The sequence below is a fragment of the Chryseobacterium sp. c4a genome, from assembly GCF_009900745.1.
GTDB lineage: Bacteria > Bacteroidota > Bacteroidia > Flavobacteriales > Weeksellaceae > Chryseobacterium.
Genome location: NZ_WXVU01000002.1, coordinates 57,672 through 115,342, shown reverse-complemented (window position 1 = coordinate 115,342; position 57,671 = coordinate 57,672). Strand labels below are relative to the sequence as shown.

Annotated in this window: 50 protein-coding genes and 1 riboswitch (2 of these 51 cut by a window edge); of the genes, 28 read left to right on the top strand and 22 right to left on the bottom strand. The window is 36.3% G+C overall.

Annotated elements, in window-relative coordinates; translation table 11 throughout:
• Positions 1-444 carry the 5' end (the start) of an OmpP1/FadL family transporter gene (locus GTR01_RS04910; protein ID WP_160136751.1) on the bottom strand. 960 nt of this gene lie to the left of the window's left edge, so only the first 444 of its 1,404 coding nucleotides appear in the window; its start codon is at positions 442-444; its stop codon lies off the left edge, out of view.
• Between the two features lie 32 nt (positions 445-476).
• A complete protein-coding gene (locus GTR01_RS24815; RefSeq protein WP_160136750.1) occupies positions 477-1,559 on the bottom strand; it encodes a prolyl-tRNA synthetase in 1,083 nt (360 codons plus the stop codon).
• A 142-nt stretch (positions 1,560-1,701) separates the two neighbouring features.
• On the opposite strand from GTR01_RS24815, the gene proS reads away from it, so the two are divergent.
• The 5 genes from proS (at position 1,702) to dnaJ (ending at position 8,089) form a co-directional block, all read left to right on the top strand.
• Positions 1,702-3,177, top strand: a complete 1,476-nt coding sequence (gene proS / locus GTR01_RS04900; protein ID WP_160136749.1) for a proline--tRNA ligase — start codon at positions 1,702-1,704, stop codon at positions 3,175-3,177.
• A gap of 117 nt (positions 3,178-3,294) precedes the next feature.
• Positions 3,295-4,626, top strand: coding sequence for an OmpA family protein (locus tag GTR01_RS04895; protein ID WP_160136748.1), 1,332 nt, complete (start codon positions 3,295-3,297; stop codon positions 4,624-4,626).
• Positions 4,627-4,739: 113 nt separating this feature from the next.
• Positions 4,740-6,077: an Nramp family divalent metal transporter gene (locus GTR01_RS04890; RefSeq protein WP_160136747.1), complete on the top strand. Its 1,338-nt coding sequence runs from the start codon at positions 4,740-4,742 to the stop codon at positions 6,075-6,077.
• Positions 6,078-6,332: 255 nt separating this feature from the next.
• Complete coding sequence (locus tag GTR01_RS04885) at positions 6,333-6,869, top strand: nucleotide exchange factor GrpE (protein WP_160136746.1); 537 nt, start codon at positions 6,333-6,335, stop codon at positions 6,867-6,869.
• A 101-nt stretch (positions 6,870-6,970) separates the two neighbouring features.
• Entirely contained in the window at positions 6,971-8,089 is a 1,119-nt protein-coding gene (gene dnaJ, locus GTR01_RS04880; protein WP_065393720.1) for a molecular chaperone DnaJ, read from the top strand.
• A 123-nt stretch (positions 8,090-8,212) separates the two neighbouring features.
• Here dnaJ and GTR01_RS04875 read toward each other — a convergent pair whose 3' ends face one another.
• Positions 8,213-9,094: a DUF808 domain-containing protein gene (locus GTR01_RS04875; protein ID WP_160136745.1), complete on the bottom strand. Its 882-nt coding sequence runs from the start codon at positions 9,092-9,094 to the stop codon at positions 8,213-8,215.
• 150 nt (positions 9,095-9,244) lie between these two features.
• On the opposite strand from GTR01_RS04875, the gene GTR01_RS04870 reads away from it, so the two are divergent.
• On the top strand, positions 9,245-10,066 hold the full coding sequence (locus tag GTR01_RS04870; RefSeq protein ID WP_160136744.1) for a GLPGLI family protein: 822 nt from the start codon (positions 9,245-9,247) through the stop codon (positions 10,064-10,066).
• 121 nt (positions 10,067-10,187) lie between these two features.
• On the top strand, positions 10,188-11,057 hold the full coding sequence (locus GTR01_RS04865; protein WP_160136743.1) for an alpha/beta hydrolase: 870 nt from the start codon (positions 10,188-10,190) through the stop codon (positions 11,055-11,057).
• A 141-nt stretch (positions 11,058-11,198) separates the two neighbouring features.
• Here the strand turns inward: GTR01_RS04865 and GTR01_RS04860 are convergent, their stop codons facing one another.
• Together GTR01_RS04860 and prfB are read right to left on the bottom strand one after the other, a co-directional pair.
• Positions 11,199-11,894: a DedA family protein gene (locus GTR01_RS04860; protein ID WP_160136742.1), complete on the bottom strand. Its 696-nt coding sequence runs from the start codon at positions 11,892-11,894 to the stop codon at positions 11,199-11,201.
• An 85-nt stretch (positions 11,895-11,979) separates the two neighbouring features.
• Entirely contained in the window at positions 11,980-13,092 is a 1,113-nt protein-coding gene (gene prfB, locus GTR01_RS04855; RefSeq protein ID WP_160136741.1) for a peptide chain release factor 2, read from the bottom strand.
• Positions 13,093-13,273: 181 nt separating this feature from the next.
• On the opposite strand from prfB, the gene GTR01_RS04850 reads away from it, so the two are divergent.
• The gene (locus GTR01_RS04850) at positions 13,274-13,552 is read left to right on the top strand and encodes a hypothetical protein (RefSeq protein ID WP_160136740.1); all 279 of its coding nucleotides are present in this window, start codon (positions 13,274-13,276) and stop codon (positions 13,550-13,552) included.
• Between the two features lie 8 nt (positions 13,553-13,560).
• On the opposite strand, the gene GTR01_RS04845 is transcribed toward GTR01_RS04850, so the two are convergent.
• Both GTR01_RS04845 and GTR01_RS04840 read right to left on the bottom strand, forming a co-directional pair.
• Complete coding sequence (locus GTR01_RS04845; RefSeq protein ID WP_160136739.1) at positions 13,561-14,670, bottom strand: NAD(P)/FAD-dependent oxidoreductase; 1,110 nt, start codon at positions 14,668-14,670, stop codon at positions 13,561-13,563.
• A gap of 230 nt (positions 14,671-14,900) precedes the next feature.
• Entirely contained in the window at positions 14,901-16,253 is a 1,353-nt protein-coding gene (locus tag GTR01_RS04840; RefSeq protein WP_160136738.1) for an ATP-binding protein, read from the bottom strand.
• 195 nt (positions 16,254-16,448) lie between these two features.
• On the opposite strand from GTR01_RS04840, the gene GTR01_RS04835 reads away from it, so the two are divergent.
• Positions 16,449-17,111 (top strand): hypothetical protein, encoded by a 663-nt coding sequence (locus GTR01_RS04835; protein ID WP_160136737.1) that lies wholly within the window; start codon positions 16,449-16,451, stop codon positions 17,109-17,111.
• Positions 17,112-17,144: 33 nt separating this feature from the next.
• On the opposite strand, the gene msrB is transcribed toward GTR01_RS04835, so the two are convergent.
• The 4 genes from msrB to GTR01_RS04815 form a co-directional block, all read right to left on the bottom strand.
• Positions 17,145-18,245, bottom strand: coding sequence for a peptide-methionine (R)-S-oxide reductase MsrB (gene msrB / locus GTR01_RS04830; protein WP_160136736.1), 1,101 nt, complete (start codon positions 18,243-18,245; stop codon positions 17,145-17,147).
• A gap of 24 nt (positions 18,246-18,269) precedes the next feature.
• Positions 18,270-18,716: a DUF417 family protein gene (locus GTR01_RS04825; RefSeq protein WP_160136735.1), complete on the bottom strand. Its 447-nt coding sequence runs from the start codon at positions 18,714-18,716 to the stop codon at positions 18,270-18,272.
• Positions 18,717-18,795: 79 nt separating this feature from the next.
• Positions 18,796-19,008 (bottom strand): hypothetical protein, encoded by a 213-nt coding sequence (locus GTR01_RS04820; protein WP_228452162.1) that lies wholly within the window; start codon positions 19,006-19,008, stop codon positions 18,796-18,798.
• A 62-nt stretch (positions 19,009-19,070) separates the two neighbouring features.
• Positions 19,071-19,622, bottom strand: a complete 552-nt coding sequence (locus GTR01_RS04815) for a sigma-70 family RNA polymerase sigma factor (protein ID WP_160136733.1) — start codon at positions 19,620-19,622, stop codon at positions 19,071-19,073.
• 275 nt (positions 19,623-19,897) lie between these two features.
• On the opposite strand from GTR01_RS04815, the gene alaS reads away from it, so the two are divergent.
• Positions 19,898-22,501 carry an alanine--tRNA ligase gene (gene alaS / locus GTR01_RS04810; RefSeq protein WP_160136732.1) on the top strand — a complete coding sequence of 868 codons (2,604 nt, stop codon included), beginning with the start codon at positions 19,898-19,900 and terminating at the stop codon, positions 22,499-22,501.
• A 111-nt stretch (positions 22,502-22,612) separates the two neighbouring features.
• On the opposite strand, the gene GTR01_RS04805 is transcribed toward alaS, so the two are convergent.
• Positions 22,613-23,659 carry a serine hydrolase domain-containing protein gene (locus tag GTR01_RS04805; RefSeq protein ID WP_160136731.1) on the bottom strand — a complete coding sequence of 349 codons (1,047 nt, stop codon included), beginning with the start codon at positions 23,657-23,659 and terminating at the stop codon, positions 22,613-22,615.
• Positions 23,660-23,785: 126 nt separating this feature from the next.
• Here GTR01_RS04805 and GTR01_RS04800 point away from each other — a divergent pair, with 126 nt between their 5' ends.
• From GTR01_RS04800 to GTR01_RS04775, 6 genes are all read left to right on the top strand, one after another.
• Entirely contained in the window at positions 23,786-24,070 is a 285-nt protein-coding gene (locus tag GTR01_RS04800) for a hypothetical protein (RefSeq protein WP_160136730.1), read from the top strand.
• Positions 24,071-24,258: 188 nt separating this feature from the next.
• On the top strand, positions 24,259-25,740 hold the full coding sequence (locus GTR01_RS04795; protein WP_160136729.1) for an alkaline phosphatase PhoX: 1,482 nt from the start codon (positions 24,259-24,261) through the stop codon (positions 25,738-25,740).
• 64 nt (positions 25,741-25,804) lie between these two features.
• Positions 25,805-27,619: a cytochrome-c peroxidase gene (locus GTR01_RS04790; RefSeq protein ID WP_160136728.1), complete on the top strand. Its 1,815-nt coding sequence runs from the start codon at positions 25,805-25,807 to the stop codon at positions 27,617-27,619.
• 255 nt (positions 27,620-27,874) lie between these two features.
• The gene (locus tag GTR01_RS04785) at positions 27,875-30,229 is read left to right on the top strand and encodes a hypothetical protein (protein WP_228452161.1); all 2,355 of its coding nucleotides are present in this window, start codon (positions 27,875-27,877) and stop codon (positions 30,227-30,229) included.
• A gap of 40 nt (positions 30,230-30,269) precedes the next feature.
• Complete coding sequence (locus GTR01_RS04780) at positions 30,270-30,506, top strand: hypothetical protein (protein WP_160136726.1); 237 nt, start codon at positions 30,270-30,272, stop codon at positions 30,504-30,506.
• A 7-nt stretch (positions 30,507-30,513) separates the two neighbouring features.
• Positions 30,514-31,983 carry a M28 family peptidase gene (locus tag GTR01_RS04775; RefSeq protein WP_160136725.1) on the top strand — a complete coding sequence of 490 codons (1,470 nt, stop codon included), beginning with the start codon at positions 30,514-30,516 and terminating at the stop codon, positions 31,981-31,983.
• 123 nt (positions 31,984-32,106) lie between these two features.
• On the opposite strand, the gene ilvA is transcribed toward GTR01_RS04775, so the two are convergent.
• The 7 genes from ilvA to folP all read right to left on the bottom strand — a co-directional run bounded on the left by ilvA (position 32,107) and on the right by folP (position 40,675).
• Entirely contained in the window at positions 32,107-33,369 is a 1,263-nt protein-coding gene (ilvA, locus tag GTR01_RS04770; RefSeq protein ID WP_160136724.1) for a threonine ammonia-lyase IlvA, read from the bottom strand.
• 11 nt (positions 33,370-33,380) lie between these two features.
• Positions 33,381-34,427 (bottom strand): ketol-acid reductoisomerase, encoded by a 1,047-nt coding sequence (gene ilvC / locus GTR01_RS04765; protein WP_160136723.1) that lies wholly within the window; start codon positions 34,425-34,427, stop codon positions 33,381-33,383.
• A 258-nt stretch (positions 34,428-34,685) separates the two neighbouring features.
• On the bottom strand, positions 34,686-34,967 hold the full coding sequence (locus GTR01_RS04760) for a hypothetical protein (RefSeq protein WP_160136722.1): 282 nt from the start codon (positions 34,965-34,967) through the stop codon (positions 34,686-34,688).
• A gap of 17 nt (positions 34,968-34,984) precedes the next feature.
• The gene (gene ilvB, locus GTR01_RS04755) at positions 34,985-36,703 is read right to left on the bottom strand and encodes a biosynthetic-type acetolactate synthase large subunit (RefSeq protein ID WP_160136721.1); all 1,719 of its coding nucleotides are present in this window, start codon (positions 36,701-36,703) and stop codon (positions 34,985-34,987) included.
• A gap of 11 nt (positions 36,704-36,714) precedes the next feature.
• Positions 36,715-38,391: a dihydroxy-acid dehydratase gene (gene ilvD / locus GTR01_RS04750; RefSeq protein WP_185155093.1), complete on the bottom strand. Its 1,677-nt coding sequence runs from the start codon at positions 38,389-38,391 to the stop codon at positions 36,715-36,717.
• A 179-nt stretch (positions 38,392-38,570) separates the two neighbouring features.
• Positions 38,571-39,443: a branched-chain-amino-acid transaminase gene (gene ilvE / locus GTR01_RS04745; protein WP_160136719.1), complete on the bottom strand. Its 873-nt coding sequence runs from the start codon at positions 39,441-39,443 to the stop codon at positions 38,571-38,573.
• Positions 39,444-39,808: 365 nt separating this feature from the next.
• Positions 39,809-40,675, bottom strand: a complete 867-nt coding sequence (gene folP, locus GTR01_RS04740; RefSeq protein WP_185155092.1) for a dihydropteroate synthase — start codon at positions 40,673-40,675, stop codon at positions 39,809-39,811.
• Positions 40,676-40,912: 237 nt separating this feature from the next.
• Between folP and GTR01_RS04735 the strand changes: the two genes are divergently transcribed.
• The 5 genes from GTR01_RS04735 (at position 40,913) to tpiA (ending at position 46,038) form a co-directional block, all read left to right on the top strand.
• Positions 40,913-41,479, top strand: coding sequence for a DUF1599 domain-containing protein (locus GTR01_RS04735; RefSeq protein WP_160136718.1), 567 nt, complete (start codon positions 40,913-40,915; stop codon positions 41,477-41,479).
• Between the two features lies 1 nt (position 41,480).
• Complete coding sequence (locus GTR01_RS04730) at positions 41,481-42,590, top strand: BT_3928 family protein (RefSeq protein ID WP_160136717.1); 1,110 nt, start codon at positions 41,481-41,483, stop codon at positions 42,588-42,590.
• 111 nt (positions 42,591-42,701) lie between these two features.
• On the top strand, positions 42,702-43,052 hold the full coding sequence (locus GTR01_RS04725) for a TerB family tellurite resistance protein (RefSeq protein ID WP_160136716.1): 351 nt from the start codon (positions 42,702-42,704) through the stop codon (positions 43,050-43,052).
• Between the two features lie 51 nt (positions 43,053-43,103).
• A complete protein-coding gene (locus tag GTR01_RS04720; protein WP_160136715.1) occupies positions 43,104-45,200 on the top strand; it encodes a S9 family peptidase in 2,097 nt (698 codons plus the stop codon).
• 79 nt (positions 45,201-45,279) lie between these two features.
• Positions 45,280-46,038, top strand: coding sequence for a triose-phosphate isomerase (tpiA, locus tag GTR01_RS04715; RefSeq protein ID WP_065393690.1), 759 nt, complete (start codon positions 45,280-45,282; stop codon positions 46,036-46,038).
• A 367-nt stretch (positions 46,039-46,405) separates the two neighbouring features.
• Here the strand turns inward: tpiA and GTR01_RS04710 are convergent, their stop codons facing one another.
• Positions 46,406-47,674 (bottom strand): esterase-like activity of phytase family protein, encoded by a 1,269-nt coding sequence (locus GTR01_RS04710; RefSeq protein ID WP_160136714.1) that lies wholly within the window; start codon positions 47,672-47,674, stop codon positions 46,406-46,408.
• Between the two features lie 252 nt (positions 47,675-47,926).
• A riboswitch (cobalamin riboswitch) is annotated at positions 47,927-48,118 on the top strand.
• Positions 48,119-48,194: 76 nt separating this feature from the next.
• Here GTR01_RS04710 and GTR01_RS04705 point away from each other — a divergent pair.
• Positions 48,195-49,307 (top strand): T9SS type A sorting domain-containing protein, encoded by a 1,113-nt coding sequence (locus tag GTR01_RS04705; protein WP_160136713.1) that lies wholly within the window; start codon positions 48,195-48,197, stop codon positions 49,305-49,307.
• Between the two features lie 179 nt (positions 49,308-49,486).
• On the opposite strand, the gene clpP is transcribed toward GTR01_RS04705, so the two are convergent.
• Positions 49,487-50,170 carry an ATP-dependent Clp endopeptidase proteolytic subunit ClpP gene (gene clpP / locus GTR01_RS04700; protein ID WP_066697282.1) on the bottom strand — a complete coding sequence of 228 codons (684 nt, stop codon included), beginning with the start codon at positions 50,168-50,170 and terminating at the stop codon, positions 49,487-49,489.
• A gap of 112 nt (positions 50,171-50,282) precedes the next feature.
• Positions 50,283-52,268, bottom strand: a complete 1,986-nt coding sequence (dnaG, locus tag GTR01_RS04695; RefSeq protein ID WP_160136712.1) for a DNA primase — start codon at positions 52,266-52,268, stop codon at positions 50,283-50,285.
• Between the two features lie 94 nt (positions 52,269-52,362).
• Between dnaG and tsaE the strand changes: the two genes are divergently transcribed.
• The 6 genes from tsaE to GTR01_RS04665 form a co-directional block, all read left to right on the top strand.
• Complete coding sequence (gene tsaE, locus GTR01_RS04690) at positions 52,363-52,770, top strand: tRNA (adenosine(37)-N6)-threonylcarbamoyltransferase complex ATPase subunit type 1 TsaE (RefSeq protein WP_160136711.1); 408 nt, start codon at positions 52,363-52,365, stop codon at positions 52,768-52,770.
• Between the two features lie 65 nt (positions 52,771-52,835).
• Positions 52,836-54,026, top strand: a complete 1,191-nt coding sequence (locus GTR01_RS04685; RefSeq protein WP_160136710.1) for an alanine dehydrogenase — start codon at positions 52,836-52,838, stop codon at positions 54,024-54,026.
• The gene (locus tag GTR01_RS04680) at positions 54,027-54,398 is read left to right on the top strand and encodes a hypothetical protein (RefSeq protein ID WP_160136709.1); all 372 of its coding nucleotides are present in this window, start codon (positions 54,027-54,029) and stop codon (positions 54,396-54,398) included. It abuts the gene before it with no gap.
• Positions 54,399-54,418: 20 nt separating this feature from the next.
• On the top strand, positions 54,419-55,192 hold the full coding sequence (locus GTR01_RS04675; RefSeq protein ID WP_160136708.1) for a histidine kinase: 774 nt from the start codon (positions 54,419-54,421) through the stop codon (positions 55,190-55,192).
• Positions 55,167-55,877 (top strand): LytR/AlgR family response regulator transcription factor, encoded by a 711-nt coding sequence (locus GTR01_RS04670; protein WP_160136707.1) that lies wholly within the window; start codon positions 55,167-55,169, stop codon positions 55,875-55,877. Before GTR01_RS04675 ends, GTR01_RS04670 begins: the two co-directional genes overlap by 26 nt.
• A 372-nt stretch (positions 55,878-56,249) precedes the next feature.
• A protein-coding gene (locus GTR01_RS04665; RefSeq protein ID WP_160136706.1) for a cation:proton antiporter crosses the window boundary here: on the top strand, positions 56,250-57,671 show its 5' portion. It continues 861 nt past the right edge of the window; only the first 1,422 of its 2,283 coding nucleotides appear in the window; the start codon lies at positions 56,250-56,252; its stop codon lies off the right edge, out of view.

Here is a 57,671-nt window from a genome sequence, read left to right as displayed (position 1 = left end):
TGTAATATTTGCATTGCCTGGAGATTCTACTACATTATCAAGAGATTGATTTGAAAAATTAACCCCAATATTGATAAATTTCCACGCAGACTGAGTCATCAATGGAAAAGCTATTATTCCTCCTGCATTGCCTAAATCTCCTCTCGTTTTACTATAATCTATTGTTTGGTTCCCTAAAGAAGTACTGTTTTTATTACCTATGATAGATAAAGTTGCAGAAGCTTCTCCTGAAATAGCAACTCCCAAACCAGCAGGGTTGGTCAACAGTGAATTGGCATCACCACCTAATGCACCATTAGCACCAGCCATACCATTAAACTTAGCAGAACCAACCATTGGGCTGCTTGAATAAACATCTACAGTATTTCTTATTAATGAAACATCCTGAGCCTGCGCATAAAATGCAGCAGAAATACTCATTAATACTAAAGATTTTTTTAACATTATTTTTTTAATAGTTTTTATGAAGTTGAATATTATCTGAAGCCACCGGATCTAAAACCACCGCCGCCACCAGATGAACCGCCTCTAAAGCCGCCACCGCCGGATGAACCGCCAGATCTGAAACCACCACCGGAATTATTAAATCCGCCACTGTTTCTAAATCCTCCTGAATCACCAGATCTGAAGCCGCCATTATTATATCTTGGCTGCTGCTGCTGCGGAGTTGTATTACGGAATCCTCCTGAATCTGAATTTCTGAAACCACCTGGGTTAGAGTTTCTGAACCCTCCATTGGAATTTCCATTTCTAAATCCTCCAGAGTTTTCGTTTCTAAATCCACCGGAATTGTCATTTCTGAATCCACCTGAATTAGAGTTTCTAAATCCATTACCATCTCTGAATCCGTTATTGTTTCTAGCAGTATTGGTTCTGTATACAGCATTACCCATACCTGAACCACTGTTACCGCTTCTCATATAAATTCTGTTATAACCACCCCAGTAGCCACCTCCGTAGCCCCAGTATGGGTTACCATAATAACCGCCCCAGAATGGATCATAGTATCCGCCCCAATAAGGAGAATATCCGTAACCCCATGGGCTTCCCCATCCGATAGAGCCTCCCCAGCCCCAGCCGAATGATCCGCCCCAACCCCAGGAAAGACCAGCACCCCAGCCCCAGCCACGGTTCCAGCCCCAATATGGATTATAGCCTCCATACCAGCCCCAAGGAGATCCCCATCCCCATGAGTTATCATAGTAATTGGTCTGAGAACCTGCATACATTCCCCAATCAGAGTCTGTAGCATTGGTATTCCAACCGGTTCCACTCCATTCGTTATATTTATTTTGTTGTTCTCTTGAATTCATCTGTGCATTTTGAATCACATTAGAATCCTGATAGTAGTCGTAATATTCTCCTACTCTGTTTCCGCTACCATTAATGATAACTCCTTCGGGCAGCGTATCCTTATTAGGGTCATAATATACCCCATCTGTCTCGCTATACCCTCCCATCTGAGCACCACAAGACATAAGCAATAACCCACCTGATATTGCTAATACCCCTTTAGATTTTAGCAGACCAAGCAAATTTTTATGTATATTTCTTTTCATGATAACGTAAAAATTTTTAATTTAAATTATATTTGCAATCTGTACCAAAAATGTACCAATACTGATTAAAAAATCTATCAAAAATAGATTTTTATTTTTAGATAACAATAATGTGCAAAAGTTAAAAAAATTTTAAAAGATAATGGCAAAATTAACCTCAAGAAGCGAAGATTACAGCAAATGGTATAATGAGCTGGTTGTAAAAGCTGATTTAGCTGAAAACTCAGGAGTGCGTGGATGTATGGTAATCAAACCGTATGGCTATGCAATCTGGGAAAAAATGCGTGATGAAATGGATAAAAAATTCAAAGAAACAGGTCACGTTAACGCATACTTCCCGCTTTTTGTGCCCAAGAGCTTATTTGAGGCTGAGGAAAAAAATGCAGAAGGTTTTGCAAAGGAATGTGCAGTAGTAACTCACTACAGACTAAAAACAGATCCTAATAACCCTTCAAAACTGATTGTAGATCCGGATGCAAAATTGGAAGAAGAACTTATCGTTCGTCCTACTTCTGAAGCAATCATCTGGAACACTTATAAAAATTGGATTCAGTCTTACAGAGACCTTCCTATCTTGATCAACCAATGGGCTAATGTTGTACGTTGGGAAATGAGAACCCGTCTATTCCTTAGAACGGCAGAATTCTTATGGCAGGAAGGGCACACTGCTCACGCTACAAAAGATGAAGCAGTAGAAGAAGCTGAAAAAATGAATAAAGTATATGCAGATTTTGCTGAAAACTTTATGGCAATTCCTGTAATTCAGGGATTAAAGACTCCTTCTGAAAGGTTTGCAGGAGCAGACGAAACGTACTGTATTGAAGCATTAATGCAGGATGGTAAAGCGCTTCAGGCGGGAACTTCTCACTTCTTAGGTCAGAATTTCGCAAAAGCATTTGATGTAAAATTCACCAACAAAGAAGGAAAAATAGAACATGCATGGGCAACATCTTGGGGTACTTCTACTCGTTTGATGGGAGCTTTAATTATGACTCACTCTGATGATTTCGGATTGGTATTGCCTCCAACTCTAGCTCCAATTCAGGTTGTGATTGTTCCTATCTTTAAAGGGGAAGAGCAATTGGCTCAAATCAGTGAAGTGGCTCTAGATATCCAGGCTAAATTAAGAGCTAAAGGTATTTCTGTGAAGTTTGATAATGACACTCAGAACAAACCAGGATGGAAATTTGCTGAATACGAATTGAAAGGTGTTCCGGTAAGAATCGCGATGGGGCCAAGAGATCTTGAAAACAATTCAGTAGAGATTGCGAGAAGAGATAACCTGACTAAAGAAGTTCGTTCTATCGAGGGTATAGACACTTATATTGAAGAGTTATTAAAAACAATTCAGCAGGATATTTATAACAAAGCCTTTGAATTCAGAAAAAACAATATTACCAAAGTAGATACTTACGAAGAATTCAAGAAAGTTCTTGAAGAAAAAGGAGGATTTATCTATGCACACTGGGATGGTACTGCTGAAGAAGAAGAACAGATCAAGGATGAAACGAAAGCTACCATTAGATGTATTCCTTTAGATGATGACATTGAAGAAGGTATTTCATTGATTTCCGGGAAACCGTCTAAGAGACGTGTATTATTCGCAAAAGCGTATTAATAAATTTAACGATTTTAAAAAAAATCGTTAAATTTTAAAGAATTATTCAAAAAAAAAATGACATTTAGACGGATTTTTGTTTAAATTTATCTCAACATTAATCTAAAAAAATTTATTATGTCTTTAAATGTCATTGATTTAATTAAAGGACAATTAGGTCCCGCTTTGGTTTCACAAGCTGCTTCACAGTTTGGAGAAAGTGAATCAGGAATTTCTAAAGCAATTGGTGGCTTATTACCTGCTGTAGTAGGTGGATTAGCCAATAACGCAGACAACCCTGGCGTTGTGGATGCTATTACAAAAGCCTCTTCAAGTGGAATTTTAGGAAATCTATTAGGTGGATCATCTAATAACCCTATTATCTCTACTTTATTATCTTCTCTTTTTGGAGATAAAATAGGCGGATTAGTAAATTCCATTGCCAGTTTTTCGGGAATCAGCAACAATTCTGCAGGTTCTTTGTTAAACCTGGTTACCGGGGCTACAGTAGGCACAGTTGGAAAATATGCAGCAGACAATAATTTGGGTGCTTCAGGTATTTCCGGCTTACTGAATGATCAGAAAGGCATTATTTCTTCTTTACTGCCGGCGGGTCTTTCTTTAGCTTCTTTTGGATTAGGAGCTGAGAATTGGTTTGGTCAGGCTAAAGAAACCGTTTCTTCGGTAACTTCTACTGCTAAGGATAACATCGCTGAAGGTGTTGCCACAGCTAGAGAAAATGTGAGTGAAGGAGCAAGAGAAATAAGAGAACAATTTGAAAATAACAACAACAATAATCAAGGCGGAGGTTCAATCTGGAAATGGTTGCTTCCGCTTTTATTATTAATCGCTGCTGGATATTTCCTTTGGAAACAGTGTGAGAAGAAGCAAACAACTACTACAATGACTTCTACCTCAGACTCCACAGGAACTCATACAGATACTGCTTCTGCAACAACATCCACGCCAGCTACCACTGCCGCACCTGCCGCTAAAACTGATGAAAACATCGATCTTAACGGAGTGATGCTTAAAGGATACAAAGGCGGTATGGAAGATCAAATGATCACATTCCTTAAATCTGGAGGATACAAAAATGCAGCAGACGATGCAGCATTGAAAGACAAGTGGTACGATTTCGATCACGTTAACTTTAAATTGGGTAGCTCTACTGAATTAGAGGCTGGATCACAAGGACAGCTTGATAACTTAGTAGCTATTCTTAAAGCTTTCCCTGACTCAAAAGTTAAAATCGGTGGGTACACTGATAAAACTGGAAACGAAGCTTCTAACGTAAAACTTTCTCAGGCAAGAGCTGATTTCATCAAAGCTGCTTTAGCTAAAGCAGGAGTTGGTGCTCAAGTACTTGGAGCAGAAGGTTATGGAAGTAAATTTGCAAAAGTAGATGCAAAAGCGTCTGATGCAGAAAGAGCTGCAGACAGAAAAATGTCTGTAAGATTTGCTAAATAATCTTTAGAATCAATAAAAATTAAATCCCGGAAATCACTTTCCGGGATTTTTTTATGCCATGATTTTTGTGTTTACATTTATTTAATTAAATTTGTTAGTCATTTCTAACATTTATGAGTTTCAATTTAAAAAGCGCTTGGCGAAAAGAAAAAACATCACACTCTTTATCAGAAGTTTATTCTTCTATTAAAGTTCCTAAAAAAGCTAGCTTTTGGAGAAAATACCTTGCCTTTACGGGGCCTGGGTTGATGATCGCTGTAGGTTATATGGATCCTGGAAACTGGGCTACAGATATTGCAGGAGGGGCTCAGTTTGGGTACACTCTACTTTCTGTTATTCTTATTTCTAATATTTTTGCTGTACTTCTGCAACACTTATCCATTAAACTTGGTGTGGTAGCAGAACGAGATTTAGCACAGGCTTGTAGAGACCATTTCAGCCCTACAACCAATTTTATTCTCTGGGTATTCTGTGAAATAGCCATTGCTGCCTGTGATCTTGCCGAAGTCATAGGTTCTGCCATTGCTTTAAATCTTCTGTTTCATATACCTTTGACATGGGGAATTGTCATAACAACTGTAGATGTATTGGTAATTCTTCTCCTTCAGGCAAAAGGATTTCGTTGGATTGAGAGTATTGTAGGTGGACTTATTTTTATAATCCTGGCTTGCTTTGCTTATGAGATTGTTATTTCTAAACCTGCTTTTAATGAAATTCTGGGAGGCTTGGTTCCACAAAAAGAAATTATTCAAAACCCTGCTATGCTTTATATTGCCATCGGGATTTTAGGAGCTACCGTAATGCCTCATAATTTATACCTACACAGCAGTATTGTACAGACCAGAGATTATACCCGTGACACTGAAGGTAAAAAAGAGGCCATTAAATTTGCAACTTTAGACAGCACTGTATCATTGATGCTGGCTTTTTTTATCAATGCAGCGATTTTAATTCTGGCAGCGGCCACATTTCACACTACAGGAAACGAACATGTCGCTGATATTCATGATGCTTATCAGATGTTAACACCTATTTTAGGAGCATCAATGGCAAGTATTGCGTTTGCAATTGCGCTATTGGCATCCGGACAAAACTCGACACTTACCGGAACTTTAGCGGGTCAGATTGTAATGGAAGGCTTTTTAAATATTAAATTAAAACCATGGCTGCGAAGATTGATCACAAGACTTATTGCCGTTATTCCGGCACTGATTGTGGCTATTCTTTATGGAGAACAGGGAACCACTGAGCTTTTGGTTTTAAGCCAGGTTATTTTATCCATGCAGCTAAGCTTTGCGGTAGTTCCACTTGTAATGTTTACCAACGATAAAGCTAAAATGGGTAAATTCGTGAATAAACCATTCCTGAAGGTTTGTGTATGGGCTATTACCATTATCATCATTGTTCTAAATTTATACCTGTTGTATCAGACGTTTACAGGGGAACAATAATTGAGATCAGGATTTCGTGATTCGAGATATCAAACTTCAAGGTTTAACGTTTAAGGTTGCCACCATTCAATCTAAAGCTTTAAACCTTGAAGTTTTATTTTTATTTAATCTCCTGTCTCTCATCTTTTTGTCTATCCTTCCCTTATTCATCTGTCAAAAACGTATTGCTTTACTCATTCATTTTTCTGCCTTAATGTCCTGTTTTTTCCTTTGGCAGAGTCTTTGCGAAACATTCATGTAAATAAATATTGAATTATGGAAAATCAGGATATTAACGAAGAAAGCATCAATAATCAAGAAGATAACAACGTTCAGAATGAGGCTACGTCTCAGGACAATGTGACAGCGACTCCTTCTGCTGAGGAACTTTTGGCAGAAGAAAAGGATCGTTACATCAGATTATATGCTGAATTCGAAAACTATAAAAAAAGAACTTCTAAGGAGAAAATGGAATTCTTCCAATATGCCAATCAGGATATGATGGTTTCTATGTTGGGCGTTTTAGATGATTTTGAAAGAGCATTAAAAGAAATCGCTAAAAACGGAAATCCGGCTGACCTTCAAGGGGTAGAGCTTATCTATCAGAAGTTTAAAAATAAACTTACGGAAAAAGGATTAAAAGCTATGGAAGTGAGCGCTGGTGACAGCTTCAATGTAGATTTCCATGAGGCTATTACTCAAATTCCAGCGCCAACAGAAGAGCTGAAAGGAAAAATCGTAGATGTTATTGAAACAGGATACACTTTGAGTGACAAGGTAATCCGTTTTGCAAAAGTAGTAACAGGAAACTAAAATTCATAAATGATAAATGATGAGTGATAATTGATGAATGTTTCACTTATTAGCTTTACAATATCTTTTATCATTTATCAGTAATCAATTATATAATTGTCATGTCAAAAAGAGATTATTACGAGGTTCTTGAGATCAGCAAATCTGCATCGGCCGACGAAATAAAAAAAGCATACCGTAAAATGGCCATCAAATTCCACCCGGATAAAAATCCAGGGGATAAAGAGGCTGAAGAAAAATTTAAAGAAGCTGCTGAAGCTTATGAAGTACTAAGCGACGATCAGAAACGTGCCAGATATGACCAATTCGGTCACGCCGGAATGGGTGGAAATGGCGGTTTCGGAGGCGGAGGCTTCGGAGGCGGAATGAACATGGAGGATATTTTCAGCCAGTTTGGAGATATTTTCGGTGGTGGTTTCGGAGGATTCGGCGGTGGCGGCGGTGGTCGCCAGCAGGTGAAAGGTTCTAATTTAAGAATCAGAATCAAGCTGAACCTTGAGGAAATGGTAAACGGAACTCATAAAACCATTAAAGTAAAAAAAATGAAGATGGCAGAAGGTGCCACTTCAAAAACATGTCCTACTTGTAACGGTTCCGGTGTTCAACTTAAAGTGATGAACACGATGTTTGGTCAAATGCAGACTCAAACAACTTGTGGAACTTGCCAGGGAATCGGAAAAGTTGCTGATAAAATTCCTGCCGGAGCTAATGCTCAGGGTCTTGTAAAAGATGAAGAGGAAATCACCATCAATATTCCTGCAGGAGCAAGAGACGGAATTCAGCTTAATGTAAGAGGAAAAGGAAACGATGCTCCGTTTGGAGGTACGCCTGGTGATTTATTAGTAATCATTGAAGAGGAGGTAGACCAAACTATTAAGAGAGAAGGAGACAACCTTCACCAGGAATTGTATGTTTCATTTGCTGAAGCAGCTTTAGGAACGAAAAAAGAAATTCCTACAGTAGGCGGAAAAGTAAAAATTACAGTAGATCCAGGAACACAATCCGGAAAAATCTTAAGATTAGCAGGAAAAGGTCTTCCAAGCATCGATAGCTATGGTAAAGGAGACATGTTTATTCATATCAATGTATGGACACCACAAAAACTTACTAAGGAGCAAAAAGACTTCTTTGAAAAGCAAATGTCCAGCGGAGAAATGGTTGCAGAACCATCCGGAAAGGAAAAAACTTTTTTTGATAAAGTAAAAGATTTATTCAATTAATATAAAAGAGGCTTAGGCCTCTTTTTTGTTTAGGGTTTCAAAATGACCTTTAAGCCAGACCATAAAAAATCCTGTACTCTCACGAATACAGGATTTTTTTGGTTATTTAATTATAATTCTGTTTTATTTTTTTGTCGCTAAAGAATAGATTCCTTTTCCTAGTGTAAAAACAAGTACAGCAGCAATTCCGCCTATCATTCCAAAAGTGAATTCTTTTAGAATATCCGGCCAAGTAGGTAACAATTTGTGCAGATAGTGAATATTGTGAACGAAAATTCCTCCAGACACTAAAATCAAAGCAATAGTTCCAACAATGCCCAGTAACTTGATAATGATAGGTAGAGCTTTTACTAGTAAATGTCCAAGTTTAGAGAAGAAACCTTTATCATGGCTTTTTTTAATCAAACTAAAACCAGCATCATCCATTCTTACAATCAATGCTACGATTCCATATACCCCTACCGTGGCTAGAAATGACACAAAAGTTACGGTAAGAATTTGGGTAAGTAATGGATGCTCTTGTTGAATGACCGTTCCTAAAGCAATGATTACAATTTCAATAGAAAGAATAAAATCGGTTCTAATCGCTGAATTGATCTTTGCTTTTTCAGAAACTTCTGAGTTTTCATCTTCATTACTCTCCGCCACTACTTCATGTCCTTTTTTAGAACGGTGAAATAAATATTCAATGATTTTCTCTACTCCTTCAAAAGCAAGGTATAAACCTCCCAGAATAAGAATCATTTCTATGGCCGGTTTGTAGAGCCAATTGAGTAAAAACGCAATAGGAAGAATAATCAACTTATTGATAAAGGAACCTTTGGTAATTGCCCACAATACCGGAAGTTCTCTGGAAGAAAGAAAGCCCGTGGCTTTTTCTGCATTTACAGCCAGATCATCTCCCAAAATTCCTGCTGTTTTCTGTGTAGCTATTTTACTCGTAACCGCTACATCATCCATCAATGCTGCAATATCATCTAAAATTGCAAAAAAGCCTGACGCCATATTTTAATGTTTTTTTAATCTCTGTTAACTTTCGCAAAAATAAATATTTAATTCTATTTATAAACGATTTGTAAAATATTAATTTTAAGTACCACATAGCACATACTCTTAATTTGTATATTAGCCATTCACCAAAGTATAAAATTTAATATGAGAGCTTTATTCCTTTTTTTTATTCTTTTACTCTCCGGCTTATTTCAAAGTCAAAGCAAGCAGTTTCTCTATGAATACCGCTTTATTCCTGATTCTACCGAAAAGAAACAAAGTATAACTGAAATAATGGTACTGGATATTGACAAGAAAAGGTCTCTTTTTTTTGGGCAGGAAAGGTATAGATCAGATTCTACTCTGGTCAGTAATGCCCAAAAAGGAATTATATCAATGCCTACAGAAGGTGGGTCAATGATCGAAGATAAAGTAATCAAATATCCAAATTCATCTCAAATTGAGTATGTAAAAGTAATTTCATATGGAAAATATATTATCAGTCAGGAGGTAAAACTTCCGTGGAAACTTTCCTCTGAATTTAAGACCATATTGAATCATAAAGTACAAAAAGCTACAGTTTCTTATGGCGGAAGGCAGTGGACAGCATGGTTTGCCAAAGATATTCCCTTCCAGGATGGCCCTTATAAGTTTTATGGTCTCCCGGGACTTATCCTTGAACTAGAAGATCATGGTAAAAACCATCAGTATATGCTGAAAGGTATTAAAGACACCAAGGAAGAATTTATTTATCCTACTGTCAATAATTACAAAATATCAAAAATATCATATCCACAGTTTATTAAATTGTATAAAAACTACCGAACCAACCCTGTTGCTGACCTGATAGGAAAAATTCCAGATTATCAGGATACTGAAGGTAATACTGTGAGTGGACAACAAAAAGTAAGAGAAATAGAAAAAGACAGACTCGATGAGATTAAAAAAGATAATAATATCATTGAGATAGATCTGCTGAAAAAATAAATAAATCCCCACTATATTCCGCAAGACAAACATCTTCAACCCCCTGAAAAGCAAAACAAAAGCCCATATAAATCATATATTTCAATTAGCTTTGCTGCCTATTTTTTTCTAATTTTGATCTATGAAAAAGCTCATTCTCAGGTACCATTTTTTCGTTATGGGGTGCATCAGTTTTCTACTGCAGTCCTGCAATACGAAATTCAGGGTTTGGGTAGGCCCGGGAGGCCAGCAGAAGATCTATAACCTAAAATATGGAGAACATAAAAGACAAAAAATGGATGTTTTCTTACCTAAGGATTACGCCAAAGATTCTCCTGTAGTTCTTATGGTACATGGTGGAGGCTGGACGTTGGGGAAAAAGGAGCACATGATCCAGATTCAGAAAATGCTTTTTAAAAATAAAATACCCAGTATCAACCTGAACTACCGACTTGTTTCTAAAAAAAAGCAGATCACTTATAAACAACAACTTGAGGACATTGGTTCTGTAGTGGAAAAGTTTAATTCATTAGCCGAAAAAGCTGAACTTCAGCCTAACAATTATATCATTCTTGGCGAAAGTGCCGGCGGACATCTTGCTTTATTGTATGGATATCAGCATCCGGATCAGATTAAAAAAATCATTTCTTTAAGTGGCCCTACTGATTTTTATAGCCCTGAATATTTGAATTCCTTTTATTCTAAATATACTTCACCTACAATTCAAAAGATGGTGGGAACCAAATTTGACCGTAAGAATCTTTCGGAAGCCTTTAAAGAAGCCAGCCCAATTGCCAATATTACCACTGTTCCTACTCTATTGTTTCAAGGAAATCGCGATTTTTTAGTTAATCAACATCAAGGAATTGCCATGGATTCAGCACTTACTCAGATGAATATCCCACATAAATTTATATTTATGGAGAGAACAGGACATACTCCCAGGTTTTTCAGTAAGAGAAAAAGAGATAGTATCATCTACCCGAATATTCTGGACTGGATAAAAAAATAGCTTCATTAGAAGCGCTTAAAAATGATATCCAAAGGTTACTCTTCAGATTATGATCAACGTATTTCTACTTCTGCATTGGTAATACAATAAAAAAAGACTGCCTTTATGAGACAGTCTTCTATATTTTAGTTGAATTGTTTTTTATTCAAAATCTTTATTTTCATATTTAGAGAAATCATCTTTCTTTCCAAACATAAACTTAATAATTACCGGAAGTGTTGTCACCAAAACAATAACAATGATGATGTATTCCAGCTTTTCTTTCAGATTGATGTGAAACTGTTCCATGAAAAGTTTATCAAGATAGTGTCCTGCGAAGATCAAAATAAATGACCATAAAACGGCTCCAATAATATTATCTCTTAAAAACTCTTTTTTATCCATCTTTACGATTCCGGCAACAATAGGTGTAAAAGTTCTTACTACAGGTAAGAATCTTGCCATAATGATGGCTAATGCCCCGTGTTTTTCAAAGAAATCATGAGCCTGATAAAGGTATTTCTTTTTAAAAAGCATTGAATCTGGTCTTTTGTATAATGCAGGCCCTGCTTTTCTTCCAAAGTAATATCCTACTTCATTTCCTATAATAGCAGCAAGAGCTACTCCAGAGGCTAAGATTGTTGTATCCAAGAAATCACTTCCGGTAGACCCAAATGTCTCTTTGATGATTTCAACAGCATAAATTCCTGAAACGAACAATAATGAATCTCCCGGTAGAAAAAATCCTACAAAAAGACCTGTTTCAGCAAAAACAATAAATAAAATAAGCCAAAACCCTCCCATTTTAATGTAAAACTCCGGGTTTAATAAATCCTTCCAGCTATTGAAATCTTCCATATATATCGATGAACAACAAAAATAAGTCTAAAATGTCTGAAACAAAAATTAATTATAAGATTTTAACTAAAATTTCACATGATATTTATAGGTCTAGGTCATCATCGGAAACTGCCGTACCATCGGCCATTAAGAAAGCTTTAAGGAAAGGGGTAAGATTTCCGTTCATTACAGCGTCCACATCTGAGGTTTCATGACCTGAGCGTACATCTTTTACCAATTTGTACGGGTGCATTACATAGTTTCTGATCTGACTTCCCCACTCGATCTTCATTTTATTCGCTTCAATCTCATTTCTCGCCTTCATACGTTCTTCCAATTCCATTTCGTATAATCTGGAACGTAAAAGCTGCATTGCTTTTTCTTTGTTCTGAAGCTGAGAACGGGATTCCGAGTTTTCAATAATGATTCCTGTAGGTGCGTGACGAAGACGTACCGCAGTTTCTACTTTGTTTACGTTCTGACCTCCTGCTCCAGAAGACCTCATCGTTTCGAAAGAGATATCCGCCGGGTTGATGTTGATCTCAATGGTATCATCTACTAAAGGATAAACATATACAGAAACAAAGCTGGTATGACGTTTAGCATTCGAATCAAAAGGTGAAATTCTAACCAATCTGTGAACTCCATTCTCTCCTCTTAAGTATCCGAAAGCAAATTCACCTTCAATTTCAAGGGTAACAGTCTTTACACCGGCTACATCTCCTTCCTGGAAATTCAGTTCTCGGATTTTATAACCTTGCTTTTCAGCCCACATAGTGTACATTCTCATCAGCATAGATGCCCAGTCACAGCTTTCTGTTCCTCCGGCTCCGGCAGTAATCTGAAGAACCGCAGAAAGCTCATCACCTTCATTGGAAAGCATATTCTTGAATTCAAGATCTTCGATTTTCTCTACCAATTGCGGGAATGTTTCATCCAATTCTTTTTCGGAATCCGGATCTTCTTTAGCAAAATCTACCAATACTTGCAGATCTTCAAACTGTGTATGAATTTCATCATAGCTTTCTACCCATTTTTTCTTGGAACGAAGCTGCTTTAGGAAAGCTTCTGCAGTTTTAGGATTATCCCAAAATTCTGGTGCTGCCGTTTTTTCATCATCGTTGGCAATTTCTATCTTCTTTTTTTCAATCTGTAAATATCTGTGTAAGTCGTCAATTCTGGATTGAACTTCTTTTATCTGGTCGTTGTTTATCACGATTTCTTCTTTTTTGCAAAAATAAGGGATTTCTTTTAGAACTGAGAGTTTTTAAGGTAGGAGATGCAGGGATTATGATTTAAAGTCTAAGATTATGATCCTGATGGTTATTTTTGCTTCTTTTTTATTTATAATCATTGTTTTTCATCATATATTTACTTTCAAAACACATGGAAACAGTATGGAAGATTTTAATATCTGGCTTAATGATCATAACAGAGACTTTACAGCGCTTAAAAAACTAATCTATTCAATGAATTTAATTCCAAGCCAGTCAAAACATACTTGGGATTCTTTAACGCAAAAAATTCTTCAACAATTGGAAAAAGGAGTTGATTTTGAAAAGCTGGAAAGCATCATCGAATTTGAACTCGGTGCAAAGTATGGACTTTATATTGATGAATTCAATTCTGAAGAAATCGCCACTGATATCATGGATTGGTGGAATTCATCTTCCTAATTTCCCTCTTATCCTACCATTTCTCTTACAATCTCACCAACTTTAGGAGCCAGCGCTACTCCCATTCCTGAAAGCCTTACTGCACAAAACTGTCTTTCTGAAAGCTGTTTTATAATCGGTGTTTTCTCATTCCCCATTGCCATGATTCCAGACCAGCGAAGAGAAATTTTGAAAGTCTGATCGGGTAAAATAATTTCTTTTAAAAAGTTTTCTAAGTGATCCTGCAAAAATGCTGTTGTTTCAAAAGCTGTAGTTTCTTCCGTTTTAAAATCCTGGTTTCTTCCGCCACCCAGCAACACTCGGTTTCCTAAATTCCTAAAATAGTAAAATCCCTCATCATAATGAAAAGTCCCTTTCAATTTCAAATTTTCTACTGGTTCGGTAAGCAGAATCTGCCCTCTTGCCGGAATTATATTCTCCTTCTCCAAAAATTGTGAGCTGAATGCATTGGTACAGTGAATTAATTGATCACCATTGACAAAAACTCCTTCCGAAAACTGAACACTCACTTCATTCCTTGTTTCCTGAATTTCTTTAACTTCTGTTCCAAACAAAAATTCAATCTTCAATTCATAACATTTCTCTAAAAGTTTCTGCAGCAATTTCCCTGAGTGCAAACCTCCTTCACACGGATTTTCAACCAAAAATTGAGATTTTCCCAATCCAAATTCTTTTATTTTATTCTGCTTTAAAGAATACGTTTCTTCAAGCCCTGTAATTGACTTTAGCTTTTCATTGACATCATTAATATATAATAAAGGCTCGTCATTATTTAGAATTTCATATCCTCCATTGCCTTCAAAGTCTATTTCATCATTTTTGAAATATTGTCTGATCTTCTGAAGACCGTCAAACCTCATCTTAACAAGTTCTAACGTTTTCTCCCAGCCCATTTTCCTCGAATCAGCAATCACTTCCGTGAGACTTCCAAAACAGGCAAAGCCTGCATTTCGTGTAGAGGCTCCTAATGGCACTCTATTTCTTTCAATAATCAATACTGATTTTTCAGGAAATTTTTCTTTAATGGAAATTGCTGTCCAGAGCCCGGAAAATCCGCCTCCAATGATGATGATATTTCTTTTACGATAAAAGGTTTCCTGTTCCCAGATGCTGATCATGATGAGTAATTGATATATGATGAGATAATAGATAATAGATAATAGATAATAGACGAAGAGATGAGAGACTTAGAGAGAGGAGACAAGAGTAAAATAATATTTAACATACATAAATGCAGGATTTTATATTTCATACCTTGGATCACGTATCTCGAAACTCAACATTTTACAATTTGTATTTCGAATCCCATATCTCGCATCTCGAAACCCGTACCTCGCACCTCGCACTACTACCCTTCTCCCTCTTCTCCGTTATGATGAAAGCCGATTGCCCGTCTTGGCTCTTCCACCACTTTATATGTTTCAAGCTCACTTTTTAAAGCCTGAATTCTAAAATGAAACTCATCAAAATTATTAATGATGGCATCTGCTAAAAACCGGGCTACCTGATCCAGGTATTCTTCTGTGAGTTTTGCCCCTGCATCCCTTAGTGCTCCATTAATCAGGTTCTGATCTATTTTAAGTTTCTCATTTCGGGTTCTTTGGTAAAGGTTTTTGATCCGTTTCTTTAAACTTTGGGTAAAATCAATCAGCATGGTATTGCTAAAGGCTTTCATTCTTGAGGCAGCATCATGCCAGAAAGGAACTTTATCTGCTTTATTATTTTTAAGAATTTTATAGAGCAAGGAATCTACTTCAAGGCCTCTTGTCATTGCATATAGGATAATTTCGGAGCGTTCGGAAGCATTAGGTGGAAATATTGGAATCATCACATCAAATCTTCCGGGTGCCAGAATTTCTTCGTCAATTTCGGATACTGAATTGGCTGAACCCACCATCAATACACCTTCTTTTTCAAATTTTCCAATATAATGAAGAATCAACTCCTGAGCCTCAATATTACAGGAAGCAACATCCGTTTCGGCTTTCCTTTGCATCATGATTTCATCAAAGTCATCAAGAAAAAGCAGCATTTTATTTTCTTTCATCATGGATAAAAGAAAATCACTGAAATTGATCTGATTTCCATCAATCAATGAAGTTCCCAGATAATGTTTTTTCACTTCTTTGAACTGATAGCCTATAATTTCAGCAATCTTATTTGCCCAGAAAATTTTACCGCTTCCGGGAGGGCCATATAGAATAATACCTGCCGGTTTATTGATGCCCCAATCCTTAATCTGCTGAGGATTCAAAAAGGGTTCAAGAACAGTGGATGTGTAAAAAAACAGATCTCTATATCCTATAAAATCTCTTTGTTGCAAACTGGTTTTATGTCCAAAATAATCATATACAAACTGGTAATTCCCGCCCAATTTGTTATCAATCCCATAACTTGAAATAGATGATTTGAAAAAGCCGTTATCAAAAATATTAGGGTTGTTATCCTTGATTATTTTCTCTACTTTTTCTTTTGGCTGATTGATGACTTTGGCAATCTGTTCTAAGGTTTTATTCTTATCCAGATCTTTTTCGTACAATCTCAAAAAATCGACATTCTCACGGGCAAATTTTTCAAAATCTTCCTTTACATCAAAGTTGGTACTAATACAGTCTACCAATTCAAGATCAAAGTCCTGGATAAACTGCTTTATCGCTTCTGCTGAAACATTTAATTCTTCTGCGAGTTCAATTAACTTCATAATTCCCTATTAGTTCTATCAAATTTAATATTTTAATCTTGAAAGTGTATGAAAGTATTAGAATTTAATATCATTTTAATCTAATTATTATCAATACATCTACCCTTTTCATTCAATGCTATTCAATATGGAAGTTCTTTGATCATTTGCTTTTTCATTTTGACATTATTTTATAATTTTATCAAAACGAAGGAAATGAAAAAAAGATACTATCATCCGGGACTAATCAGCGCTTTAGTCATTCCTGTTTTATTTTGGCATTTCGGAAACAGAAAAATTCAAGAAATAACTACTTCAGTGATGGATATTGGCATTCCTCCTAATTTAGATAAAGACAAAAGCAACGCTGGTGATTTTGTTGAACTAATTAGAAACTGGAATCTCAAAAAAATAAAGGTTCCGGCTGGCAAAGCCAAAGAAAACTCAGATTTATATGTTTCAGAAGTGAACGCACTACAGAAACGAAATGAGAAATATACCGGAATAGAATTTATTTTAGGAGAAGAAAACACCTATGGAGATTTTGCTTCTCTTCTCAATGATATGGCCATTTCTAAACATGAGGAATATGCCTTGGATCTGGAAAAAACAGGAAATTTTCTTGTACCTGTCACTTATCTGGAACCGTACCCGTTAGCAGAACCTTGTTTGCTTTGCAATGATGTAATTTATAGAATAGATAACGGTTCAATTGTAGATACTATTCCCGAGCCTACCCTTTTTGAAAAAACACAGGACTTTTTCATTCACTTTACCAAGGAAGCCTATATTCTGATCTCAGGATTTCTAATATTAGCTTACCTTTCTCTATTAAGTTTTAAAGAAAGGTATCAACTATCCAGATATCCTTTAAAATAAAAGGCTGCCAATGGGCAGCCTCTTTCTTTCAATTTACTTTTTATCTAACAACGGAAGATATTTTCCGTATCCTTTTTTCTCCATATCCGCTTTGGGAATAAATTTCAGAGAAGCACTGTTGATGCAATAACGAAGTCCGCCTTTATCCTCAGGCCCATCATTAAAGACGTGTCCCAAATGAGCATCTCCGGTTTTACTTCTTACCTCTACTCTTGTCATTCCGTGGGTACGATCCAGTTTTTCATCAATAAGGCTTTTGGTAATCGGTTTTGAAAAGCTTGGCCAGCCACAACCTGATTCAAATTTGTCGGTTGAAACAAACAGTGGTTCTCCTGTAGTAATGTCTACATAAATTCCTTCACGGGTTTCGTTCCAGTATTCATTTTGGAAAGGTCTTTCCGTACCGTTTTCCTGAGTTACATTATATTGTTCTGCTGTAAGTTTTTCCTTTAAAGCTTTTTTATCCTGTTTTTGATAAGCAGTTGCTTTCGGAAGTGGATTTGCTTTTTTAGCCATTTCAAAAAGTCCTGGTTCGATGTGGCAGTATCCGCCCGGATTTTTATCTAAATAATCTTGATGATAATCTTCTGCTTTATAGAAATTTTTCAAAGGAACTGTTTCCACCACTACTGGTTTGGTATAGTTTTTTGCCAGCTTCTGAACTTCGGCTTTTACCAACGTTTCATCAGTTTTATCCGTAAAATAAATTCCCGTTCTGTATTGGTCTCCTCTGTCATTTCCCTGCTGATTAAGACTTGTAGGATCAATGGTTTTAAAATATAAATCAATCAAGAGTTTCAGATCTACCTGTTCCGGATCGTATTTCACTTTCACTGTTTCTGCAAATCCGGTAGTATGGCTTACTACTTCTTCATAGGTAGGATTTTGCGTTTTTCCATTAGCATATCCTACTTCTGTTCCTACTACTCCACGAATTTGCTGAAAGAAATGCTCTGTTCCCCAAAAACATCCACCTGCAAAATAAATCTCTCTTACATTTTTATTATCCATAATTTCTTGTTTTTCTTTTTTAATGTCTGTTTCACTAGGCTTATTCTTTTTAAAAAGCCCGCTTTCTGCCGCAAAGACTGCGATACCCAGGACAATTCCGAGTACGATTAATATATTTTTCATATTTAGCTTTTTATTCATTATTTCTTATTTTTTTTGAGTGATCATCAATCCAAATCCTAAAAGCATCAGATCCTTCAATATAAAAAAGTCTGTAACAGGTACTCCATCTACTATTTTCCACATTCCCGGAGTGGTAAACAAATAACTTAATGTCACCAGAAAAGTAATAATCATTCCTATTCCTGCATATCTTTTTAGTACAGCAAATTTCGCACTAAATATCAGTAATAAGGCAATGATAATTTCTATCGTTCCGATAAGATTTGACACGGTTTGGACGCTTATAATCTTATATACGAAAAAAGTTAGGAAATGGTTTTCTACCAAAGGTTTTATTGCTGCAGCTTCAGTAGGTGTGAATTTGAAGATCCCGATCCAAAGCAAAATAAGCGCTGCTCCGAAAAGAGAAATGTAATATCCCAGCTGATGTGTTAATTGATTTTTACCTGATGAATTTGTTGTTCCGACCATTTTTTTAGATTTTGAATTAATACTTTTATCATTTTCAAAAGTATAGTCGGTGTTATTTCAAAATCCTGACATAATTTTCTTAGAAATTTAATTTTTCAATCATTTTATTTTTAAAATCCTGAATTTCAGATTCATTAATTTCACTATTTTTCTCAGCGAGTGTCTTTCTAAAAATCTTATCCAGCAGTTTCAACTTTTCATTGTAAGCTTTACACCATTTACATACAAATATGTGGATGCTCAATCTCCTGTTTTCTTTAGCAGAGATTGTTTCAGCATTACGCTTTTCCATGAGCAAAGTAGCTTCGCAGCATGGTAAAAATAAAATATGTAGTATCTTTTTCAGCATTTTAATTATAATCTTGAAAACCAGTTAAATTCCAGACATTCTCTCAGTTGCATTCGGCTTCTTTGAAGGATCTTCCAAAGGTTAGTCGTAGAAACATTCAATTCCTGACTCACATCGGGGGCTTTTTTTTCTTCAAGGTAGTACATTTTCAATAAAATTTTCCATCTGGCGGGTAATTCTTCGATACATTCTTCAAGAGTTTTATTAAAATCCTGATTATCCAGAAGCTCAGATTCGGTTGAAACATTCCAGTCATTTAAGACATCATTATTTTTCCAGGAGCCCGTTTCATCAAAAAAATGATCCAGCTTAATATTAGGTTCTGATTTATATTTTTGCCGGTAAAAATCTGCAATTTTTCTCTGAAGAATGGCCATAAGCCAAGTGAGTGGCTGACTTTTCCCTTCAAAAGAATCATAATTGGAAAAAGCAGCAATAAAAACATCCTGAACCACATCCTGAGCATCCTCTTTATTGGAAAGCATATATAAAGCTTTCTTCAAAAGCGGCGCGGAATATTGATCGATCCAGCTTTTCAGAATTTCATTTTTCATCATCGAGTTATGTTTTTTTATCTTATTCAGATCTTAGCTAAGGTAATAAGTTAAATGGAAATGTACAAAATATTCTTGGAATGAATGTTTTTTTGGAAAACGTTACCATAAAAATTTAAGAGTCTATATAAGCATGTATTTCTAACTACTCCCTATTATTATGTCCGATATTTGATAAAACATCCTTGAAAATATGAAATATTAGATATTAAATCACCTAAAAATCTTAAATTTGCATCTTATCAAAATTTGATACTAAAAAAAGCAAAAGCAATACTATGACATCACAAGAGATACGTCAAAAATTTTTAGACTATTTTAAAAGTAAGGAACACCTTATCGTTCCTTCAGCTCCTATTGTGCTGAAAGACGACCCTACCCTTATGTTTTCCAACTCAGGAATGACTCAATTCAAGGATTTCTTCCTTGGTTACAAAACGCCTACGGCTCCAAGAATCGCCGATACACAAAAGTGTTTAAGAGTTTCAGGAAAGCACAACGATTTGGATGATGTAGGTAGAGATACTTACCACCACACCATGTTTGAAATGTTGGGGAACTGGTCTTTCGGGGATTACTTCAAAAAAGAGGCTATTGCTTTTGCCTGGGAATTACTGACTGAAGTATACGGAATACCAAAAGACAATTTATATGTAACGATTTTCGAAGGTGATCAATCTGAAAACCTTGACAGAGATCAGGATGCTTATGACTTCTGGAAGTCTCACATTGCTGAGGACAGAATCATCAATGGAAATAAGAAGGATAACTTCTGGGAAATGGGCGAAAGCGGGCCTTGTGGGCCATGTTCAGAAATCCATATCGACCTTAGAACTCCTGAAGAAAAAGCAGCTGTTCCTGGAATTTCACTCGTAAACCAAGATCATCCACAGGTAGTGGAAGTATGGAACCTGGTTTTCATGGAATTCAACAGAAAAGCTGATAAATCTTTGGAAAAACTTCCGGCTCAGCACGTAGATACAGGAATGGGCTTTGAACGTCTATGTATGGCGCTTCAGGGAAAATCTTCCAACTATGATACAGATGTTTTCACTCCACTAATTTCTAAAGTTGAAGAACTTTCTGGAAAGAAATATACAGGAATTTTAAAGGATGAGAAAGATATTGCTATCCGTGTGGTAGTAGACCACATCAGAGCAGTTTCTTTTGCAATTGCAGACGGGCAGCTTCCTTCTAACGGAGGTGCAGGATATGTAATCAGAAGAATTTTGAGAAGAGGTATTTCTTATTCTTACAGATTCTTAGGGATGAAAGAACCTTTCCTTTATAAATTGGTTGCTGTATTACAGGAACAAATGGGAGCTTTCTTCCCTGAGCTTGAAAAACAAGGAAAATTGGTTGCTGAAGTCATCAAAAGTGAAGAAGATTCATTCTTAAAAACAATTGAAAACGGTCTAATCAGAGTTGATAAATTAATTCAGCAGACCATTGCAGATCATCTGAAAGTTTTACCAAGCGAAGAGGTTTTTGAGCTGTATGATACTTATGGTTTTCCTGATGACTTAACAAGAATTATTGCTGAGGAAAAAGGGTTAACGATTGATAAGGAAGGCTTCAAAGCAGAGATGGAAAAGCAAAAGCTTCGTTCAAAAGCTGATTCTGCTCAAAAAGTCTATGACTGGGTTGTTTTACAAGAAAAACCTGAATCATTCGTTGGATATGATCAAATTGAATCTGAAACTTATATTACAAGATACAGAAAAGTAGAAAATAAGGACGGAGAATTTTATCAGGTGGTATTAAGCAGCTCTCCATTCTACCCTGAAGGAGGTGGACAGGTTGGCGACAAAGGTGTTCTTGAGAATGCTGCTGAAAGCTTTGAAGTACTGGAAACTAAAAAAGAAAATGGGCTTATCATTTCTTTGATCAACGGTCTTCCTAAAGACGCTGGAGCTGTTTTCTATGCTAAAGTAAACGCCACTGACAGAAAAAACTCTCAGGCAAACCACTCTGTGACTCACCTTTTACATGAAGCATTAAGAGATGTCCTGGGAACTCACGTAGAGCAAAAAGGTTCTTATGTAGGCCCTGATTATCTTCGTTTCGACTTCTCTCACTTTAATAAAATGACAGAAGAAGAGGTTGCTTTAATTGAAGAAAAAGTAAACCACAAGATTAAAGAAAGCATTGCATTACAGGAATTCAGAAGCATCCCGATTAAGGAAGCTTTGGAAAAAGGAGCAATGGCTTTATTTGGTGAAAAATATGGTGATAATGTAAGAATGATTCAATTCGGAAGTTCTAAGGAACTTTGTGGAGGAACTCACGTAAAAAACACCAGCGAAATCGGTCATTTCAAAATCACTTCTGAAGGTTCTGCTGCTGCAGGGATCAGAAGAATTGAAGCAATTTCCGGAGACAAATCTGAAGAATACTTCAAAGGTCTTGAAAAACAAATCATTGAGCTTTCTCAATTGCTGAAGTCTAAAGATGTTGTAAGATCTATCGAGAAATTAATCGAGGAAAATACATCATTGAAGTCTGAAGTAGAAGCCTTTAAAAAAGAAAAGGCAAAAGGAGAAATCGGTGACTGGAAGAATGCTTATGAGCAAAAAGGCAACAAACAGCTATTAGTGAAAAAGACTTCTTTGGATGCAGGTTCTGTTAAAGATATTGTATTCCAGTTAAAGAGAGAGATCCCAACTTCAGTAACGATCATTCTTTCTGATGCTGATGGTAAACCAATGATCACTGTAGGAGTTTCTGACGATCTGGCAGCAGATTATCAGGCAGGAGCTATTGTAAAAGATCTTGCTAAAGAAATCCAAGGTGGTGGTGGTGGAAACCCTGGTTTTGCTACAGCCGGAGGTAAAAATCTTGAGGGTCTGGAGAATGCTTACCAAAAAGCCTTGAATATTTAATTAATTCCTATTACAATATTGCCGCTTTGCGGTGACGGATTTTATGATCCTGATTTAATATAAACAATGATCCCTTTCAAAACTGAAAGGGATCATTTGTATTTGATGAATTTAATTTGCATTGATTTCATTATACAATCCATCAACTACTTTTTCTAAAATTTCTCCTGTTTCATTAAAACTAGTGTTTGTCAATATGGATATTCCTATATTTTGTTTAGGATAAATCACAAACCAATTCTGCATTCCGTATATGCCACCGTGATGTCTGTACATTAACCTATTATTATCTTCTATGATATACCAATGATAACCTTCCCAAAAATCTAAGCCTTCTTTATATAACTTTTTATGAGATTCCTTTACAATAAGATTAGACTGGTCAAGCTGCAGTTTCATATATTTCACTAAGTCCGGAGTCGTAGCGTGTAATCCTGAAATTCCACCCCATAAAGTTCTATTGAAGTTAGGCATTAACTCATTTTTATCGTTGTAACCTTTTACCAATCTTGTTCTGTCATTTTCATTGAGTGTAAACTTAGTTTGGCTCATTTTATTGGGTTTTAAAACAAACTCAGTAACCAATTCCTCAAAAGGTTTTTGATACACTTTTTCAAGTATATATGCAGTCACCTCAGGAGCTGTGTTTGAATAGTAGTATACCTCTCCAGGTTTTGTTTCAATTTTGATCAGTTTTAATCCTTCAAAAAAAGCCTCTTTATTTTCGCTTTTTATAGGGAAATTAGGAAATCCACTTGTGTGGGTGATGAGGTGCTTGATTTTGATGGGTTCACCTTTAAACTCTAAATTGGGATAAGGTTCATTAAGATAGATTCTAATATCATCCTCCAGATTTATTTTTTTATCAAGCACGGCTTTGGCAGCTACATACCCTGTAAAGGTTTTCGTTACAGAAGCTAATTCATACAGTGTGGAATCATTTGGTTTGTTTCCTTTTCCAATAGTTAACTCTCCAAAATGTTTTATTGTAGATTCGCCATCTTTCAATACTGCAATGGAAACGGAATGAAATCTTTTGTCCTCTAATAACTTAAGAGCATTTTTCGTAATTGCATTGTCAACATTCTGTTTATTAACTTGCTGAACACTTTTACACCCGATCAGGGCGAAAAATAAAATAGGGGTAAAATATTTCATGGTTATAGTTGTAGTTTAATCTTCTGATTAATTGCTAAAATAACACATAATTTTGATTTTACACAATACATCAATTCACACTATAATTTCGTTAAGAATAAATGATTATCTATTAAGAAAGGAGTATTGATAACAAAAGGAGAACGCCTTTCCGATTTAAAACTTTGGGCAGCAGATATTCATTCCAACATAAAAATTGAATATCAGTCTGCTATTGGAGGTTTTAAAAACAGAGGTGACCATCAGTTCAATTTTCAGGTTCTTGATCATTACTATCAAGAGGTTGGGCTTATCTGGAACCGTTTCTTAGGAAGAAGTTTTGGTGTTGGATTTTCTTACAGGTTGGGATATTATCAGACTTCCCAGTTTAAAGATAATTTCGGAGTCCAATTCAGACTCAATGTTTTATAAAAAGATCAAATATTGTAAAGCTATTTACTCCTGAAAGCTTCAGGAGTTCTTTATTTATATCCATTCTAATTATTGACTTTCGCTTAACAATTCTTTATCTAATCTTAAACTATTTGTTTTCTCCCCGTAAAGTCTAATTAACACTAAGCCTTTAGTTTTGTCATAATCGAAATTCAAAAAAAGTAATTATGAAAATTAACAAAACTATTGGAGCTTTACTCTTCGGAGCCCTTATTTTCCAGAGCTGTAGTGAAGACAATAACGGAAGTGATAACAATACTCCTTCCAACGACAAAATCAAAATTGAAAATTTTTCTAAAGAACCGGCTTTCGTTTATGGAATGACTGGTTTTGAAAACTTAAATATTACGACATTAATCTCAAGTTCTGATGTTCTTTCAGGGTCTCCCGATTTCGTTTTTGGAGGACAGCCAGATGGAATGGGAATTATGAAAGATCCCAACTCCGATGGTTACCTGATGATTACTAACCACGAAATCAAACAATCTGTCTCAAGAGTATACCTGGATAAAACATTCAGACCTGTAAAAGGAGAATATATTTTAAATGGAACCGGAGGAATGACCAGATTATGTTCTGCGACATTGGCAACACCTGAAATTCATGGTTTCAGTGCATTTCTTACTGCCGGAGAATCCGGTGAAGAAAGTATGGTGCATGCTCTAGATCCTTTGGCACCAGCATCTCAGGCATCGGATAAAACCAGAGTAAAACCTGCGTTAGGAAAAGCGTCTATGGAAAATGCAGTTCCACTTCCTAAGGATGTTTCTAATGGAAAATCTTATATTATCATTGGAGAAGACCAGTCTTATTCTTCGTCTCACCAATCTGCCGGACAATTGATTATGTACGTAGCAGATACCCAAGGAGACCTGAATAACGGTAAATTATATGCTTTAAAAAGAACAAACAACAACTATACTGAAACGGATATGACAAAAGGAAGCTCCTATGATGTAGAGTTTGTTGAAATTCCTGGTGCAAAAAACCTTACCGGAGCTCAAATCAATCAGAAAAATATTGATAACAATGCAATTCGTTTTTCAAGAGTTGAAGATGTAGATTACAGAAAAGGAGCAGGAAAAGGAAGAGAAATCTACTTTACAGCTACGGGTGAATCTTCTGATGGAGTAAATCCAAAACCGGGATTAACGATGTGGGGAAGGGTTTACAAACTTGTCTTAAACTCCAACAATATGTTGACAGGAAAACTAGAAGTAGTTGCAGAGGGAGATTCTAATCCTGGTAATAGCCTGATCAATCCTGATAATTTATGTGTAACTGAAAACTTTGTTTACATCCAGGAAGATGGAGATTCATATTATAAAGCGGCGAATCACGATTCTTATATCTGGCAGCTGAATATCGCTACAAAACAATATAAACCATGGTTGAATATGAAACACAATAGAAATAATTCAGCATGGCAGACGGCATACAACCAATCCGGTGATCTTCTTAAATTTGGTTCATGGGAATTTGGAGCAATGGTAGATATTTCAGATATCATTGGAGTTCCTAATACATTTGCTGTAAACATCCACTCTCACACATGGCAGTTGGATAAATTTAAAAACCCTGACGGTTCCGGAGTAAACACCAATAAAGAGGGTGGGCAAATTGTGATCATCAGAAACGTAGAAAAATAGTTTTAGTTATTCCATATCAATCAAAGTATCAACAGTAAACTCCTGTTGGTACTTTTTCGTACTTATGAAGAAACTTTCAAAATATCCGATACTTCTTTTTTTATATTCCGCACTTGCTCTTTTTACGCTTTCATATTGTAAAAATGAGAAACAGCAACTGGTATATGAAGATCTTGGCTCTGTAAAAAGCAGAATCCTCAAAAACAATTCTGATTTTGCTAAACAAATCAATGAATTGAAAACACTGGTTTCCAAAAATGCTGATGAAAAACTTCTTCAGAACCAGTTTGAGACTATCAGAAAGACCTACAAAAAAATGGAATGGGCTATAGAATACTTTCTCCCCTACTCTGCAAGATTCATCAATGGGCCTGCCCTTCCAGAAATAGAAATGGATGAACATACAGAAATAGAACCTGAGGGATTACAGGTTCTAGAAGAAATGTTTTATCCTTACCAACAGGAAAACAAAGATGAGGTAATCAGGATGCTCAATAAGCTCGTTAGTAAAAGCAACGGTATAGATACCAATTTCCAGGTTATCACGATCGGTAGGGATCAGGTATTTGATGCTTTAAGACAGGAAGCATTCAGAATTTCCAGTCTTGGAATTTCAGGTTTCGACACGCCTATTTCCGGAGTCTTTTTACAGGAAATCCCGTCTTCTCTAGCAGGTATAAAAGAAACTTTGGAGCAAATATCTACAGATAGATCAAAAGATAAGGCTTTAAAAAATATCGTAGCTGAAATTAATATTGCAACTGAAGTTCTGAAAAAAAATAAAGATAAAAATACCTTTGATTATGTTAATTTTATCCCTGATCATCTCAATAAAATCACCACTTTGATGCTCGATTTTAAAAATCAGGAAAAAATACCGGATGTAGAAGTAACGACTGCTCTCAACAAAAATGCTGCGACATTCTTTTCTAAAAATGCATTCAATCCTAATGCATTCACTCCCGGAAAAGAGTATACATTTTCTGAAGATAAAGCGGTTCTTGGACATCAGCTTTTTAATGACAATATTCTATCCAATAGTAATAATCGCAACTGTGCCACCTGTCATATTCCCGAAAAAGCATTTACAGACGGACTGGCAAAATCAATGTCTCTTGACAATTCAGAGCTTACCCGTAACGCTCCTTCCCTCAACTATGCAGGATTTCAGCATGGCCAGTTTTGGGATATGAGAAAAGATGATCTGGAGGGTCAAAGTGCAGATGTCATCTCCAATAAAGAAGAAATGCATGGTGACTTGAATCTTATTATAGCTAAAATTAATCAGGATAAAAACTATCAAACGGCCTTTAAAAAGATCTATCATTCACAAAAGGTTGAGGTTTGGCAACTTCAAAATGTGCTGGCCAGCTACATTCGTTCTTTGGCAAAATTCAATTCCAATTTTGATGAATATATGCGGGGAAATAAGTCTGCCATGACAGAGAATCAGAAACGTGGATTTAATCTTTTTGTTGGAAAGGCGCAATGTGCAATCTGCCACTTTATGCCTTTATTCAATGGAACTGTACCTCCTACTTTCAAGAAAACGGAACAGGAAGTATTGGGAGTGGCTGTAAATGGAGAAAATAAACAGTTTGACAATGACCTGGGAAGAGGAAAATTTCATGAGACTGTAGCTGCATTGCAGCATTCTTTCAAAACACCTACGCTCAGGAATATTGATAAAACGACTCCTTATATGCATAATGGCGGCTATAAAACATTGAAAGAAGTCATGAATTTTTATAATAAAGGAGGCGGAAAAGGTTTTGGGTTTAAAGTAGATAACCAAACATTGTCTGATACTCCTCTCCACCTAACTGAAAGGGAAATAGATGATATTATAGAATTTATGAAAGCTTTAAATGATCGATAAGTGCTCTGAAAATATAAAAACTCCTGAATTGATTTATTCAGGAGTTTTTTATTGTAAAAGTTCAGGAAATCAGAAAAGTTCATCTGTCTACAAAATTAAAACCTGATCTTTTTTAGGAAAACCCATGCCTATGTTAGATTAAATCAATGTTATACTGTGTTAAAAACTTTTCTACCACAATAAATATTATTAATTTTGACCTAGTTTTTTTACATGAAAAGGGGTTTACAATTATTATTTTTTTTAATATGCTTTTTGGGGTATTCACAGCTTAAAATTAAAGTTGTAGACGGCTCCAATCACAAGCCTATCTCTAATGCCAAGGTTTTCTGTGGCAATACGACTCTTGGTTATACCAATCTTCAGGGAGTTCTGGAATTTAAAACAACCTGCCAGAATATTGAAGTGGAAGCTGAAGCTTATCAAAAGGAAACTACTACTGTAGAAAGCAGCATGGAGGTTTCTTTGACCAAAAAATCGGCAAAAACTACCAGTATCGAAACCGTAGTGATTGAAGATAAAAGTGATCCGAGAGCTCTGGAAATCCTTAAAAAGGTAAACAAACTGTTCAATGAAAACTCTCCAAAAAGTTTAGGCTCTTATTCTTATAAATCATACGAAAAAATTTCACTGGACATTGATGAAGACAGTCTTTCTCAATTCAATCAGTATTTTAATGATTTAAGCTTCTTCAAAAAAAAGAGGACAAAAGATTCTCTGAACAACATCAGCGCAAGAAAAATATTTGCAAAAAGTAAACTCTTCCTTTGGGAAAGAGCACAGGAGTTTTTATACTCTAAAAAGTATGGCGAGAAGATCAATATCCTTGACAATAGGATTTCTGGATTGAAACAGCCGGTCTACGAAATGATTGCTCTTCAACAAAGTAACAGAGATATTGTTCCTGAACAGGTAAAACCGGAAAACAGAGGTCTTTACAGATATTTCCTCTCCGATACTATAGAACTTGACGGCAGAAAAAACTTTGTCATTCGTTTTCGTGAGGTTAATTATAAAAATCCGGATAAAAAAAGAAAGTATACAGGTGCCATTTATGTAGATACTGAAACCTATGGGATTAAAAAAATTGAAAATTTCAGTAAAAATAAAAACGACGGAATTATCACAAGTACCTGGATTTTCTACAATAACAAATGGTTCCTTGCCCATGAAAAGACTAAACTTAAAATGGGTAAAATGGCCTTGGATGACAAGGAACACAAAGACAAAAAGGATAAAAAAAGCTTTGGAACCTACGCATTCCTTACTTCAAAATATTTTGATTTTGAATCTCCTATTGAAGAAAAGGCTAAAGATTTCAAAGGCTATACTTTTGATGTGAAAAGCATTGACGGCCATTCTTTGAATCAATACAGAACAGAACCGCTCACTGAAAGGGAACAAAATACTTATAAGACCATCGACAGCCTTGGTAAAAAGTATAAAATTGACAGCAAAGCACAGATTATTTCCGGATTACTTAACGGACAGATCAGAGTGGGTGTTGTAGATTTTGCTGTGGATGAAATTGTTAACTACAACTCGTATGAAGGATTCAGACTGGGATTAAAGGCAAAGATTAACGAAAATTTCAATCCTTACTTCTCTCCCGATTATTATTTTGCTTATGGAGTAAAAGACAGAAGATGGAAATACGGAATGGGGATTGACATCAAAACCACATTAGAAAAAAACTCATTCTTCAGATTTGATTTTTATGATGATGTAACGGCTTCAGGCGAATTTTACAGAAGACTCTGGAATTTCAAAATGAGAATGATGAATTTCGGTAATAACCTTAACAATGATAAGTATTTTCATTTCAAAGGAGCCTCTTTATCTTATTTGAATGATGTTACCAACGGTCTTACTCTGGCGCTTGCTGTAAGAAGAAATGTAGAAGAAGCTCAATTCGCTTATGACTTTAGAGGTGAAGGGGCTTCATTCAAGAATTTCAATACATTGTTTACTTTAAAATACTCTCCCAATTCCACAAATATTATGACACCACAGGGTAAATCCCTGATCGATCAGAAATATCCGGAATTGTATTTCAACTATGAACAGAGCTATAAAATGGCAGGAGGAAGTTTCAATTACTCTCGTTTTGATGCTCTTTTTGTTCATAATTTTAAGACAGCAATCGGAACAACAGGTTTCAGGCTTTATGGTGGAGTTGTTTTAGGTGAAGCTCCAATCTGGAAGAATTTCACCATGAACGGGCTTGCCTCTCCGGGCAAAGATTTTAATTTTAACCTTACTTCTTTCCTTGGGTTTGCAACCTTGGAAGGGGGGAAATATTACAATGATAAATTTGTAGCCTATTATTTCACTCACAAATTACCTTGGTACTTCAAAAGCTTTGGACATAATGTTTCCAGCTTTGATTTTGTTCTTCGTGGAACGATTGGAGACATGAAACATCCGGAATACCACCAGTTCAGATTTAAAAAACTGGATCACCTGTATCAGGAAGTGGGATTGGAATGGAATAACTTCCTTTCCAGCTATTTCAACCTGGGATTATTCTACAGGGTTGGCTATTATGCTACCCCACAATTCAAACAGAATTTCGCCATTCAGTTTAAATTAAAATTCCTGGAGTTTTAATAGTTTATTATTACTCAAACATATATTTATATACAAGAACATGCAAAGAATAGAAATAAAAGCTGAGGCGTTTTTTGAATTATTAAAATTGAAAGATACTTCTATGTGGGCCATTTTCTCACAGATGATCGATGGGAATGAAAAAGAGATTATATTTTTAGATGGTGAAGATAAAATCCTTTTCAACTATATTTTACCTTCTAATACCGAAAAACTGGAAGAAGACAGAAAAGAATTCTCTAAGCAGTTTGCTGATAAACTTGGAAGCCTAAATTAAAAAGCCAATGAATAAGAATTATATTTTTTCTTTACTGGGTCTTTTTTTATTCAGTATCGGAAATGCTCAAAGCTATCAAAAGCCACTGGTGTCAGCCATTAAAGAAACAGATCTTAGAAAAGACATGTATGAATTGGCTGCAGACCAGTTCTGGGGACGTGAAGCAGGAACTTTAGATGAATTGAAAGTATCGATGTGGCTGGCTGATAAGGCCAAAGAAGCAGGAATGAAGCCTGCAGGTGACAATGGTACTTTTTTCCAATTTTTTGAGATGTACAGACATCAGGTGACTCCACAAAGCAGCCTTAAAATTGGTGATACGAATTTAAAGCTATGGAAAGATTTCCTTGTGGCTGAGCCCGTAAATGCTTCTGTAGATGCAGAAATTGTATACGCAGGAAATACAGAACCTGAAGATCTTTCTAAACTTAATCTTAAAGGAAAAGTTCTGGCAGTAAATGCTTCTGACAAAAGCATCGATAAAGACATGACCCTTTTTGTAAGAAGATATCCCGGATTTGTAAGAACAAAGTATTATAATAAAGCTAATGAACTGGGGGCAAAAGCCATCATTTTTATTACTGACGATATTTCAGAAAAAAGCTGGGTAGAAGTACTTCCTCAAATGACCAGAGGCAGCTATGGCGTGGAAGGATTAAGAGAAAAAATTACCAATAATATTCCTGTTCTTTGGATCAAAAGAGAAAATGCCAATTGGGTAAAAAGCAACCCTAAACTTTCTCTTAATCTAATGACTGAAACATACAAATATCCTTCTGTAAATATCATTGGAAAAATTGAAGGTACAGATCCTGTTCTTAAAAAAGAATATGTTCTGTTGAGCGGGCATCAGGATCATGACGGAATCAGACATCCTGTAAAAAATGATACCATTTATAATGGTGCTGATGATAATGCAAGTACTTGTGTTGCGATGCTGTCCATGGCAAGAGCATACAAAAAACAACCGGGAAAAAGAAGTATCTTATTTGTATTCCATGGTGCAGAAGAAAGAGGGCTGCTTGGTTCAAGATGGCATGCCGCTCATCCTGTTGTTCCCAAAGAAAATATTGTAGCCGTATTGAATGGAGATATGATCGGAAGAAATGATAATAATGAAGCGGCTCTATTAGGAGGAAATACTCCTCATAAAAACTCTGAAGAACTTGTAAAAATGGCCGAAGATGCCAATAATGAAAGTACAAAATTCAAGTATTTGAAAGACTGGGATTCGCCGAATCATGCGGAATATTTTTATTTCAGAAGTGATCATCTTCCTTATGCTAAAATCGGAATTCCTGCTGTATTTTTCACCAGTGTACTGCATGATCAATACCACACTCCACAAGATGAATCTGAAAACATCAACTACAAGAAGTTATATAAAATGACAGAATGGATGTACAGAACATCCTGGAAGGTAGCCAATGAGGCTGAACGTCCGAAAGTGATTTCAAATTTTACTCTTGAAAGATAAATGACCAAATCCGGCTCCCTGAAGGGAGCCGGATTTTTCTTATTTTAATGCCACGAATAAAATCATTAGTGAATTCATGACTAATAAAAATAGGGTGAAATTTTAGATTCATCTTTACAACAACTAAATCAGCAGATTCATCAAAGATGGATCATTGTTGAGATAGTTAACAAAAAAATCCTGCTTTTTCATATTATCCATCAGCGGAGTGAAATCTTCTTTTTGCTTCAATGCAATTCCTACTACTGCTATCCCCTTTTCTTTTGAATTTTTCTGAGTATATTCAAAAAAAGTAATATCATCATTAGGCCCTAATACTTCCATAACAAAAGTTTTCAAAGCTCCGGGACGTTGCGGAAACCTCACTAAAAAATAATGTTTTAAGTTAGCATACAGCAAAGCTTTTTCTTTGATCTCTTCCATTCGGATAATATCATTATTGCTTCCACTGATAATACAGACTACATTTTTTCCTTGTATCTGATCTTTGTATTTTTCCAACGCAGCTACCGAAAGAGCTCCTGCCGGTTCTACGACAATAGCATCTTTGTTGTATAATGAAAGAATGGTTTCACACACTAGCCCTTCTTCTACCGTAGCCATATCATATAGTGTGTCTTTACAAAGTTTAAACGTAAGATTTCCTACCTGCTGTACAGCAGCACCGTCTACAAAGCGGCTAATTTTTTCAAGATGTACGGGTTTCCCTACTTCCAGCGCTTTTTTCATACTGGCTGCAGCAGAAGGTTCTACTCCAATGATTTTTGTTTGAGGGGAGAGTTTTTTAAATACAGTACAAATCCCTGCTGCCAATCCACCTCCACCAATCGGGACAAAGAGATAATCAATAGGCTCTTCTGCCTGTTCAAGAATTTCTAATGCCGTTGTAGCTTGTCCTTCAATAATAGCAGGATCATCAAATGGATGAATGAATATTCCTTCGTGCTCATTACAAAACCTCATCGCTGCTTCTTTTGCTTCATCGAAGGTATCGCCCAATAAAACGATATCAATATAATCACCACCAAACATTTTCACTTGCTCCAGTTTTTGTCCCGGTGTTGGCAAAGGCATAAAAATAGTTCCTTTCACTTTCATCGTATTACATGCAAAAGCTACTCCCTGAGCATGGTTACCGGCACTGGCACAAACAATTCCTCTGGATAATTCTTCATGAGACATTGTTGCCATTTTATTGTATGCTCCTCTGATTTTGTAAGATCTTACTCGTTGAAGGTCTTCTCTTTTAAAGTGTATTTTCGCATGATAAACCCTTGATAAATTGCTATTAACAGCTAAAGGGGTTCTGACACATACATTTTCAAGTCTTTCTGCTGCTTTATAAACGTTATCCAACATGGATAAGTAGGTTTCTCCCGTCCTCATTTTTGTTTGTATTAATTATTCTCAGGTCTCAGGCTGCGTACAGTTTTTCCTGCTTGCCACATTTCGCTTTCTCTTAACTCTGTTAACTCTACTTCCAATTTTTCTCTGTAATCAGGCTTGCTGTTGCTGTCAATAGATCTTTGCGCCTCATTTCCTGCTGCAACATTATCATATAATTCCTCAAATAAAGGAGAAGTTGCATCTCTAAAACGTTTCCACCAATCCAGAGCACCTCTTTGAGCCGTAGTACTACAATTAGCATACATCCAATCCATTCCGTTTTCTGCAACCAATGGCATTAATGATTGGGTAAGTTCTTCTACAGTTTCATTAAATGCTTCAGAAGGACTGTGTCCATTTTTCCTTAATACATCGTATTGTGCAGCAAATATTCCTTGTACAGCACCCATTAATGTTCCTCTTTCCCCTGCAAGGTCACTGTATACTTCTTTTTTAAAGTCTGTTTCGAATAAATATCCGCTTCCTATCGCAATACCAAGAGCAGCTACTCTATCTCTTGCTTTTCCTGTTGCATCCTGATAAACAGCAAAACTGCTATTTAATCCTCTATCCTGAAGGAACATTCTTCTCAATGAAGTTCCTGATCCTTTCGGAGCTACCAAAAATACATCTACATCTGCCGGAGGAACGATTCCTGTACGCTCATTAAAGGTAATTCCGAATCCATGAGAAAAATACAATGCCTTCCCCGGAGTAAGATGTTGTTTTACCTTCGGCCAATATTCAATTTGTGCGGCATCACTCAAAAGGTAGCATATAATTGATCCTTTTTCTAAGGCTTCTTCTATTTCAAATAAGGTTTCTCCAGGTACAAATCCGTCAGCAACTGCCTTATCCCAAGATTTAGAATTCTTTCTCTGCCCTACAATTACATTAATTCCGTTGTCTTTCTGATTGAGTGCTTGCCCAGGCCCTTGTACTCCATAGCCAATGACAGCTACTACTTCATCCTTTAATACTTCCTGTGCTTTTTGTAATGGAAACTCTTCTCTTGTTACTACGTTTTCCTCTACTCCTCCGAAATTTAATTTTGCCATTTTCTGTAATTTAATTTTGTTATTTATAATATTGATTAATAAAAACTGATCTCTTTTATACTGAAATCAAAAAAGATTTTACAGCAACATTTAAGCTCACTTTAGTAAGTTCAAATAATGCCAATAAAAAGTTCACATAAGATGAAAATCAAAGATTTTCAAAGAACTTTAGTGTACCTGATATACATCAGACCTGTCACTTAAAAATATCTTAAGTGTTATTTTCAGGGTTTCATATAACTTATTGTATGGTTATATTCAACTAGCATATTCTATTGCTGTGAAATATGGATTTTTATGATAATGAACTTCCAGTATATCCACTTGTTTTTCCATTTGTCTGGTAATCTTCTGAACAGATTCTTCCGTTTCCCTAATAGTGATCACAAACTTTCTGATGTTCTCCATCTCAGCAGGCCCCATATTAAAGTTTACCATAGAAATCCTTCTTCTCGAGAAAATAGCATTGATCCTGCTGATCAATCCTAAACAATCCTCTGTATAGGCTGTTATCGTATATTCTTTATGTTCTTTTTTCATATTTTTATATTTATTTATTATTGGTTCAATACGATCTCTGAAACACTTTTTCCCTGTGGAATCATTGGAAATACGTTATGTTTTTTCCCGGTCATCACTTCCAGTAAAAATGCCCCTTGATGAGCAAGCATTTCATCAATAGCCTCTTTGAGATCTTGTCTTTGGGTTATTTTTCTTCCAGGAATATGATATCCTTTTGCCACCTGTACAAATTCCGGACTCTGAATATCTACAGAAGAATAACGCTCCTCATGAAACAATTCCTGCCACTGTCTTACCATTCCCAGATAGCTATTGTTCAGAATTAAAATTTTAACTTCAGGATGATATTGCATGATGGTACCTAACTCCTGAATATTCATTTGCGCCCCTCCGTCTCCCATCACTGCTATAACTGGAAATCCTGTTTCTCCATAAGCAGCTCCTATTGCTGCAGGAAGACAAAATCCCATGGTTCCCAATCCACCACTGGTAATATTAGTTCGAGGATGTTTAAATTTTGAATATCGGCAGGTTATCATCTGATGTTGTCCCACATCTGTTACAATAACCGCTTTTCCCTTCGTTGTTTCATTAAGATGCCTGATCACTTCTCCCATAGTGATTTCTCCTTCATTCGGATATAACTCATCGTTAATCAGATTAATACTTTCCGTCTCCAGACAATTTTTGAATTTTTGATGCCATTCCGGGTATTCTCTATTTTTAATCTGTTTGGTAAGAAGTGGTAAGGTCTCTTTGCAATTTCCCAGAACCGGAGCATCCACTTTTACATTTTTATTGATTTCTGCTTTATCAATATCCAGATGAATGATCTTGGCCTGTTTAGCATATTGATCCAGCCTTCCGGTCACACGATCATCAAAGCGCATTCCTACGGCAATCAAAGTATCACATTGGTTGGTAAGAATATTAGGGCCATAGTTTCCGTGCATTCCTACCATTCCTACTGCTTGTGGATGATCTGTAGGAAGTGCTCCCATTCCAAGAGCAGTCCATGCTACCGGAATTCCTGACTTTTCTGCAAACTCTATAAATTCTGTCTCTGCTTTCCCCAGCATAATTCCCTGTCCTGCAATAATGAAGGGACGTTCTGCATTATTAATGAATTCTGCAGCTTTCTCAATAGCCTCCAAAGAGGGAGCTGGATCAGGTTTATAGCTTCTCAGAGACTGACAGGATACATATCCTTTATAGGATACTTTTTGTAGTTGTGCATTTTTTGTAATATCTATAAGTACAGGCCCCGGTCGTCCCGATCTGGCAATATAAAAGGCTTTAGCTAAGACTTCAGGAAGCTCATTGGCATCTGTCACCTGATAATTCCACTTGGTAACCGGACTGGTAATATTCATCACATCGATTTCCTGAAAGGCATCTGTTCCCAAAAGGTGTTCAAATACCTGCCCCGTGATGCATACAATTGGAGTATTATCCAACAACGCATCTGCCAGTCCTGTTACAAGATTGGTGGCTCCGGGGCCACTGGTTGCCATCACTACACCTACTTCCCCGGATACTCTTGCTAATCCTTGTGCTGCATGTACAGCGGCCTGCTCGTGGCGAACAAGAATATGTTCCAGCTGTTCTTTATAGTCATAAAGTGCATCATAAATAGGAATAATAGCACCTCCTGGATACCCGAAAACCGTTTTCACACCCTCCTGAAGAAATGCCTCAAGGATAATCCGGCTTCCGCTAAGTTCTTTTTCTGTTGAAAGATTTAAATTCTTCATGATGTTTGATTTTAAATTTCATCCGTTACACAGCCTTCAGCAGCCGATGACACCGTTAACGCATATTTATAAAGCAATCCTTTCTTAACTTTTAGGGCAGGTTTCTGCCAACCTTCCTTTCTTTTTTTGATTTCTTCCTCTGAAACTTTAAGCTGGATGGTGTTATTTACCGCATCTATTTCAATAAGGTCATCATTTTCTACAAAAGCGATCAAACCGCCTTCATGAGCTTCAGGAGTGATATGTCCCACTACAAAACCATGAGTTCCGCCACTGAATCTTCCATCAGTAATCAAAGCAACACTGCTTCCCAGTCCTGCTCCTATTAAAGCGCTGGTAGGTTTCAGCATTTCCGGCATTCCAGGAGCTCCTTTTGGGCCTTCATTACGAATTACAATCACGTCCCCATGCTGTACAGTTCCGTCTTCAATTCCTTTGATGAGGTTCTTCTCACCATCAAATACACGGGCTTTTCCTACAAACCTTTCTCCTTCTTTACCTGTTATTTTAGCAACACTTCCTTTTTCTGCAAGGTTTCCATACAGGATTCTCAAGTGGCCGGTCGGTTTTATAGGATTTGATAGAGGTCTTATAATTTTCTGGGTATTAAAATCCAGCGTCGGAACATCTTCTAAGTTTTCAGCTAATGTTTTTCCGGTAACCGTCAGGCAATCTCCATGCAGTAAACCTTCTTCCAGCAGATATTTCATAACAGCAGGTATTCCGCCATGCTCGTGTAAATCCTGCATCAGATATTTACCGCTTGGTTTAAGATCTGCAAGCATAGGTGTGCAATCACTCATTTTTTGAAAATCATCCTGAGTAAGAGGCACCCCTACACTTTTGGCCATTGCGATGAAATGAAGAACTGCATTGGTACTTCCTCCTAACACTACAATAAGGCGGAGTGCATTTTCAAAAGCGTGTCTTGTCATGATATCTGAAGGTTTGATATCTTTTTCCAGAAGGATTTTAAGGTATTGCCCCGCTTCCAGACATTCATTTTGTTTTTCTTTACTTAGAGCCGGATTGGATGATGAGTAAGGAAGACTCATCCCTAGAGCTTCTATTGCAGAAGCCATTGTATTTGCGGTATACATTCCACCACATGCACCAGCTCCAGGACAGGAATTTTTAACTACACCATCAAAATCTTCCTCTGAGATCTCACCTGCTATTTTCTTTCCCAACGCTTCAAAAGCTGAGACGATATTCAAGGTTTCTCCTTTGTAGCATCCTGGGGCAATCGTTCCTCCATATACCATCAGTGAAGGTCTATTCAATCTTCCCATTGCGATAATGGTTCCCGGCATATTTTTATCACATCCCGGTAGAGCAATAAGCCCATCGTAGTACTGTGCTCCACAAATAGCTTCGATACTGTCTGCAATTACATCCCGGCTGACCAGTGAATAACGCATTCCATCTGTTCCGTTACTCATCCCATCGCTTACCCCAATTGTGTTAAAGATCAATCCTGCTAATCCATGATCCCATGTCCCTTTTTTGACGACTCTGGCCAAATCATTCAGGTGCATGTTACAGGTATTTCCATCATATCCCATACTTGCAATCCCGATTTGTGCTTTATGCATATCCTCTTCTGTAAAACCAATCCCGTATAGCATTGCTTTTGCCGCTGGCTGTTCGCTGTTCTGTGTGAATGTTTTTGAATATTTATTTAACATATTATCCCGCATTTACTGTTCTTCCAGTCTTCTTAGATGACTATTTTTTTACTTAATTTTGATCCAAAACTACAGCTTGTAATATTTTTTAATTTTCAACTTTTCAGAAAATTACAATATTCAATCATTTGGAACTCATTTTTAAATTACTGATTATCAGATAAATAATTATCTACAATTTACAATGACAAAACTCTCACCAATTTCAAATAAGCCTGTTGTACCTTTTCACTTGCTGTATTTTCCCATTGTTTTCTGAAAGGAACATCATCCAAAGAATCCAAGGCTACAATTTCAGCTGCTGTACCACAGAAAAATCCGGCATCTGCCCCTCTCATTTCTTCTGGTTTAAAAAGGGTTTCTTTCACAGGAATATTCAGTTCATTACATATTTCAAAAACCGTCTGCCTTGTGATACCAGGAAGAATGCTTCCTTTTGCAGGAGTAAATAATGTTCCGTCTTTTTCGTAAAAAACATTAGCGCCTGAACTTTCTGCCACATATCCGTTCTCATCCAATACCAAAGCTTCATCATACCCTTTGTCTTTTGCATCCTGACAAGCTAAAATAGAGTTCACATAATGCCCGCCTACTTTTGCTTCGACCTTAAAAGCTTTAGGATTAGGACGCTGAAATTCCGAAGTCATGATCTTCATTTTATCTGCCAGATACCCATTACTCCATTCCCAGGCGAGTAAAGACAGGTAAGATTCTTTACCTTTTGAAAGCGACATATTGGGTGAGCAGGTTACCAGAGGTCTGATATACGCATCAGTAAAGCCGTTAAGTTCCAAAAGTTCGTAAGTAAGCGCTGTAAGCTGATCTGCCGAATAATCGAAAGGGATATGCATCAGTTCTGCGGATCTTTGTAATCTTTCATAATGTTCTTTCGCTTTAAAGATTCTGGTTCCATGGGCAGTACTGTAAGATTTGATACCTTCAAAAACTGAATATCCATAGTGAAGCGATTGCCCGTAAAGATTGGTTCCGGCTTCTTTGGCCTTCATAAAATTTCCATTAAAATAGATGATCGTGTCGTCGTTGTAATACATGTTATAGGAGTTAAAATTTAACAAATGGGAATAAAAAAAGCCCTCTCACAGTGTGAGAGGGCTCAATATATGTACAGTCATACATCTTCCGTCTCACACACATAAGGGAATAATAATGACGATAATAATTACTGCGAATAATGAATACATACTTGTACTTTAAAAATTAAAAACAAAAAAAAGCCGCTTCAAAATGAAACGGCTTGTATATAATTTAAATTAAAATCTATTTTAAAATGCCGTTTCCTGACTGTTGTAAATGACAACAGCTGCAATAGAAATGACAATAATATTTTTCTGATTCGTAAAATTCATGTTGCAAATGTATAAACTTTTTAAATACTCACAAGTTTTTTTAACACTTTTTATTTTTTTCGTAAAAATTGATTGACGGTTTTCTTTGCTTCAGCCACATCGTGAACTCTTAAAATCTTAGCACCTTGTTCCAAAACTTTCATGTGTAATTTTTGTGTTTCCTCATTGATATCCAGAGGTGATTTCCCCAACGGTTTATAGATAAAAGACTTCCTGGAAATACCGATCAGTAAAGGAAATTTTCCAAATCCAAGATATTCAACCTCATTGATCATTTTCATCTGATCTTCTACCGTTTTTCCAAATCCAAAACCAGGATCTAAAATGATATCTTTAATTCCTTTTTGCAACAACTGATTAGCCTTTTCAGAAAAATATCGGTTTACTTCCAATGTTATATCTTCAAATTTAATTTTATCGTGCATGGTTTCATACGATGGATTGATATGCATCAAAATGTACGGAAGTCCAGTTTCTGCTGCTGTATCAAACATTTTTTCATCATATTGGCCTCCTGAAATATCATTAATGATGTCTATCCCTTCATTGAATCCGAATCTTACTGTTTCAGCGTAGAATGTATCCAGAGAAATCAGTACTTCAGGAAACTCTTTTTTAATCAGAGAAATGCTGTTCCCCAGCCTCATAATTTCCTCAGCACTGCTCAAAAATTCTGCATTGGGGCGTGTAGATTGTGGCCCAATATCAATAATTTCTGCTCCCTCTTTCAGCAACTTCTCGGTATGCTCTAAAGCCAGTTTCACATCATTGAATTTTCCGCCATCTGAGAACGAATCGGGAGTAAGGTTCAGGATTCCCATAATCTTTGGAGTATCCAGTTGTACCAGTCGGCCATTACAGTTGATAGAATGGGCTTGAGAGTTTGAGGGTTCGAGAGCTTGAGAGTTTGAAAGCATAGGAGTTTATAAATGATGAATGATAATTGATCAATGATTTTATCTCCTGCAAAATTAGTGATTTGCACTTGGAATGGGAAGCTAATGCCCAGAAATTAAATCTCCTTAATTGCTTATTTCTACTCGATGCTCTCATATTCTCATACACTCCTGCCCTACAACTCTCAAACATGATTCCCCTCAGACTCGTTTCATAAACAAAACCGAATTCGTATATTTGGAAGATTAAGAAATTTTATGTCAAAAACATCAGTACAGTTCGAGAAAGTTATCAGTCAGTGTCGTGATCTTTTCAGTAAAAAATTACAAGACTACGGGCCAGCATGGAGGGTTTTAAGACCTAGCTCCATTACAGATCAGATTTATATCAAAGTGAACAGAATCCGTACGCTGCAAATGACTGATGTAAAAATGGTGGATGAAAGTGAGGAAGATGAGTTTATCGCAATTGTAAACTACTCTATCATTGGACTTATTCAGCTTGAAAAGGGATTTTCCAATGATTTTAATGAAAATAAGGAAGAAATTTTAAATCTATATGATAAATATTCCCAGGAAGCACAAGCTTTAATGGAAAGAAAAAACCATGATTATGGTGAAGCATGGAGAGATATGAGAATCTCTTCTATTACAGATCTTATTTATCAAAAAGTATTAAGAACCAAACAGATTGAAGACAATCAGGGGAAAACCATCGTATCAGAAGGTCTTGATGCCAACTATTTCGATATGCTGAATTATGCTGTTTTCTGCCTGATTAAATTCTCTGAACAAAAAAACCAATTCGAACCCAAAACTATTTAACATGATCAAAGGTTTATTACGCTTTATTATCGCTGTCATTTTTATCCTTTCCGGCTTTGTAAAAGCTGTGGATCTGGTAGGATTCTCCTTCAAAATGGAGGAATATTTCTCACCTGCAGTTTTCAATATGCCATTTTTTGAAAAATTTGCCCTGCTGTTTTCAATTATTGTGGTTGTACTGGAGCTTTTCCTTGGGTTTATGCTGCTGCTGAAAATGAAGCTTAAATTTACCTTATCAGCTTTAATAGCCCTTTGTGTTTTCTTTGGTTTCCTTACCTTCTATTCTGCCTATTTCAATGTGGTGACAGATTGTGGATGTTTTGGAGATGCAATCAAATTTACGCCTTGGCAAAGTTTCTTTAAAGATGTAGCACTTCTGGTAGGACTTATTATTCTGTTTGTACTGTATAAAAAAGACTTCCGTAAAACGGATGAATATGGCAGTAACAAAAAAGAATCTACAGGCAAGTTCAAATATATTCTTTTCGCTGTATTTTCTTTGGGAATGATTTATATTATGGTTCAAGGAATTATGCATGAACCGATCATCGATTTCCGTGATTATAAAATTGGAACAGACATCAAAGGAGAGAAAGAAAAAATCAATAAAAATCCTTCTGAATATAAGACTTTCTACTCCCTGAAAAATCAGAAAACAGGTGAAGTTGTAAAGGTGAATCAGGATGATTACATTAAAGAAACAAAATACTGGGCAGAAGGCTCACCATGGAAAATTGAAGAAGGGAAAAATGAATCTGTACTGGTTAAAGAAGGTTATAAATCTGAGATCGTAAAATTCAAGATTGAAGATCCTTCAGGAATGGAACTTACTGATGAAATCATCAAAGCTCCAAAAGCAATTCTTGTATTTTCTTACCATCCGAAAGAGGTTTCGGCAGAACTTCTTCAAAAGGTAGAAGCTAAAGTAAACGCACAGAAAGGAACACTTATCTATGGGGTTTCAACAGATCAGAATACTTTTAAAACGATCAAAAATGCAATGATGGACGGAACTGCCATCAAGACCATTGCCAGAAGCAACCCATTTGTATTGATTCTTCAAAATGGAAAAATAATTGACAAACAGCCTGCAAAGGATTATGTAAAATAAATGTGAATAGTCAATTTTGCTTCGCAAGTGAATCGTGAATCGCAAAAATAAAGACTAGAACTCCAAATCTGGAAACACTAACTTTAAACACTAAACTTAATTTTAAAACGTATGCAAAAATCAAATAAATCAATCGCCGGATATCACCTATTAATGATCCTTTCTTCCGTAGACGGAGAATTTGCTCCAGAAGAAGGGATGCTGGTACAACAATACCTGGCAGACGAATTCCCCTTCAGAATGAATCTTGATAATGAGCTGGAAACCCTTGCTCTTTTACAACCTGAAGAATGGAAAGACCATTTTGAATTTCATGCAAGATGCTTTCATGATGATTCTACAGAAGATGAGCGCGTAAAATTTGCTCAATTTGCTAAATCTCTGATCAAAGCAGATCATAAGGTAACTGAGGAAGAACATACTTTCTATATTCTTCTGAAAAATCTATGGGGATTGGCATAAGCCTTAATCCAAAATAGAAACCAGGAAAAAATTTATCTAGGATTATTAGTAATGAGTGCATCTACATTTCAATCGCAAAAATTTCCGGATCTTAAAGCGCCTGTTGCGGAAAAGCAGGAACACATCAGAGAAATCCATGATGATAAGGTAAACGACCCTTATTACTGGATGATCGACTATTTTAAAAAAGGTAAAGATTCTACCAAAGTTGTTGATTATTTAAAGGCCGAAAATACTTATTGGGAAGGCATGATGAAAGATACAGAACCTTTCAGAGAAAAGCTTTTTCAGGAAATGAAAGCCAGAATCAAGGAGAAAGATGAGTCTGTACCGGTTTTCAAAAACGGATATTATTATTACACCCGTACAGAAGCGGGGAAACAATATTTTAAATATTGCAGAAAGAAAGATAACCTTGCCGCTCCTGAAGAAATTCTTCTGGATGTAGATAAACAGGCTGAAGGTCATTCGTATTATTCTGCTTCCGGATTCAGTATCAGCCCAGACAACACAAAGATGATTTTCGGGATAGACAATGTTTCCAGAAGACAATATTCTTTATTTTTAAAGGATCTTACTACAGGAAAGATTACTGATCTGGGGATAAAAAATACAAGCGGATCATCAGAGTGGGCTAACGACAATAAAACAATTTTTTACACAGAAAATAACCCGGAAACTCTTTTATCCGAAAAGATAAAAAAACATATTCTGGGTACCGATGCTTCTAAAGACATCGCTGTGTATGAAGAAAAAGACAAAACCAATTACATTTCTGTATACAAATCTAAGAATGAGAAATTTATCCTGATTTATTCAGGTGCCACCACTTCTTCTGAAACAAGGCATCTGGATGCAGACCACCCAGACGAAGATTTCAAGGTTTTCCAGCCGAGAATGAAGAACATTCTGTATACTGTGACCCCTCTAGAAGATAAATTTCTGATCAAAACCAATAAAGACGCTCTTAATTTTAAAGTCGTAGAAACTCCTTTAGACAAAACAGGCGTTGAGAATTGGAAAGATTTTGTTCCGCACAGAAAAGAGGTACTATTGGAAAGTATAACAGTCTTCAAAAACTATCTGATTTTCAGTGAAAGACAAAATGGTCTTACCCAATTGGTAATCTATGACCGAAAAACTGGTAAACAGGAGTTTTTAAAATTTGATGAACCTGCCTACACCGTTTTTTCATTAGGAAATCCTGAGTATAATACAGATAATTTCCGTTTTGGATATACGTCTATGATTACTCCGAGTTCTCAATACGAACAGGACTTAAAAACTGGAAAAAGAATACTTCTGAAACAACAGGAAGTTTTAGGAGGTTATAATAAAGAAAACTATACTACGGAAAGACTTTTCGCTACGGCAAAAGACGGAACTAAGATTCCCATCTCCATTGTATACAAAAAAGGATTCAAAAAAGATGGAAACAGTCCGTTATTACTGTATGCTTATGGTTCTTACGGGAGTTCTATGGATGCTACCTTTGGCAGCAACAGACTTAGTCTTTTAGACAGAGGTTTTGCTTATGCTATTGCTCACATCCGTGGAGGTCAGGAAATGGGAAGACAGTGGTATGAAGACGGGAAAATGATGAAAAAGAAAAACACGTTTACCGATTTCATCGATTCCGGAGAATATCTTGTGAAAGAAAAATATACCTCTCCTAAACATTTATATGCTCAGGGAGGAAGTGCCGGAGGATTGTTAATGGGAGCTATTGCAAACATGAGCCCTAATCTTTGGAATGGAGTAATTTCACAGGTTCCTTTTGTAGATGTTGTTAACACGATGCTAGATACCAGTATTCCTTTAACAACCAACGAATATGACGAATGGGGTAATCCTAACAATAAAGAGGCTTATTTCTATATGAAATCGTACTCACCGTATGAAAATATAGAAAAGAAAAATTACCCTAATCTACTAGTAACAACGGGTCTTCATGATTCTCAGGTACAGTATTTTGAACCTGCTAAATGGGTAGCCAAACTGAGAGAGATGAAAACGGATAAAAACGTTTTACTACTAAAAACAGATATGGAATATGGTCATGGTGGAGCTTCCGGAAGATTTGATTATCTGAAGGATCTTGCTTTGGTGTATGCTTTCATGTTTAAATTGGAAGGAATTAATAAATAAGACTCTCGCAGATTTGCAGATAACGCAGATTCAACAGGCGAGCTTAATAAAAAGTAAAATAAATCAATATATAAATCTTATGAGAAGAAAAATAGTTGCAGGCAACTGGAAAATGAACAAAAATGTAATTGATGCACAACAATTAATGATTCAATTACTAAGCTATAAAAACAATAATGCTACCAACTGTGAGGTTTGGATCGCTCCACCATCTTTGTACCTAATGATGGCTAAAGACATCTTTGAAAAGGATGAGATCGGTGTATTTTCTCAGGACATGAGTGAGCACGAAAGCGGAGCCTACACAGGAGAAATTTCTGCTGATATGCTGGAATCTATCGATGCTACAGGTTCTTTAATCGGACACTCTGAAAGAAGACAATACCACGGTGAAACCGATTCTCACTGCAACAGAAAAGTTAAATTAGCTTTAGATAAAGGTCTTACTCCAATCTATTGTAACGGAGAAACTCTTGAGCAAAGAAAAGCAGGCCAACACCTTGAAGTGGTGAAAAACCAAACTGAAGTAGCGCTTTTCACTCTTTCTGCGGAAGAAATCAAAAAGGTCGTAATCGCTTACGAACCGGTTTGGGCAATCGGAACAGGAGAAACTGCCAGTCCGGAGCAAGCTCAGGAAATTCATGCCCATATCAGAAATATTATCGCTGCTAAATACGGACAAGAGGTTGCTGATGAGGTTTCTATCCTTTACGGAGGTTCTGTGAAACCGGATAATGCTAAGGAAATCTTCTCTCAACCGGATATTGATGGTGGTCTGATTGGAGGTGCTGCTTTAAAATTAGAGGATTTCTCTAAGATTATTGAGGCTTTCAACTAATATTGAGAAGAACAATAAACATACAGATCCCCTGAAAGTTATTTTCAGGGGATTTTATTATAGGTTTTGGCTAAAGCCAATGGAAAAATTTTTACTTTTTTAAACGGGCTAAAGCCCGTTTCTATTGAATAGGTTTTTCAAGCATTCACTTTAAAACAAAAAACATATACTTTGTTATTCTGATGAAGGAAAAATCTCTACATCGTTCTTTTTAATATCATAGTTTAGATTCCTATGGAATGACAAATTTTTTTTCAAAAATTTTTGTCATTTAAACAGATTAAAGCCCGTTTCTATTGAAATTTCAATCACATACCATAAAAAACGGCGGGATAAATCCCGCCGCTTTCTGTTAAAAAAAATCTAATTATTGAATATCGACTACGTACATAGTTCCTTTATCTACCTTCCCAGTTTTAGGAAGTATTTTTGCTTTAGGGTTTCCGTTTCCGTCATCCACTACTCCAAAGTCATCATCATTGAAAACAGCCAGTTTATTATTTCCTAAATAAACAATTCCCTCAAATTTATCATGTTCATATCCTAGTTTTGCTACCAGGTCTACTGCTAATTTTTTAGAAACAGATTTAATTCCTGCTTTGGTAAGTTCATCCCATGTACACTGTTCCAGAGCTTTTCCATTGACCAGCATTCCGTCTGCAGCTGCAAGATCAGTTCCGTTTACATCTGTAGCTTCAGCTAGATTAATTCGGTACACTTTTTTAATTCCGCCTTGTGTTCCAAAATTACCGTCTCTTTCAATGACAAGAAATTCATTATTCCCCAATGCTGTAATATCACAAACCGAATCGGAAGCTCCGCCATCCTGTTTATAAAGATATTGCTTTGTTTTACCAGTGGTGATATCAAAAGTAACGATCCTCGTTAAGGTTGTATTTGTTGCCAAAGCTTTTGAAGGAACAAACATCATAGATTGTATGGTTCCTACTAGTGTTTTTCCATCCGGAGTAATACAAAGACCTTCCATCCCTCTGTTGGCTCTTCTTTTCGCCAAAACAGCAGGTAATTTTCTATTTCCAGTGTTTACACCAATCGGGCTTATTCTCTCCATCTCTACTCCATCGGCACTGTAATGAACAATATGCGGGCCGTATTCATCGGATACCCAGAATGTACCGTCTGCTGCCGCAACAATACTTTCACTGTCTAAACCATAATTATCCGTGCCCAAGACATTTCCAGCTGCATCATATGCCACTTCACCTGTACTGCCCATTCCCACAGGATTTGGAAGTCCTGTAATCGGTTTTCCTGATGGATTTTTTAGCTTAATATATTTGATTACCTCTACTTTTCCTTCTGCATTAATTTTAAAATGCATAATGGTAGGCGTAAAATCAGGGGTTAAAAACTTTTTCCCTTTCAGATAATCGGTATTTGGACCACGGTCTGTAATAACATAAAACTCTCCTTTTCTTGTAGGATGAGCGGCTGCCCCGGAACCGAATCCGCCGTTAATGACATCCACTCCATTTATTGTTGCCATTTTTGAAAAAGGAAACTCCTCTGGAAGCTTAGAATAATTAATATCCTGGTTATTTACATTGTTGTCATCATCTTTGCTACATGACCATAATGCAGCCATCATTAAAACAGAAAATAGTAATCTTTTCATATTAACTTTTATGGCGCGAAAGTATAAATTGATTGTAAACTGATCTTGAATATAATAATAATTGTATTTTAACAATAAAACCTAAAGATGAATCAAATATAAACAGCAAAAACTTCATTTTAATTTAAAAAAAAAGCAACAAAACCCAATCCATTATCAATCAAATCTGTTCTATAAAAAAACACAATAACCTGCCAAAAAAACGGAAAGCAGATCTATAATTCACAAAATAGATATCAAAATTTTATGTGATATATTTGCGGACTTTAAGGTTGAACACTGTTCATAATAGGGAATCAAGTGAGAATATTATTTAAATCTTGAGCTGTACCCGCAACTGTAAGCTGCTTATACCTATAGTTTCATCATACCACTGGGCTTTGCCTGGGAAGGTTAGCTATAAGGATGCAAGCCAGGAAACCTGCCTTAAACAAACATTTAGTTTTAGGATATGGAGACATCATACGTCTTCATTTCCTATCAATAAGTTTCGGGAATAAAACTTTAATTTAATTATATTATGAGAAAAATCTATCTTTTTTTCTTACTGCTTTTTACGCAGTTTTTCTTTGCTCAATTTACTGAAAATGATATCAAGTTTTGGGTAGGAACGGGTTCTAAAAAAGCTTATTTCATTGCCGATTTCAATGACAACAATACTCCAAAGTCATATGCTTGGGGTTATCGATTTGATTCTAATACTTTGAATGTAGAAGATATGATCAATGCGATTGTTGCAGCAGAACCTAAAATGGAAGTTGACATTCCTACAGGGTTTCTATCTGTAATCAACTATAATCATCACACGTCTACTATGGATGATTACTGGATAAGCTGGTCAGGGCCGAGTGCAGAAAATATGACATGGAACCAAGGAGTTGGTTATACTACTCTGACTGATGGACAATGGTATGGCGTTGCTTATGGTATGGACAATATGTACAATTCCCCTTCTACTCCCGTTCCGGCATATAGCTCTGAATGGTATACCTCATCCCAAATTACCAATTGGATTGGAACAGGAGCTAATAAAAGTCTTGTTGTTGTAGATTTTGGAACAAATCATTCTAACGGTAATGCCAATTCTTTTGTTTTTGGGATTCAATATAATGGCAGTATAACAGCTGAACAGGCTCTGCAACTAATCCAGTCGAACACTTCCTATTTCAATTTTACCTCCAATAATGACCAGGTTTCAAGCTTATCATTAAATAACTTCTCTGGAAATAGCTCAGGAACAGAAAACTGGACATTATATACAGGAGAAGACCTTTCAAGCTGGCAAAAGAAAACCAACCTTAGCCAGATACAGTTAAGCAACAACACCTGGTTAGGATTAAGCTTTGGAGAAAGAAGACCATTCACTCCTACTGAAGCAAGTAACGCGACATTATCCGTGGCTTCGGTCAATAAAAAAGCTTCCTTCAGCATTTACCCAAACCCAACCAGTGATTTTATTCAGATCGAAACTTCTGAAGGCATTCAAGAAGTGAATATCTATTCTTCTTTAGGGCAGAAAGTGATGAATTCTCAATCAAGGAAGATTAATGTTAAATCTTTAAACGCCGGAATTTATTGGATTGAGATTAAAACGAAAAGTGGGTCTGCGGTGCATAAGGTTTTGAAGAAGTAAAAAGGAATTGTTGAACCACCACGTCAAATCAAAGATTTGACACTCCGCCCGAGGAGGGGCAATATCATGTCTTTAATTGTGGTTCAATTCCTAATATTTATTTTGCTCAATATATATTCGTGGCTAAAACAAAAAACGCATCCCATGGGATGCGTTTTTCGATATGATTATACAATCAATTATTTTTTCTCTGCTCTTTGAAGAACCTCATCTACCATACCGTAGCTCTTAGCTTCTTCAGAAGTCATCCAGTAATCTCTGTCGGAAGATTTCTCTACCCACTCGTAAGTTTGCCCTGAATGGTGAGCAATAATGTCATAAAGTTCCTGCTTTAATTTCAACATTTCTCTTAAGTTGATCTCCATATCGGAAGCTACTCCCTGAGCACCTCCCGAAGGCTGGTGAATCATTACTCTTGAGTGTTTAAGCGCAGAACGTTTTCCTTTTTCTCCTGCCACCAATAATACAGCTCCCATTGAAGCAGCCATACCTGTACAGATTGTCGCAACATCCGGCTTAATGATCTGCATTGTGTCATAAATACCTAATCCTGCATATACACTACCACCAGGAGAGTTGATATAGATTTGAATATCTTTAGATGGATCTGCACTTTCCAAGAATAAAAGCTGAGCTGTAACGATATTCGCCACCTGGTCATCAATTCCTGTTCCAAGGAAGATAATTCTGTCCATCATCAAACGAGAGAAAACGTCCATCTGAGCCACGTTTAATCTTCTTTCTTCCATGATGTACGGAGTTAGGTTCGTTGGGCCATACATTCCCATATACTGATCGGTAACTAAACCGTTGTTTCCTAAATGCTTTACAGAGAAATCTCTGAATTCTTTTTTAATGTCCATATTGATATTATGTATTATTTTAAAATATTTTCAAAGTTTAAATTACAATATTTATTCCTAAAATTTTATAGGACTTTTTGTCATAGAATTCCGAGTCCTTTTTGTCTTTAAACTATCTTTTTCTATCCACATAGATTCCCTTGATGGGAGAATACTCGATGATATTACTTAGTCTGATTGAAGCCTGTTTCAGTAAAGTAATTTTTTTAATCAGCTCATAATACTTTACTTCATCCGTATTGCTGTACTGATCCAATTCTTTAGCCGTTTCCTTAATCAGATAATCAATATATCTGTATTTGTGCAGTAAAACATCTCCCCGGATCTGATCTGCTACCTTATCTCCATAATTGGGCGGATAAATATTTCTGGAAGCCCAATTTTCAAGTTCATCCAAAGGAATCAGTGCATCCACAACCTTTGTGGTAATTTCTTCATCCATAAAAGATACAAAAAAGTTTCCACTTCTCAACTCATCTTTCTGAATTCCCTCTCTTACCTGATTGATAATGATCTCATTTTCTTTGACTAAAAATAGATATTGTTCTTCTTCAAAATGATGAAGAATTTCTTCAATGACCGTAATCTGATACTCTTCGTTCTTCTCATTCCTTCTTTTCAGTACGATATCACCAAACATCAACATATGATCTACCAACTTATTCTCCATAAACAATACATCAAATAAGAACGGGTCTTCTTTTTCCTGATCCAAAGGAACAATCTCCAACTTTGGAGCTGCTTTTTCCTTCTGTTGCTGCTGAACATGATGGGTTTGATTCTGGGTAATCTGCTTTTGAACATCCAGCTCATTGAAAAGGCTCTGCTCAGAAAGTCCGAATTTATTGGAAACCTCCTTCAGATAAACTTCTCTTTTCAGTGCATTCTGTACAAAGGAAACCGACTTTACAATGTCACGGATGGCTTCTGCTTTTTTAATAGGATCGTTACCAACATCACGCAACAGAATTTCCGCTTTAAAGTCGATGAAATCCATCGCCTCATTCTCAATATACTTTTCTACATATTCCTGCGGATGTTTTCTGGCAAAGGAATCCGGGTCGTCACCATCAGGGAAAAGTAAAACACGGATGTTCATTCCTTCCGTAAGCAACATATCAATACTACGGAAACTGGCTTTAATCCCAGCATTATCACCATCAAAGAGAATCGTTACGTTTTCCGTAAGCCTCTTAATCAATTTGATTTGCTCAGTAGTAAGGGAAGTTCCGGAGCTGGCTACAACATTTTCGATTCCGGACATGTGAAGGGAAATCACATCCATATATCCTTCCACCAAAAGACAGCCGTTCTTTCTGGAAATAGCCTGCTTACTCTGGTTTAATCCATAAAGAACATTGGATTTATGATAGATCTCCGTTTCCGGTGAATTGAGATATTTGGCCGTTTTTACATTATTCTTCAGAATTCTGGCTCCAAAACCTAGCACTCGTCCTGAAAAACTATGAATAGGGAAAATTACCCTCTCTCGGAATCTATCGACTCCTGCCGGAGTATTTTCGGGAAAAATAGAAAGTCCTGATTTTTCAAGTATTTCCTTAGTATATCCTTTCTCTAATGCGTACGTTGTAAAAGCATTCTTCTTTTCGGGAGAATATCCAAGCTGGAATTTCTTAATGATATCATCTTTAAGCTCTCTTTCCTTAAAATAAGCAAGTCCTATACTTCTTCCTTCTTCATCATCCCAAAGGATTTCCTGAAAGTAAGTATTGGCAACTTCATGAATTTTATACAAAAGATCTTTTTCCGTTTGGGCATGTTTTGCTTCTTCGGAAATTTCACGCAGATCTTCCTCAATTTCAATTCCATATTTCTTGGCGGCATGACGAAGAGCTTCCGGATAGGTAAAATTCTCAATTTCCATCAGGAAAGAGATGGCAGTCCCTCCTTTTCCAGTAGAGAAATCTTTCCAGATTTGTTTGCTCGGCGAAACAACAAAACTTGGAGACTTTTCTTCATGAAATGGGCTGAGTCCTTTATAATTAGACCCTGCTCTTTTCAACTGAACGTACTCTCCTACTATCTCTTCTACACGTATCGTTGAGAAAATTTTGTCTATTGTCTGCTTCGAAATCATATTGCAAAAATACACATAAAAAAAAACCTTACAATTATATCACTAGTTATCTATATCGACTGTATTATGATTATTTTTGCAAACAAATTAGCTTATGCAGTTCACTATACATACAATCGAAGACTGGCAGGAAGTTGTAGACAGCATTCTTCCTCAATTAAAACATAATATCCTTTTACTAAAAGGAAATCTGGGTGCCGGAAAAACCACATTCACTCAGTTTTTGCTTAAAAATCTGGGAAGTGAGGATGAAGTAAACTCCCCTACTTATTCTATCGTAAATGAATACAACACCTCAAAAGGAAAAGTATTCCATTTTGATCTTTATCGCTTAAAAAACATCGAAGAGGTATATGATATTGGGATCGAAGAATATCTTGATAATTCTTTTCTGTGTATTATTGAGTGGCCGGAAGTGTATGAAGAAGAGCTTTACGGACTCAACTACCACACAATGAGTATTGTGAACACGGGTGAAAACAGAGAGGTTTCATTCGAGTAAATATTATGTATCTTTGCTTATTAATTTAGTATTAAAATAACAATCTGTAAGACATAATTTAAAGGATGAGTACAAACATTTTTACTCCTTTCACAGAAGAAGAATTGATGCCGAAAGAGGAAAAATTGGAGGTTATTAAGAAGGGAAAACAATTCAGTATTGGAATTCCTAAGGAAACCTGTCTCAACGAAAGGAGAACCTGCATTACTCCGGACGCCGTACAGGTATTGGTAGAGCACGGCCATGAAATTATTATAGAATCAGGAGCCGGACAGGGTTCATTTTTCACAGATTTACAGTATTCGGAATCTGGAGCAAAAATCACCAATGATCCTAAAGAAGCATTCGGACAGGATTTGATTTTGAAAATCAATCCTCCTACTCTGGATGAAATTGATTATATGAAACCTAATACTTATATGGTTTCAGCCCTTCAGATCAACCTTAGAGATAAGGAGTATTTTCTTAAACTTGCAGAGAAAAAAATAAATGCCATTGCCTTTGAATTTATCGTGGATGAATACAAACAATTGGCATTGGTAAGACTAATCGGTGAAATTGCAGGAACCGTTTCTATTTTATATGCTTCAGAATTATTAGCCTTATCTAATGGTCTAATGCTAGGAGGAATTACAGGGGTAAGACCTGCTGAAGTAGTGATCCTGGGTGCAGGAATTGTAGGTGAATTTGCCACAAAAGCAGCCATTGGTCTGGGAGCAAGTGTCAAAGTCTTCGACAACTCATTATCAAAGTTAAGAAGACTTCATACAATGGTAGACAGCCGTGTACCAACTTCCATTATTGATCCTAAAGAACTCAGCAAAAGTTTAAGACGTGCTGACGTAGTGATCGGAGCACTTCCAAGATTAAATATGACCCCTATTGTGACTGAAGATATGGTCATGAAAATGAAAAAAGGCAGTGTCATTATCGATATTACAATAGACAATGGTAAGGTAATTGAGACCTCAGAATTGACCACCATGGAAGATCCTTATATCATCAAGCATGGAGTGATTCACTGTGGACTTCCGAACCTTACTTCAAGAATGCCGAGAACCACCACCAAGGCTATCTCGAATTTCTTCCTTTCCTATATTTTAAATTATGACGAAGAGGGCGGCTTTGAAAATATGCTGATCCGCAAAAATGAAATGAAGCAGAGCTTATATATGTACAAAGGAAGACATACCAAAAAGATCATCTGTGACCGTTTCGGACTTACGTACCACGATATCAATCTTTTAATTTTCTAAATGAAAAAACTTAAATTTTATGCCATAGGCTTCATTCCGGGGCTCATTATCGTATTTTTTATCTTAAACAAAAAAGGGGCAAGCTGCAGTGGTTACTTACCAAACAGTCGTGTAATTGCCGAATCTCTTTCTAAAGAATTCAAGTATTCTGAAGAGGCTAAAATCGCAATGGCTGCTAATAAGATTGATGAAAAATTTATAAAAGACAGCATCATTACCAACGGAAAGGTAGACTTCGACAGAAGCCATGCCCAAAAGAAACCATGCCCCGATTATCTTATCACTTATCCTGAAAAAAATCCGTCTTATGAGATTACTTTTGATAAGTGTGAAGAAACGGTAACGGTAAACACCCTTAAGAAGCTAAAATAGTTTCAAAAAAATACAGCTTTATGGAAGGCAATTACTACATGATTCATGATTATCTGATATTCATCGGAGTTTTTGCCATTTTCCTTTTTCTTTCTACAAGTATTTATTTCTTCAGTAAAAATCAAAAACTGAAACAAAACAATACTAAGCTTTTAGAAACGAATACAATCATTGAACAAAGACTGAATGAAGTTCGTTTGGAACATATCGGAACAAAGCTGAATCCGCATTTGTTTAAAAACATCCTGAATTCTGTTCAATCTCATGCTTACCAAACCTATATGTCTCTGGATAAGCTGGCCAATGTACTGGATTATATTTTATACGAAAGCAACAATAAATATGTAAGTCCAAAAGAGGAACTCAACTTCGCTTTAAGCCTTATTGAGATCAATAAAATTAAAGTGAATCCTCTCTTCGACTTCAGGATTAAATTCAAGATCAATAAAATGGATTCTATTTATGAGGAAAAGGTTTTTGCCCCTCTTATTTCCGTTGATCTTATTGAAAATGCCTTTAAACACACCGATTTTCTGGCTCAGGATTCTTTTATTTCTATTTTTATGGAACTTGAAAACAAAGTATTCACGATGAAAGTAAGCAATAAAGCTTCCTTAAAAAATAGTCTGGAAAAGGAAAAAAGCGGTTTTGGAAGCCAGTCTTTGGATCAGAGATTAAAGATGATCTACAACACTCATTACCAGCTGGAAAAAAGTTCAAAAAACGGTATCTTCACTGCAGAATTAAAAATCAATTTAGGAGAATTCTATGATAAAATGCGTTATTCTGGATGATGAATTATTAGCCATCAGCTATTTGAAACTTCTATGTGAACAGATTGAGGACGTAGAAGTCATAAAAGCATTTAATGATCCCAAGCTTTTTCTGAACGAAATAGATTCTCTTGAGTGTAACCTTTGCATCCTGGATATTGAAATGCCCGGAATGACAGGTCTTCAGGTTGCAGAAATCATCTCCGGTTCTAAAAAGATCATCTTCACCACCGCTTACAAAGAATACGCAGCAGAAGCTTTTGACCTTAACGTGGTTGATTATGTAAGAAAACCCATCAAAAAAGAGCGTCTTATTCAAGCTTTTGAAAAGGCTAAAGAACAGATCAGTACTATTCAGAAGAAGACTTTTATCGAGTGGAACAGCAATATTGGTAAAACAGTTATCCTGACGGAACAAATCGCTTACATCAAGACTTCTGAAATCGATAGCCGTGATAAAGATATTATTCTCAACGACGGAACCTCTATTGTTTTAAAGAACCTTAATTTTAAGAACCTTCTGGAAATGCTTTCTGCCAAGGATTTCGCCCAGGTTAATAAGAAAGAGATTATCGCATTATCTTCTATCAAAGTATTGGGCACTAACGAAATTATTACAACCATTCCTGCTGAGGATGATCATTTCCTGAAACTTCAGATTGGAGATGCCTACAAAAGCTCATTAATGGAGCTGTTTACAAAATAGCTTCTAAATCTACTTCACAAACAAAGTTAATCTGATGGCTTTTTAAACGACCTAGGAAACTGGAGCGTTAAAAAAATGAAGGCTGTGAACGTTAAGAAAACTCTATTGTTTGAGTGCGGGACAAATGTTGATAATAAAAATAGATGGCTACCGCACGAGTTTAGAGTTTTTAGAGAACAGTCTTCATTTTTAGCGGAAGTTTCCAAGTCTTGAATTTTTCGTTCTTTTGTTTCAAGACAAAAGAACATTTAAAAACTTTATTTCAACACTAAGATTTTTATTACATTTTTTACCGTATTCATTACATTTTAAAAACAAGGTATTTTAATCTCAATTTATTCTCACCAACTTTGCATCAAAATATTAGGAATCATGAATTGGGGGAAATACAGAAATTTAATTTTCTACATCACTACCATAGCGGTTTTTTCCTGTCTGATGTACTTCTTCATTATTGAAGGACAAACATTGGAAATTAAGGAAAACATCGTCACTAAAACCAGTACCGGATCTACCTGGGATAATTTTCAGGAATCATTTAAAACAAATCTCCATCATCCTTTAGCATTATTATTGGCACAGATTGTTACGATCATCCTTACTGCAAGGCTTTTTGGATGGATCTGTATGAAGATCAAACAGCCTTCCGTAATCGGAGAGATGATTGCGGGTATTGTTCTGGGCCCTTCTCTTCTGGGAATGTACTTTCCGGAATTTTCAGCATTTCTTTTTCCAAAAGAGTCACTAGGCAACTTACAGTTTTTAAGTCAGATAGGGCTTATCCTATTCATGTATATTGTTGGAATGGAACTGGATCTGAGTGTTTTAAGAAAGAAGGCACATGATGCTGTGGTCATCAGCCATGCCAGTATTATTATTCCTTTTGCTCTTGGAATAGGGTTATCTTATTTTATTTATCAGGAATTTTCACCTTCGGGTATTCAGTTTACCTCTTTTGCTTTGTTTATTGCCATTTCCATGAGTATTACGGCTTTTCCGGTATTGGCAAGGATTGTACAGGAAAGAAATCTTCAGAAAACTAAACTTGGGACTATTGTGATTACCTGTGCAGCAGCAGATGATATTACGGCCTGGTGTATTCTTGCTGCGGTAATTGCCATTGTAAAGGCAGGTTCTTTTACAAGTTCCATCTATGTCATTATTATGGCTATTGCGTATGTGCTCCTGATGATTAAAATCGTAAGACCATTCCTAAAAAGAATCGGAGATCTTCAGGCTGGGAAAAATACCATTAATAAACCAATGGTTGCGATTTTCTTCCTGACATTGATCTTATCATCATACGTTACTGAAGTTATTGGAATTCATGCTTTATTCGGAGCATTTATGGCAGGTGCTATTATGCCTGAAAACGCAAAATTCCGTACTTTATTTATCGACAAAGTAGAAGATGTAGCATTAGTACTTCTTCTTCCATTATTCTTTGTTTTCACAGGGCTTCGTACTCAAATCGGATTATTGAATGACAGCCACCTGTGGATGACCGCCGGATTTATTATTTTAACCGCAGTTGTTGGAAAATTTGCAGGAAGTGCCCTTACGGCCAAATTTGTGGGCATCAACTGGAAAGAAAGCTTAACGATTGGAGCTTTAATGAATACCAGAGGACTTATGGAACTTATTGTTCTTAACATTGGCTATGATCTGGGAGTATTAGGGCCTGAAATTTTCGCCATGCTTGTGATTATGGCTTTGTTTACTACTTTTATGACCGGCCCGGCTTTAGACTTTATCAATTTTATTTTTAAATCTAAAAAAGAAAACGACGATTCG

Bases quoted from the DNA above. Each gene is read 5' to 3' on its own strand.
- GTR01_RS24815 (WP_160136750.1), bottom strand. From the start codon at position 1,559: ATGAAAAGAAATATACATAAAAATTTGCTTGGTCTGCTAAAATCTAAA.
- proS (WP_160136749.1), top strand. From the start codon at position 1,702: ATGGCAAAATTAACCTCAAGAAGCGAAGATTACAGCAAATGGTATAAT.
- GTR01_RS04895 (WP_160136748.1), top strand. From the start codon at position 3,295: ATGTCTTTAAATGTCATTGATTTAATTAAAGGACAATTAGGTCCCGCT.
- GTR01_RS04890 (WP_160136747.1), top strand. From the start codon at position 4,740: ATGAGTTTCAATTTAAAAAGCGCTTGGCGAAAAGAAAAAACATCACAC.
- GTR01_RS04885 (WP_160136746.1), top strand. From the start codon at position 6,333: ATGGAAAATCAGGATATTAACGAAGAAAGCATCAATAATCAAGAAGAT.
- dnaJ (WP_065393720.1), top strand. From the start codon at position 6,971: ATGTCAAAAAGAGATTATTACGAGGTTCTTGAGATCAGCAAATCTGCA.
- GTR01_RS04875 (WP_160136745.1), bottom strand. From the start codon at position 9,094: ATGGCGTCAGGCTTTTTTGCAATTTTAGATGATATTGCAGCATTGATG.
- GTR01_RS04870 (WP_160136744.1), top strand. From the start codon at position 9,245: ATGAGAGCTTTATTCCTTTTTTTTATTCTTTTACTCTCCGGCTTATTT.
- GTR01_RS04865 (WP_160136743.1), top strand. From the start codon at position 10,188: ATGAAAAAGCTCATTCTCAGGTACCATTTTTTCGTTATGGGGTGCATC.
- GTR01_RS04860 (WP_160136742.1), bottom strand. From the start codon at position 11,894: ATGGAAGATTTCAATAGCTGGAAGGATTTATTAAACCCGGAGTTTTAC.
- GTR01_RS04850 (WP_160136740.1), top strand. From the start codon at position 13,274: ATGGAAGATTTTAATATCTGGCTTAATGATCATAACAGAGACTTTACA.
- GTR01_RS04845 (WP_160136739.1), bottom strand. From the start codon at position 14,670: ATGATCAGCATCTGGGAACAGGAAACCTTTTATCGTAAAAGAAATATC.
- GTR01_RS04840 (WP_160136738.1), bottom strand. From the start codon at position 16,253: ATGAAGTTAATTGAACTCGCAGAAGAATTAAATGTTTCAGCAGAAGCG.
- GTR01_RS04835 (WP_160136737.1), top strand. From the start codon at position 16,449: ATGAAAAAAAGATACTATCATCCGGGACTAATCAGCGCTTTAGTCATT.
- msrB (WP_160136736.1), bottom strand. From the start codon at position 18,245: ATGAAAAATATATTAATCGTACTCGGAATTGTCCTGGGTATCGCAGTC.
- GTR01_RS04825 (WP_160136735.1), bottom strand. From the start codon at position 18,716: ATGGTCGGAACAACAAATTCATCAGGTAAAAATCAATTAACACATCAG.
- GTR01_RS04820 (WP_228452162.1), bottom strand. From the start codon at position 19,008: ATGGAAAAGCGTAATGCTGAAACAATCTCTGCTAAAGAAAACAGGAGA.
- GTR01_RS04815 (WP_160136733.1), bottom strand. From the start codon at position 19,622: ATGATGAAAAATGAAATTCTGAAAAGCTGGATCGATCAATATTCCGCG.
- alaS (WP_160136732.1), top strand. From the start codon at position 19,898: ATGACATCACAAGAGATACGTCAAAAATTTTTAGACTATTTTAAAAGT.
- GTR01_RS04805 (WP_160136731.1), bottom strand. From the start codon at position 23,659: ATGAAATATTTTACCCCTATTTTATTTTTCGCCCTGATCGGGTGTAAA.
- GTR01_RS04795 (WP_160136729.1), top strand. From the start codon at position 24,259: ATGAAAATTAACAAAACTATTGGAGCTTTACTCTTCGGAGCCCTTATT.
- GTR01_RS04790 (WP_160136728.1), top strand. From the start codon at position 25,805: ATGAAGAAACTTTCAAAATATCCGATACTTCTTTTTTTATATTCCGCA.
- GTR01_RS04780 (WP_160136726.1), top strand. From the start codon at position 30,270: ATGCAAAGAATAGAAATAAAAGCTGAGGCGTTTTTTGAATTATTAAAA.
- GTR01_RS04775 (WP_160136725.1), top strand. From the start codon at position 30,514: ATGAATAAGAATTATATTTTTTCTTTACTGGGTCTTTTTTTATTCAGT.
- ilvA (WP_160136724.1), bottom strand. From the start codon at position 33,369: ATGAGGACGGGAGAAACCTACTTATCCATGTTGGATAACGTTTATAAA.
- ilvC (WP_160136723.1), bottom strand. From the start codon at position 34,427: ATGGCAAAATTAAATTTCGGAGGAGTAGAGGAAAACGTAGTAACAAGA.
- GTR01_RS04760 (WP_160136722.1), bottom strand. From the start codon at position 34,967: ATGAAAAAAGAACATAAAGAATATACGATAACAGCCTATACAGAGGAT.
- ilvB (WP_160136721.1), bottom strand. From the start codon at position 36,703: ATGAAGAATTTAAATCTTTCAACAGAAAAAGAACTTAGCGGAAGCCGG.
- ilvD (WP_185155093.1), bottom strand. From the start codon at position 38,391: ATGTTAAATAAATATTCAAAAACATTCACACAGAACAGCGAACAGCCA.
- ilvE (WP_160136719.1), bottom strand. From the start codon at position 39,443: ATGTATTACAACGACGACACGATCATCTATTTTAATGGAAATTTTATG.
- folP (WP_185155092.1), bottom strand. From the start codon at position 40,675: ATGCTTTCAAACTCTCAAGCTCTCGAACCCTCAAACTCTCAAGCCCAT.
- GTR01_RS04735 (WP_160136718.1), top strand. From the start codon at position 40,913: ATGTCAAAAACATCAGTACAGTTCGAGAAAGTTATCAGTCAGTGTCGT.
- GTR01_RS04730 (WP_160136717.1), top strand. From the start codon at position 41,481: ATGATCAAAGGTTTATTACGCTTTATTATCGCTGTCATTTTTATCCTT.
- GTR01_RS04725 (WP_160136716.1), top strand. From the start codon at position 42,702: ATGCAAAAATCAAATAAATCAATCGCCGGATATCACCTATTAATGATC.
- GTR01_RS04720 (WP_160136715.1), top strand. From the start codon at position 43,104: ATGAGTGCATCTACATTTCAATCGCAAAAATTTCCGGATCTTAAAGCG.
- tpiA (WP_065393690.1), top strand. From the start codon at position 45,280: ATGAGAAGAAAAATAGTTGCAGGCAACTGGAAAATGAACAAAAATGTA.
- GTR01_RS04710 (WP_160136714.1), bottom strand. From the start codon at position 47,674: ATGAAAAGATTACTATTTTCTGTTTTAATGATGGCTGCATTATGGTCA.
- GTR01_RS04705 (WP_160136713.1), top strand. From the start codon at position 48,195: ATGAGAAAAATCTATCTTTTTTTCTTACTGCTTTTTACGCAGTTTTTC.
- clpP (WP_066697282.1), bottom strand. From the start codon at position 50,170: ATGGACATTAAAAAAGAATTCAGAGATTTCTCTGTAAAGCATTTAGGA.
- dnaG (WP_160136712.1), bottom strand. From the start codon at position 52,268: ATGATTTCGAAGCAGACAATAGACAAAATTTTCTCAACGATACGTGTA.
- tsaE (WP_160136711.1), top strand. From the start codon at position 52,363: ATGCAGTTCACTATACATACAATCGAAGACTGGCAGGAAGTTGTAGAC.
- GTR01_RS04685 (WP_160136710.1), top strand. From the start codon at position 52,836: ATGAGTACAAACATTTTTACTCCTTTCACAGAAGAAGAATTGATGCCG.
- GTR01_RS04680 (WP_160136709.1), top strand. From the start codon at position 54,027: ATGAAAAAACTTAAATTTTATGCCATAGGCTTCATTCCGGGGCTCATT.
- GTR01_RS04675 (WP_160136708.1), top strand. From the start codon at position 54,419: ATGGAAGGCAATTACTACATGATTCATGATTATCTGATATTCATCGGA.
- GTR01_RS04670 (WP_160136707.1), top strand. From the start codon at position 55,167: ATGATAAAATGCGTTATTCTGGATGATGAATTATTAGCCATCAGCTAT.